The organism is uncultured Sphaerotilus sp., assembly GCF_963924895.1.
Taxonomy (GTDB): domain Bacteria; phylum Pseudomonadota; class Gammaproteobacteria; order Burkholderiales; family Burkholderiaceae_C; genus Sphaerotilus.
In genome coordinates this window covers 1-45,582 of record NZ_CAWURG010000028.1, presented here as the reverse complement: position 1 = coordinate 45,582, position 45,582 = coordinate 1, and the positions used below count along the sequence as shown (strand labels likewise).

General features: G+C 67.6%; 42 protein-coding genes, 2 tRNA genes and 2 pseudogenes. 20 read left to right on the top strand and 26 right to left on the bottom strand.

Annotated features, from left to right (window positions below; genetic code table 11):
• Both AABN02_RS11720 and ugpQ read right to left on the bottom strand, forming a co-directional pair.
• Positions 1-1,670: Calx-beta domain-containing protein (locus AABN02_RS11720; protein ID WP_338415117.1), on the bottom strand; the 1,670-nt coding region annotated here is incomplete at its 3' end.
• Between the two features lie 140 nt (positions 1,671-1,810).
• Positions 1,811-2,638, bottom strand: coding sequence for a glycerophosphodiester phosphodiesterase (gene ugpQ / locus AABN02_RS11715; RefSeq protein ID WP_338415116.1), 828 nt, complete (start codon positions 2,636-2,638; stop codon positions 1,811-1,813).
• A gap of 233 nt (positions 2,639-2,871) precedes the next feature.
• Between ugpQ and AABN02_RS11710 the strand changes: the two genes are divergently transcribed.
• The 9 genes from AABN02_RS11710 (at position 2,872) to AABN02_RS11670 (ending at position 17,279) form a co-directional block, all read left to right on the top strand.
• Positions 2,872-6,765 carry an FAD/FMN-binding oxidoreductase gene (locus AABN02_RS11710; RefSeq protein ID WP_338415115.1) on the top strand — a complete coding sequence of 1,298 codons (3,894 nt, stop codon included), beginning with the start codon at positions 2,872-2,874 and terminating at the stop codon, positions 6,763-6,765.
• A gap of 173 nt (positions 6,766-6,938) precedes the next feature.
• Entirely contained in the window at positions 6,939-7,346 is a 408-nt protein-coding gene (locus AABN02_RS11705) for a DUF971 domain-containing protein (RefSeq protein ID WP_338415114.1), read from the top strand.
• A 2-nt stretch (positions 7,347-7,348) separates the two neighbouring features.
• Positions 7,349-8,080, top strand: a complete 732-nt coding sequence (gene ubiE, locus AABN02_RS11700; RefSeq protein ID WP_338415113.1) for a bifunctional demethylmenaquinone methyltransferase/2-methoxy-6-polyprenyl-1,4-benzoquinol methylase UbiE — start codon at positions 7,349-7,351, stop codon at positions 8,078-8,080.
• A gap of 366 nt (positions 8,081-8,446) precedes the next feature.
• Positions 8,447-9,814 (top strand): TIGR03013 family XrtA/PEP-CTERM system glycosyltransferase, encoded by a 1,368-nt coding sequence (locus AABN02_RS11695; RefSeq protein ID WP_338415112.1) that lies wholly within the window; start codon positions 8,447-8,449, stop codon positions 9,812-9,814.
• 150 nt (positions 9,815-9,964) lie between these two features.
• A complete protein-coding gene (locus tag AABN02_RS11690) occupies positions 9,965-10,594 on the top strand; it encodes an XrtA/PEP-CTERM system exopolysaccharide export protein (RefSeq protein ID WP_338415111.1) in 630 nt (209 codons plus the stop codon).
• 84 nt (positions 10,595-10,678) lie between these two features.
• Positions 10,679-12,226, top strand: coding sequence for an XrtA system polysaccharide chain length determinant (locus AABN02_RS11685; RefSeq protein WP_338415110.1), 1,548 nt, complete (start codon positions 10,679-10,681; stop codon positions 12,224-12,226).
• Positions 12,227-12,243: 17 nt separating this feature from the next.
• The gene (locus AABN02_RS11680; protein WP_338415109.1) at positions 12,244-13,239 is read left to right on the top strand and encodes an XrtA-associated tyrosine autokinase; all 996 of its coding nucleotides are present in this window, start codon (positions 12,244-12,246) and stop codon (positions 13,237-13,239) included.
• A 4-nt stretch (positions 13,240-13,243) separates the two neighbouring features.
• Entirely contained in the window at positions 13,244-14,770 is a 1,527-nt protein-coding gene (locus tag AABN02_RS11675; RefSeq protein ID WP_338415108.1) for a TIGR03016 family PEP-CTERM system-associated outer membrane protein, read from the top strand.
• A 10-nt stretch (positions 14,771-14,780) separates the two neighbouring features.
• Positions 14,781-17,279, top strand: a complete 2,499-nt coding sequence (locus tag AABN02_RS11670) for an XrtA/PEP-CTERM system-associated ATPase (protein ID WP_338415107.1) — start codon at positions 14,781-14,783, stop codon at positions 17,277-17,279.
• Positions 17,280-17,294: 15 nt separating this feature from the next.
• Here AABN02_RS11670 and ftsY read toward each other — a convergent pair whose 3' ends face one another.
• On the bottom strand, positions 17,295-18,371 hold the full coding sequence (ftsY, locus tag AABN02_RS11665; protein ID WP_338415106.1) for a signal recognition particle-docking protein FtsY: 1,077 nt from the start codon (positions 18,369-18,371) through the stop codon (positions 17,295-17,297).
• 123 nt (positions 18,372-18,494) lie between these two features.
• Between ftsY and rsmD the strand changes: the two genes are divergently transcribed.
• The 3 genes from rsmD (at position 18,495) to AABN02_RS11650 (ending at position 19,983) form a co-directional block, all read left to right on the top strand.
• Complete coding sequence (gene rsmD, locus AABN02_RS11660; RefSeq protein WP_338415105.1) at positions 18,495-19,142, top strand: 16S rRNA (guanine(966)-N(2))-methyltransferase RsmD; 648 nt, start codon at positions 18,495-18,497, stop codon at positions 19,140-19,142.
• Between the two features lie 62 nt (positions 19,143-19,204).
• Positions 19,205-19,696, top strand: a complete 492-nt coding sequence (coaD, locus tag AABN02_RS11655; protein ID WP_338415118.1) for a pantetheine-phosphate adenylyltransferase — start codon at positions 19,205-19,207, stop codon at positions 19,694-19,696.
• Positions 19,697-19,710: 14 nt separating this feature from the next.
• Positions 19,711-19,983 (top strand): YfhL family 4Fe-4S dicluster ferredoxin, encoded by a 273-nt coding sequence (locus AABN02_RS11650; RefSeq protein ID WP_179632893.1) that lies wholly within the window; start codon positions 19,711-19,713, stop codon positions 19,981-19,983.
• A 6-nt stretch (positions 19,984-19,989) separates the two neighbouring features.
• Here the strand turns inward: AABN02_RS11650 and pth are convergent, their stop codons facing one another.
• From pth to AABN02_RS11615, 7 genes are all read right to left on the bottom strand, one after another.
• Positions 19,990-20,619 (bottom strand): aminoacyl-tRNA hydrolase, encoded by a 630-nt coding sequence (gene pth, locus AABN02_RS11645; protein ID WP_338415104.1) that lies wholly within the window; start codon positions 20,617-20,619, stop codon positions 19,990-19,992.
• 57 nt (positions 20,620-20,676) lie between these two features.
• Positions 20,677-21,297, bottom strand: a complete 621-nt coding sequence (locus tag AABN02_RS11640) for a 50S ribosomal protein L25/general stress protein Ctc (RefSeq protein ID WP_338415103.1) — start codon at positions 21,295-21,297, stop codon at positions 20,677-20,679.
• Between the two features lie 55 nt (positions 21,298-21,352).
• Positions 21,353-22,315, bottom strand: a complete 963-nt coding sequence (locus AABN02_RS11635) for a ribose-phosphate pyrophosphokinase (protein WP_338415102.1) — start codon at positions 22,313-22,315, stop codon at positions 21,353-21,355.
• 83 nt (positions 22,316-22,398) lie between these two features.
• A tRNA-Gln gene (locus tag AABN02_RS11630) sits at positions 22,399-22,475 on the bottom strand.
• A gap of 39 nt (positions 22,476-22,514) precedes the next feature.
• Complete coding sequence (ispE, locus tag AABN02_RS11625) at positions 22,515-23,399, bottom strand: 4-(cytidine 5'-diphospho)-2-C-methyl-D-erythritol kinase (protein ID WP_338415101.1); 885 nt, start codon at positions 23,397-23,399, stop codon at positions 22,515-22,517.
• A 40-nt stretch (positions 23,400-23,439) separates the two neighbouring features.
• Positions 23,440-23,985 (bottom strand): lipoprotein insertase outer membrane protein LolB, encoded by a 546-nt coding sequence (locus AABN02_RS11620; RefSeq protein ID WP_338415100.1) that lies wholly within the window; start codon positions 23,983-23,985, stop codon positions 23,440-23,442.
• Complete coding sequence (locus AABN02_RS11615; protein WP_338415099.1) at positions 23,982-25,874, bottom strand: tetratricopeptide repeat protein; 1,893 nt, start codon at positions 25,872-25,874, stop codon at positions 23,982-23,984. The genes AABN02_RS11620 and AABN02_RS11615 overlap by 4 nt, the downstream gene beginning before the upstream one ends.
• Positions 25,875-25,948: 74 nt before the next feature.
• Here AABN02_RS11615 and mutM point away from each other — a divergent pair, with 74 nt between their 5' ends.
• Genes mutM through mutY form a run of 3 tightly spaced genes read left to right on the top strand, consistent with a single transcriptional unit; the run spans position 25,949 to position 29,960 of the window.
• Positions 25,949-26,788 carry a bifunctional DNA-formamidopyrimidine glycosylase/DNA-(apurinic or apyrimidinic site) lyase gene (mutM, locus tag AABN02_RS11610; RefSeq protein ID WP_338415098.1) on the top strand — a complete coding sequence of 280 codons (840 nt, stop codon included), beginning with the start codon at positions 25,949-25,951 and terminating at the stop codon, positions 26,786-26,788.
• Positions 26,789-26,847: 59 nt separating this feature from the next.
• Positions 26,848-28,929, top strand: a complete 2,082-nt coding sequence (locus AABN02_RS11605; protein ID WP_338415097.1) for a dynamin family protein — start codon at positions 26,848-26,850, stop codon at positions 28,927-28,929.
• A complete protein-coding gene (gene mutY / locus AABN02_RS11600) occupies positions 28,926-29,960 on the top strand; it encodes an A/G-specific adenine glycosylase (RefSeq protein WP_338415096.1) in 1,035 nt (344 codons plus the stop codon). The genes AABN02_RS11605 and mutY overlap by 4 nt, the downstream gene beginning before the upstream one ends.
• On the opposite strand, the gene AABN02_RS11595 is transcribed toward mutY, so the two are convergent.
• Genes AABN02_RS11595 through AABN02_RS11580 form a run of 4 tightly spaced genes read right to left on the bottom strand, consistent with a single transcriptional unit; the run spans position 29,950 to position 34,170 of the window.
• Positions 29,950-30,639, bottom strand: a complete 690-nt coding sequence (locus AABN02_RS11595) for an LON peptidase substrate-binding domain-containing protein (RefSeq protein ID WP_338415095.1) — start codon at positions 30,637-30,639, stop codon at positions 29,950-29,952. The two genes, mutY and AABN02_RS11595, sit on opposite strands and share 11 nt — an antisense overlap.
• A complete protein-coding gene (gene rapZ / locus AABN02_RS11590; RefSeq protein WP_338415094.1) occupies positions 30,636-31,565 on the bottom strand; it encodes an RNase adapter RapZ in 930 nt (309 codons plus the stop codon). Before rapZ ends, AABN02_RS11595 begins: the two co-directional genes overlap by 4 nt.
• A gap of 2 nt (positions 31,566-31,567) precedes the next feature.
• Positions 31,568-33,280 (bottom strand): DNA repair protein RecN, encoded by a 1,713-nt coding sequence (gene recN / locus AABN02_RS11585; protein WP_338415093.1) that lies wholly within the window; start codon positions 33,278-33,280, stop codon positions 31,568-31,570.
• Complete coding sequence (locus AABN02_RS11580) at positions 33,280-34,170, bottom strand: NAD kinase (protein WP_338415092.1); 891 nt, start codon at positions 34,168-34,170, stop codon at positions 33,280-33,282. The genes recN and AABN02_RS11580 overlap by 1 nt, the downstream gene beginning before the upstream one ends.
• Positions 34,171-34,253: 83 nt before the next feature.
• Between AABN02_RS11580 and hrcA the strand changes: the two genes are divergently transcribed.
• Positions 34,254-35,279: a heat-inducible transcriptional repressor HrcA gene (gene hrcA, locus AABN02_RS11575; RefSeq protein ID WP_338415091.1), complete on the top strand. Its 1,026-nt coding sequence runs from the start codon at positions 34,254-34,256 to the stop codon at positions 35,277-35,279.
• A 53-nt stretch (positions 35,280-35,332) separates the two neighbouring features.
• Positions 35,333-35,409, top strand: a tRNA-Ile gene (locus tag AABN02_RS11570).
• A 13-nt stretch (positions 35,410-35,422) separates the two neighbouring features.
• Here the strand turns inward: AABN02_RS11570 and AABN02_RS11565 are convergent.
• From AABN02_RS11565 to AABN02_RS11525, 9 genes and pseudogenes are all read right to left on the bottom strand, one after another.
• Positions 35,423-35,833, bottom strand: coding sequence for a type II toxin-antitoxin system HicB family antitoxin (locus tag AABN02_RS11565; RefSeq protein ID WP_338415090.1), 411 nt, complete (start codon positions 35,831-35,833; stop codon positions 35,423-35,425).
• Between the two features lie 12 nt (positions 35,834-35,845).
• Positions 35,846-36,025, bottom strand: a pseudogene (locus tag AABN02_RS11560) (type II toxin-antitoxin system HicA family toxin).
• Positions 36,026-36,105: 80 nt separating this feature from the next.
• The gene (locus AABN02_RS11555) at positions 36,106-36,390 is read right to left on the bottom strand and encodes a helix-turn-helix transcriptional regulator (protein WP_338415089.1); all 285 of its coding nucleotides are present in this window, start codon (positions 36,388-36,390) and stop codon (positions 36,106-36,108) included.
• A complete protein-coding gene (locus tag AABN02_RS11550) occupies positions 36,387-36,572 on the bottom strand; it encodes a type II toxin-antitoxin system RelE/ParE family toxin (RefSeq protein WP_338415088.1) in 186 nt (61 codons plus the stop codon). Before AABN02_RS11550 ends, AABN02_RS11555 begins: the two co-directional genes overlap by 4 nt.
• Positions 36,573-36,660: 88 nt before the next feature.
• Positions 36,661-36,972: pseudogene (locus tag AABN02_RS11545) on the bottom strand (preprotein translocase); the annotation flags it as partial.
• A 150-nt stretch (positions 36,973-37,122) separates the two neighbouring features.
• Positions 37,123-37,368 carry a BrnA antitoxin family protein gene (locus AABN02_RS11540; protein WP_338415087.1) on the bottom strand — a complete coding sequence of 82 codons (246 nt, stop codon included), beginning with the start codon at positions 37,366-37,368 and terminating at the stop codon, positions 37,123-37,125.
• A gap of 61 nt (positions 37,369-37,429) precedes the next feature.
• Entirely contained in the window at positions 37,430-37,714 is a 285-nt protein-coding gene (locus AABN02_RS11535; RefSeq protein WP_338415086.1) for a BrnT family toxin, read from the bottom strand.
• A gap of 95 nt (positions 37,715-37,809) precedes the next feature.
• Complete coding sequence (locus AABN02_RS11530; RefSeq protein WP_338415085.1) at positions 37,810-38,223, bottom strand: type II toxin-antitoxin system HicB family antitoxin; 414 nt, start codon at positions 38,221-38,223, stop codon at positions 37,810-37,812.
• A gap of 12 nt (positions 38,224-38,235) precedes the next feature.
• Positions 38,236-38,415, bottom strand: a complete 180-nt coding sequence (locus AABN02_RS11525; protein ID WP_338415084.1) for a type II toxin-antitoxin system HicA family toxin — start codon at positions 38,413-38,415, stop codon at positions 38,236-38,238.
• Between the two features lie 62 nt (positions 38,416-38,477).
• On the opposite strand from AABN02_RS11525, the gene AABN02_RS11520 reads away from it, so the two are divergent.
• Together AABN02_RS11520 and AABN02_RS11515 are read left to right on the top strand one after the other, a co-directional pair.
• Positions 38,478-40,016: a site-specific DNA-methyltransferase gene (locus AABN02_RS11520; RefSeq protein ID WP_338415083.1), complete on the top strand. Its 1,539-nt coding sequence runs from the start codon at positions 38,478-38,480 to the stop codon at positions 40,014-40,016.
• 14 nt (positions 40,017-40,030) lie between these two features.
• Positions 40,031-42,754 carry a DEAD/DEAH box helicase family protein gene (locus tag AABN02_RS11515; RefSeq protein ID WP_338415082.1) on the top strand — a complete coding sequence of 908 codons (2,724 nt, stop codon included), beginning with the start codon at positions 40,031-40,033 and terminating at the stop codon, positions 42,752-42,754.
• Between the two features lie 204 nt (positions 42,755-42,958).
• Here AABN02_RS11515 and AABN02_RS11510 read toward each other — a convergent pair whose 3' ends face one another.
• The 3 genes from AABN02_RS11510 to AABN02_RS11500 form a co-directional block, all read right to left on the bottom strand.
• The gene (locus AABN02_RS11510) at positions 42,959-43,354 is read right to left on the bottom strand and encodes a type II toxin-antitoxin system HicB family antitoxin (protein ID WP_338415081.1); all 396 of its coding nucleotides are present in this window, start codon (positions 43,352-43,354) and stop codon (positions 42,959-42,961) included.
• A 20-nt stretch (positions 43,355-43,374) separates the two neighbouring features.
• Entirely contained in the window at positions 43,375-43,554 is a 180-nt protein-coding gene (locus tag AABN02_RS11505) for a type II toxin-antitoxin system HicA family toxin (protein ID WP_338415080.1), read from the bottom strand.
• Positions 43,555-43,808: 254 nt separating this feature from the next.
• On the bottom strand, positions 43,809-45,056 hold the full coding sequence (locus AABN02_RS11500; RefSeq protein WP_338415079.1) for a diguanylate cyclase: 1,248 nt from the start codon (positions 45,054-45,056) through the stop codon (positions 43,809-43,811).
• Between the two features lie 106 nt (positions 45,057-45,162).
• Here AABN02_RS11500 and AABN02_RS11495 point away from each other — a divergent pair, with 106 nt between their 5' ends.
• On the top strand, positions 45,163-45,486 hold the full coding sequence (locus AABN02_RS11495) for a transposase (protein WP_338415078.1): 324 nt from the start codon (positions 45,163-45,165) through the stop codon (positions 45,484-45,486).
• Positions 45,487-45,582: the final 96 nt, after the last annotated feature.

Here is a 45,582-nt window from a genome sequence, read left to right as displayed (position 1 = left end):
CCAGGCGTACCGGGGCCGAACGGACCGGCGTCGTCGACGAGCGAGGTCGTGACCGATGCTTGGGCTGGATTGCCAGCAATGGCCTCGAAGCCGCCGCCAGTGATCTCGCCGAGCGAGACGGTGATGGTCTCGGTGCCTTCGGCAAGGGCGTCGTCGATCGTGGCGATGTCGAAGGTCGCTGAGGTCTGGCCAGCAGGGATCGTGACGGAGGTGACAGCGGTGTAGTCAGAGCCGTCTGTCGCCGTGCCGGAGTAGGTCAGCTTGACGACGACGTCGGTTACGGCAGGTTGGGTCAGCGAGACGGTGTAGCCGGAAGCGACTTCACCTTCGACGACCGAGCCTGGGCCGGTGATCGAGACGAGGCAGGTGTCCTCGGGTCCCGGTTCACCGGGGCCGAAGGGACCGGAGTCATCGACGAGCGAAGTCGTGACCGTGGCCTGTGCCGGGTTGCCGGCAATGGCCTCGAAGCCGCCACCGGTGATCTCGCCGAGCGAGACGGTGATGGTCTCGGTGCCTTCGGCGAGGGCGTCGTCGATGGTGGTGATGTCGAACGTCGCGGAGGTCTGGCCGGCCGGGACCGTGACGGACGTGACGGCGGTGTAGTCGGAACCGTCGGTGGCCGTGCCGGTGTAGGTCAGCTTGACGACGACGTCGGTGACGGCAGGTTGGCTGAGCGAGACGGTGTAGCCGGAAGCGACTTCCCCTTCGACGACGGATCCGGGGCCGGAGATCGAGACGAGACAGGTGTCCTCGGGGCCGGGCGTGCCGGGGCCGAACGGGCCGGCGTCGTCGGTGATGGTCGTGGTGACGGTGGCGTGGACCGGATCGATGCCGATGGCCACTGGATCGCCGACGACCCCGGCTTCGCCAGCGGCGGCGCGGGCGATCGTGACCGTGTAGGGCTCTGCGCCCTCGGCCAGCGCATCGTCGATGGTGGCAATGTCGAACCGGGCCGAGGTCTGGCCGGCGGGGATCGTGACCGATGGGACCGGGGTGAAATCCTTGCCGGCGGTGGCTACCCCGGCGTAGGCCAGCGTCACGGTCACGTCGACCGTGGCCGCGTGCGACAGCGTGACGGTGTAGTTGGCTGCGGTCTGGCCCTCGACGACGCCGGTGGGGCCGTCCAGCCGCACGACGATGCCCGTGTCCACGGCAATCGGGCTGTCGGGCTGGCCGGTGCCGCTGCCGTTGAATTGGTCGCCGGTCTGGTGGAGCTGGTCGTAGGCGTACTGGTACTCCTGCGGCGAGACGACTTCGATGACCCGGTCCACGACGAGGCCGGCCTGCAGCGAACCATCACCGCCGTCGGGACCCGCGCCGGTGACGAAGTCGAGATCGCCATCGTCGAGCCGGGTGACCAGTTGGTCCAGATCCGGGTCGCCGGTGGTGACGAAGCGCTTTCCGTCGGCGGTCAGCTGCACGATGCCACGCTGGGTGGTGAGCAGCACGTCGCCCTTGTGGATGACGTCGCCCAGCTTGAGCGGCAGGCCGCTGCCATCGTCCATGCGCTTGACGGCACCGCCCCACAGCCCGGTCACCACGCCCGCCGGCATGCGGGCTGGCACGTAGTGGACATTCAGCGTCGCGTGTTCGTGGCGGTGCGCCGCGTCGTGGCGGCCGGAGGAGGTGCGGGCAGACGCCGACGCAGGGGCAGACTTGGAGGCGGGCATGGAAGGCCTTTCGACGAGACGCGGAACCGATGAGCGAGCGTCGCCCGTGCCTGCTTGGCACGGGGGGCGCGGATGTCGTCGATATCGGCGTCAGGCCGGGTGGCCTTGAGCCCTGGCTTCAGGGGGCCGGGTCCCCGCGGTCAGGTGGTTGGCACGAAGGTGTCGACTGCGTCCGTGATGAGGCCGTCCAGACCCAGGTCCAGCAGCAGTTCGGCCCGCCCAGCGTCGTTGACCGTGTAGGCGAGCACCCGCAGTCCGTCGTGGTGCAGCGTGCGCACGAGGTCCGCGTGAATCAGCGACTCCTCCAGGATCACGGCCACGCAGTCCAGCCGCTCGGCGATGTCGAAGCAGTCGGGGGCCAGCGTGTCCAGCAGCAGGGCGCGTGGCAGTTCCGGCACCGCTTCGCGGGCGGCGGCCAGCGTGCGGGGCTCGAAGGAGCTGAGCAGCGGCCAGACGCTCAGTCCGTCCCGCACCGCTTCGCCCCAGCGTTGCCGGACCGCCTGGGCGACGATCTGCCCGGTGCGCTCCTCGTCACCGGGGACCGGCTTGAGTTCCAGATTGAGCAGATGCCCGTTGCGCAGGCAGAAGGCGGCGATGGCGTCCAGGCTGCACGGTGGCTCGCCCGCGTGCAGGCGGCTGTGCCAGCCACCCGCGTCCAGCCGGGCGAGATCGGCCCAGTTCAGGTCTCCCGCGCTGCCGGCGGCGTCGGTGGTGCGCTCCAGCGTGTCGTCGTGCAGCAGGAAAGGGACGCCGTCCGCGCTCAGCTTGACGTCGCACTCGAAGGCCCGCCAGCCCAGCGCCGCGCCGGCACGGAAGGCGGCCAGCGTGTTCTCGGGGGCGAGTCGGCCGGCGCCGCGGTGGGCGATCCAGGTCGGATAGGGCCAGGGTGGGACCGCGGCGGAAGCCGGACCCGCAGGCGCGGGATCAAGGTCGTCGATGTCGTTCGGCAGGGTACGGTTCGGACTCATCGTGGCACTCCAGCGCGGGCGAAGTCTGCAGTCTGCAGCATCCAGCCGCATTGTGTCGTTGCGCCGTGTCAGCTGCGGCGGTTTGGTGCAAACAACACTTGTCAATGCGCCAAAGCACTTGTATGCCGGCTGAAATGGCTGCTGCGGTAGCATGGCGGGCTCTGCGCGCGCCTCGCGCGCTGCTGCTTTGCGGCCACATGAACGCACCGCTTCCCCTGAATCCGCTCCTCCAAATGCCTGGTCTTCCCCTGGACCCGGCGCACGCCGAAGCTCGCTTGCGCGAGATTCCGTACAACTACACCTCGTTCTCGGACCGCGAAATCGTGATCCGGCTGCTGGGCGCACGGGCCTGGGAACTGCTCGACCGCCTGCGTGGCGAGCGCCGCACCGGCCGCTCCGCCCGCATGCTCTACGAGGTGCTGGGCGACATCTGGGTCGTGCAGCGCAACCCCTACCTCGAAGACGACCTGATCGACAACCCGAAGCGGCGCCAGCTGCTGATCGATGCGCTGCACCACCGCCTCGGCGAGGTCGAGAAGCGCCGCGATCCGGGCAACGATGCCGGCCGCGACGGGCTGGTCGGCGAGTTGCTGAAATCGGCGCGCAGCGCAGTCGAGCGCTTCGGCGAGCGCTTCCGCATGGTCTACGACCTGCGCCAGCGCACGAAGAAGGTGCTGGGCCGCCACACCCGCAAGGACAACCTGAAGTTCGACGGCCTGAGCCGCGTCTCGCACGTCACGGACGCAACCGACTGGCGCGTCGAGTACCCCTTCGTCGTGCTGACCCCGGACACCGAGGCCGAGATGGCCGCGCTGGTGGCGGGCTGCGTCGAGCTGGGCCTGACGATCATCCCGCGTGGCGGTGGCACCGGCTACACCGGCGGCGCCGTGCCGCTGACGTGGAAGAGCGCGGTCATCAACACCGAGAAGCTGGAGCAGATGACCGAGGTCGAGATGGTCGACCTGCCGGGTGTGCCGCACAAGGTGGCGACGGTCTGGACCGGCGCGGGCGTGGTGACGCAGCGCGTGTCGGATGCGGCCGAGCGCGGTGGCTTCGTCTTCGCGGTCGATCCGACGTCGGCCGAGGCGAGCTGCATCGGCGGCAACATCGCGATGAACGCGGGTGGCAAGAAGGCCGTGCTCTGGGGTACTGCGCTGGACAATCTGGCCTCGTGGAAGATGGTGACACCCGAGGCCAAGTGGCTCGAAGTGATCCGCCTGAACCACAACCTGGGCAAGATCCACGACATCGAGACCGCCAGTTTCGAGCTGAACTACTACGACGCGACCGGCAAGACGCTGGAGCGCACCGAGCGCCTCGACATTCCCGGCCGCACCTTCCGCAAGGAAGGTCTGGGCAAGGACGTCACCGACAAGTTCCTCGCCGGCCTGCCCGGCATCCAGAAGGAAGGCTGCGACGGCCTGATCACCTCGGCGCGCTGGGTCGTCCACCGCATGCCCGACCACGTGCGCACGGTCTGCCTGGAGTTCTTCGGCAACCCGATCCAGTGCGTGCCCTCGATCGTCGAGATCAAGAATTTCATGTTCGAGGAGATGAAGAAGCCCGGCGGCGCGATTCTGGCCGGGCTGGAGCATCTGGATGACCGCTACCTCAAGGCGGTGGGTTACGCGACCAAGAGCAAGCGCGGCGGTCTGCCCAAGATGGTGCTGGTGGGCGACATCGTCGGCGATGACGCGGACGCCGTGGCGCGCGCCACCAGCGAGGTCATCCGTTTGGCCAACGCCCGTTCGGGCGAAGGCTTCGTGGCCATCAGCGCCGATGCGCGCAAGAAGTTCTGGCTCGACCGCAAGCGCACCGCCGCCATCTCCAAGCACACCAACGCGTTCAAGGTGAACGAGGACGTGGTGATCCCGCTGGAGCGCATGGGCGAGTACACGCTGGGCATCGAGCGCATCAACATCGAACTCTCCTTGCGCAACAAGCTTGCGCTGGTCGACCGCCTCGAAGCCCTGTTCACCACTGGCAACCTGCCGCTGGGCAAGACCGACGACGCCAACGACATCCCGAGCGCCGAGCTGCTGGGCGACCGGGTGGCGCAGGCGCTGGGCCTGCTGCGCGAGGTGCGCACGCTGTGGTCGGGCTGGAAAACCGGTCTGGATGTGGCGCAGCACGACGAGGCGAGCGCCGGCCGCAGCTTCTTCGACCAGTTGCAGGACCACAGCCTGCGCGCCTCGTGGAAGACGCAGATCCTCAAGCCGCTGCAGCAGGTCTTCACTGGCGCGGCCTTCATCCCGGTCATCGACGAGCTGCGGCGCATCCACCAGGAAGTGCTGCGCGGACGGGTCTGGGTCGCGCTGCACATGCATGCCGGGGACGGCAACGTCCACACCAACATCCCCGTCAACAGCGACAACTACGAGATGCTGCAGACCGCCCATGAGGCGGTGGCGCGGATCATGGTGCTGGCGCGCAGCCTGGACGGCGTGATCTCGGGCGAACACGGCATCGGCATCACCAAGCTCGAATTCCTGACCGACGACGAGCTGAAGAACTTCGCGACCTACAAGGCCAAGGTCGATCCGGAAGGGCGCTTCAACAAGGGCAAGCTGCTGCGCCAGAAGGACCGCCAGACGGACCTCGGCGCCGACACCCGCTCGGCCGACCTGAGCGAGGCCTACACGCCGAGCTTCGGCCTGATGACGCACGAGTCGCTGATCATGCAGCAGAGCGACATCGGCGACATCGCCGCGTCGATCAAGGACTGCCTGCGCTGCGGCAAGTGCAAGCCGGTCTGCGCCACGCACGTGCCGCGCGCGAACCTGCTCTACAGCCCGCGCAACAAGATCCTGGCGACCTCGCTGCTGATCGAGGCCTTCCTCTACGAAGAGCAGACCCGCCGCGGCATCAGCCTGAAGCACTGGGAAGAGTTCGAGGACGTGGCCGACCACTGCACGGTCTGCCACAAGTGCCTGTCGCCGTGTCCGGTGAAGATCGACTTCGGCGATGTGTCGATGAACATGCGCAACCTGCTGCGCAAGATGGGCCAGAAGAGCTTCCGCCCCGGCAACGCCGCGGCGATGCTGATGCTCAACGCCACCAACCCCGAGACGATCAAGCTCGCCCGCGGCGCGCTGGTGGGCGTGGGCATGAAGGCGCAGCGCTTCGCCCACGACCTGTTCAAGTCGGCGGCGAAGAAGCAGACGTCGGCGCCGCCGTCCTCGGTTGGCACCGCGCCGATCAAGGAGCAGGTGATCCACTTCATCAACAAGAAGCTGCCAGGCGGCCTGCCGAAGAAGACAGCGCGTGCGCTGCTGGACATCGAGGACAAGGACTACGTCCCGATCATCCGCAACCCGAAGGCAACGACTGCCGAGACGGAAGCCGTGTTCTATTTCCCGGGTTGCGGCTCGGAGCGGCTGTTCTCGCAGGTCGGGCTGGCCACGCAGGCGATGCTCTGGCACGCGGGCGTGCAGACGGTGCTGCCGCCGGGCTACCTGTGCTGCGGCTATCCCCAGCGCGGCTCGGGCCAGTTCGACAAGGCCGAGAAGATCATCACCGACAACCGGGTGCTGTTCCACCGGGTCGCCAACACGCTGAACTACCTCGACATCAAGACGGTGGTGGTCTCGTGCGGCACCTGCTATGACCAGCTCCAGGGCTACGAGTTCGACAAGATCTTCCCTGGCTGCCGCATCATCGACATCCACGAGTACCTGCTGGAAAAGGGCATCACGCTGCAGGGGCAGGGCGGTTTCCTCTACCACGATCCCTGCCACACGCCGATGAAGCTGCAGGACCCGATGAAGACGGTCAAGGCCTTGCTGGGCGACGGTGTCATCGAGAGCAAACGTTGCTGCGGCGAATCGGGCACGCTGGGCGTGAGCCGGCCGGACATCTCGACCCAGATCCGCTTCCGCAAGGAAGAAGAGATCCTCAAGGGCGAGGCGGAGCTGCGTGCTGCCGGACACCAGGGGGACATGAAGATCCTCACGTCGTGCCCGAGCTGCCTGCAGGGCCTGTCCCGCTATGGCGAAGACCTCAAGAGCGGCCTGCTCGAAGCGGACTACATCGTCGTCGAGATGGCCCGGCAGATCCTGGGGGAGAACTGGATGCCCGACTACGTGCAGCGCGCCAACGCGGGCGGCATCGAGCGGGTACTGGTCTGATCCAGTGGCGATGCGATGGAGTGGCGATCGGCGAATCTCTTCACGCAAACAAGAGATTTTCAGTTGTATATCGCCATAATTTCACGTAATTTAAGGGACAATTCGGCATCGTGCGGCGCAGCATTCGGCGCCTTGCGTGATCGATACGCTCGTTTCAGTCAAGGATTCACCCGATGTCGCGCCAAACCACTCCTCAGCCCACTGCACTGACCCTGCACCAGCAGTCCCGTGTGCTGGAAATCGGTTTCAGCGATGGCGCCGTCTTCCGCTTGCCTTACGAGTTGCTGCGGGTGTACTCGCCGTCGGCCGAGGTGCGCGGCCACGGTCCCGGGCAGGAAGTGTTGCAGACCGGCAAGCGCCTGGTCGAGATTGTCGACATTGAGCCGGTCGGGCACTACGCGGTCCAGCCTTCGTTCAACGACGGGCACAACACCGGGCTCTACACCTGGGAAATGCTGTATGACCTGGGTGTCAATCAGGACGCCTGCTGGCAGGACTATCTCGACCGGGTGAGCGCCGCGGGCGTCGAGCGGGACGCCCCGATGGTGCAGGCCTCTGGCAGTGCCTGTGCCAGCCACTGACCATGAGCGATACCCATTTCGGTTTCAAGACCGTAGACGAGGGCCAGAAGGCCCGCATGGTCCGCGGGGTGTTCGACTCGGTGGCGTCGCGCTACGACGTGATGAACGACCTCATGTCCATGGGGCTGCACCGGGTCTGGAAGGCCTACACGCTGGCCGTGTCGGGTGTGCGTGAAGGGCACCAGGTGCTGGACATCGCGGGCGGCACCGGGGACCTCAGCCGCGCCTTCGCGCGCAAGGTCGGTGCGACTGGTGGGGTCGTGCACACCGACATCAACGAAGCCATGCTGCACACCGGACGTGACCGGCTGGTCGACGAAGGCGTGGTGCTCCCGACGGTCATCTGTGATGCGGAGAAGCTGCCGTTTCCCTCCGAGCGCTTCGACATCGTCAGCGTGGCCTTCGGCCTGCGCAACATGACCCACAAGGACCGGGCGCTGGCGGAGATGTGCCGGGTGCTCAAGCCGGGCGGCAAGTTGCTGGTGCTGGAGTTCTCGAAGGTCGCGGCGCCGCTGGGCAAGGTGTACGACTGGTACTCCTTCAACGTGCTGCCGCGCCTGGGTCAACTAGTGACCGGCGATGCCGATAGCTACCGTTATCTGGCTGAATCCATCCGCATGCACCCGCCGCAGGCTGAACTCAAGGCGATGATGAAGTCCGCCGGCTTCGGGCATGTGGATGTGCATAACCTGTCTGCAGGTGTCGTGGCCCTGCATGTGGGCTTGAAATGCTGAATGTGATAATTGCACGATAGGTGCAAGCATGTTTATTTCACTTTCGATCCCGGTATTCCTATATTTATCAAATCAAGTGGATGCCGTCAGAATAGAGAGTGGCTGCTCGTGCAGTGTTTTATTAAAGAGTTGGTATCAGTCTTCACTTGAGCGTTATTACGTCACACAATCATGGTGAGATGGCCCCTGATCGGGGGATCGACGGCTGCCTTCGTCTTGCTCCCCTCGGTGTTGAGGCGAGAATTCAACAAGTCGACCCAAGCGGTTCGTGATGTGAGATGCGAGTGACGTGGTGTCTCGCCTGTTTGCCTAGGGGGCCAGAGGATGTTCAGAGTTTTTCAGCACCGTACGTCGGGAACGCACTTCGTGGAGTTGTTCGCTGACGGGGTGCTCTGTTTCATAGCGGCATTGCTGTCTGCGGCCACGCTGGCGCACCCGGTGCCTGGGGTCAACCCCCTGATGCAGGTCATCAGTCCGGTCATCCTTTTCTCGGCGTTCTCCTTCGCCTTGGTGATGGCCTTGCTGTACTCGTTTGTCGGACTCTATCGCCACCGCAATCTTGGGTTGGTGCCGATGTTCCTGCGCATCGGGTTTGCGTTCGTGATTGGGGGATATATTACTTATCTGGCGATCAAGTATATTCGTTACGACGGTTATGCGAGCAGCCTGGTTGGATATTCTCTGGTTTACCTGATGGGTGGTTTGGCCATTTACCGTGGTTCGGCCTGGGGTATTCGGCAAATGGTCGGAACGCGCCGCGTCCTGATTGTCGGTACCGGTCCGGATGCGCGTCAGGTCTGTACCGATCTGCGCGCTGGTGGTCATTGGGCCGGTTATGACGTGGTGGGTTTCTTTCCTACTGCGGAACAGACCGACCGCGGCGCCCTGCGCGGTGCAGCCCACATATTCGATACCCGCTTGCGCATGGTGGATCTGGTGCGCGAGCACAAGATCAGCGAAATCATCGTCGCGGTGCGCGAGCAGCGTGGCGGCGGTGTGCCGATGGACCAGCTGCTGGAGTGCCGCATCGGCGGTGTGCCGATCATGGATCTGGCCTACTTCTACGAGCGCACGAAGGCCGAGGTGCCTGTCGACAGCCTGAAGGCCAGCTGGCTGGTGTACGGCGACGGCTTCGTCCAGGGGCGTGCCCGGGAGTTCACCAAGCGCGTCTTCGACATCGTCAGCTCGTCCTTGCTGCTGCTGATCGGCGCGCCGGTCATGCTGCTCACCGCACTGGCCATCCGGATGGACAGCGTCGGCCCGATCCTCTATCGCCAGGAGCGTGTCGGCCTGGGTGGGCAGGGCTTCATGTGCATCAAGTTCCGCAGCATGCGCACCGATGCCGAGAAGGATGGCGTTGCGCGCTGGGCATCGAAGAACGACTCGCGCATCACCCGTGTGGGCGCGTTCATCCGCAAGACCCGGATCGATGAGCTGCCCCAGTTGTTCAGCGTGCTCAAGGGCGAGATGAGCATGGTGGGGCCGCGTCCGGAGCGCCCCTCGTTCGTGGCGCAATTGCGCGAACAGATTCCGTTCTATGACCTGCGGCACACGGTCAAGCCTGGTCTGACGGGTTGGGCGCAGGTGCGCTATGCCTACGGCGCTTCGCTGGAAGATGCCCGCAAGAAGCACCAGTTCGATCTTTACTACGTCAAGAACAATTCGCTGCTGCTGGATTTGCAGGTACTGATCGAAACCGTCAGTGTCGTGCTGTTCCGAGAAGGTGCGCACTGAGTTGATTCTTGATGGCGGGCGCTGTCTGCGTGCCAATGCCGTACAAAAATTAACTTTGTAAGAAACTGCCGTTGTCCCGCGGTACCATCCGGGACTGTTGCAGCGCGGTGCGCTTGCAGACCAATGAGAGGAATTCGCATGAGGATCGAAATGAGCCGTTTCTCGCGGGCAGCGGCCCTGGCCTTGGCGTGCGTCACCGGTGCAGGTGCGCTGTCGGGGTGTGGCTTGATGCGCAGCAGCACTTATCCGCCTGCGCCGCGGTCGGCTGAAACGGTGGACCATCGCTACAAGATCGGTCCTCTCGATACTCTGAATGTCGTGGTGTGGCGCAACCCGGAACTGTCGTCCACCGTGACGGTGCGCCCGGACGGACGCATCTCCACGCCGCTGGTCGAAGACGTGCTGGCCGCGGGCAAGAACCCGGCCGACCTGTCGCGCGAGATCGAGACGCTGCTGGGGCGGGTGATCCGTGATCCGGTGGTGACCGTGGTGGTGGGCACCTTCCAGGGGGTGTTCAACGACCAGATCCGCATCGTGGGCGAGGCCACCAAGCCGCAGAGCGTGGCGTTCCGCCAGAACATGACGATGCTGGACGTGATGATCCAGGCCGGTGGCCTGACCGACTTCGCGGACGGCAACGGTGCCGTGCTGGTGCGTGGTGCCGAGGCGGGCAAGCAGTACAGCGTCCGTCTGAAGGACCTGCTCAAGCGTGGCGACATCTCGGCGAACGTCGACGTCAAGCCGGGCGACATCATCATCGTGCCGCAAAGCTGGTTCTGATCGCCATCGCTCTCTGATACGCCGCTGACCGGTCACTCAGAGCCGGTCAGCCCTGAACCCAAGAATGACAGGTAGACGGCCGGTATGAATGAATTCACCCGACAGGCTGCGATATTGGCTGGCAGTGTCTGGCAACATCGCTGGATGGCTGTTGCAGTGGCCTGGATCGTCGCGCTCGCTGGCGCGCTGGTCGTGTGGGTCGTTCCCGAGCGGCACGAGGCACGCGCCCGGGTCTACGTGGACACACAGACCGTGCTGCGCCCCATGATGGTCGGACTGGCCTTCCAGCCCGACATCGACCAGCAGGTCCGCATGCTGGGACGCACGCTGATCTCCCGCCCCAACGTCGAGCGCCTGGTCAACAACCCGGCCATCGGACTCGAAAAGCTGGAGCCGGGGCAACTCGATGCCCAGATCGAGTCCCTGATGAAGTCCATCAAGGTCGAACTGACCGGTGGCAACAACCTCTACGCCATCAGCTACCGCGACCAGGATCCCATCCGCGCCCGCAAGCTGGTGGAAGTGCTGGTCGGCATGTTCATGGAGTCCGGTCTGGACACCAAGCGCAAGGATTCGGCCGAAGCCAGCCGCTTCATCGACGAGCAGATCAAGCAGTACGAGGGCAAGCTGACCGAGGCTGAAAATCGCCTCAAGGACTTCAAGCTCAAGAACATGAGCGTGGCCGCGACCACGAACCAGGACTACTTCGCCCGGATCCAGACGCTGACGGACGACGTCAACCGCCTGCGTGTCCAGCTGGGTGCCGCCGAACAGTCGCGCGACGCCACCCGCCGTGAACTCGGCAACGAAGAGCCCAATCTGCCGGTGGCTGCGGCCTCCGCGGTCTCGCTCACGCCGGATCTCGACAGCCGCGTCGAAACGCAGAAGCGCCAGCTGGACGAGATGCTCCGCCGCTACACGGAAGAGCACCCGGACGTCCTGACGACCCGGCGCATCATTGCCCAGCTGGAAGACCAGCGCCGTCGGGAGATGGATGCGCTCAAGAGCACCAACAGCGCGACCCGCCGCGCGGCGGCTGCGACCAATCCGGTGTTCCAGCGCCTGCGCCTGAATCTGGCCGACGCGGAAGCCAATGTCGCGTCGCTGCGTTCCCAGCTGGGCAACCAGCAGGCGCGCCTCGAAGAAATCCGTGCCCAGGCGAACAAGGTGCCGCAGGCCGAAGCCGAACTCGTGCAGCTCAACCGCGACTACGAGATCATGCGCCGCAACTACGACCAGCTGGTGCAGCGCCGCGAGGCCGCCTCGCTGGGCGTGAAGATCGACCAGACCTCGTCGATGGCCGATTTCCGTCTGATCGAGCCGCCGCGGGTGCTGCCCTCGCCGGTGTTCCCGAGCCGCATCCAGCTCGCCATCGGCGTGATGCTGCTGTCGGTGCTTGCCGGGATTGCGGCGGCCTACGCGCAGACCCTGCTGAATCCGGTCTTCTCGAGCGAACGCGAACTGCGTGAATTCACCAAGCGACCCGTGCTGGGCAGCCTCCTCAAGGTGGATGACCCGCGGGACCGTGACCTGGAGCGCCAGGACCGCATGAAGCTCGCGGGTGTGATGAGCCTGTTCGTCCTCGCGAATGTGGGATGGGTGGCCTGGATCTCCTTGCGTTCGGCCAGTTAAGGAATAGGTGCCCCCTGATGAACACCATCGAGCAAGCCGCCAAGCGGTTAGCAGAACTCAAACGTGCCGGTTTCGACGTTCCGGTTCCGGAGATCCCGGGTGCCGCTGCGGCGTCGCCTGCACCTGTGGAGGCCCCCGCGGCTGTGCCGGTCGAGGCGCCCGTGCCTGTGGCAGCTGCGGTCGAAACGAAGATCGCGGCCGTCAAGCCTGCGGTCGCCCGTGCGTCCTCGGCCGTCGTGGCGGCTGCGCGCAATGGCGTGGTCGAGGCGCTGACCTCGTCGGGACGCCGGTCGCGCGAGGTGACGCTCGATCTGGCGCGTCTGGAGCGCGAAGGCTATCTGGTGCCTGCCCAGGCCCGGTCGCAACTGGCCGAGCAGATGCGCATCATCAAGCGTCCGCTGCTGGCCAATGCCCGTGGTGAATCGGCGCAGGCGCTGAGCCGGCCGAACCTGATCCAGGTGGTCAGCGCGATGCCGGGCGAGGGCAAGACTTTCTTCGCCATCAATCTGGCGATGAGCATTGCCATGGAAGTCGATCTGTCCGTGCTCCTGGTGGATGCCGACGTGCTGCGTCCGTCCGTGCTGGCGCGCTGCGGCATCGAGCCGGCCCGTGGCCTGATGGACGTGCTGCAGTCGCCCAGCATCGAGCTGCACGACGTGATGCTGCGCACCAACGTCGCCAAGCTGAGCATCCTGCCCGCCGGCACGGCCAACGCCCAGTCGACCGAGCTGCTGGCCAGCGGCGCGATGGAAGCGCTGCTGGATGAGCTGGCATCGAAGTTCTCGGACCGCATCGTCGTCTTTGATGCGCCGCCGCTGATTCCCACGACCGAGTCCCGTGTCCTGGCCTCGCGGGTCGGGCAGGTGGTCATGGTGGTCGAGGCCGGCAAGACCACGCACGCCCAGGTGTCGCAGGCCTACGCCGCGGTGGAGCAGTGTCCTGTGGTGTTGTCGGTGCTGAATCGGGCGCGCGGCAAATCGGGCGAGGCCTATGGCTATTACTACGCCACGTGAGCTGATGCGCACCGGGGTGTCGGCAGCGGTCCTGCTGCTGGCCGGATGGACCGCCCACGGCGATGCGCAGGCCCAGGCGTGGCGCGTCGTCCCCGCTGTCAAGGCCACCGTCACGGCCTCCAGCAATGCCGGCATGCAGGCCGCGGACGCCGCGACCATGGAGACGGTGCTCACCGTGACGCCCCAGGTCCAGCTCCTCGGCACGGGACCCGACTACAAACTGACCGGTACGGTGGCCGCCGACATGGTCCAGTACCTCGGCCGCAGCCGGGCCGACCGCATCCTGCCGCGCGGGCAGGTCGTGCTCAACAGCCGCCTGGTCGATCGCCTGCTGTTCGTGGATGCGGAACTGGGCGCGGACACCACCTCGTCCACGCCGTTCGACATGCTCAGCGATGGCGCCACGTTCTACAACGTCGGCACCAGCACCCGCGAACGGATCAGCCCCTATCTGGACCGGGAACTGTCGCCTTCGTCGCGCATCACCGCGCGCAGCGATCTGGTCTGGACACAGGGCCGCGGCACCTCGACGGTGGCCGCTCTGACCAACAACGCCGATGCACTCGTGCAGACGCATTCCGCCCGCTATGACCTGAGGCCCGAGCCGGCGGGGCTGCGCGGCGAATTGAACTACCAGAACACTGCTTACAGCGACAGCGCTGCCGGTGGCCTGACGCTGCAGACGGCGCGCCTGTCCGCACTCTACGCACCGGACCCGACGCTGACGCTGGGCCTGACGGGCGGTCGTGACGCGGCCCGCTTCACCACCAACAACATCAGCGAAACGCTGCGCGGCGTGTCGATGCGCTGGGCGCCGACCGAGCGCACGCAGTTCGACGTCCTGCTCGAAAAGCGCTTCTTCGGCAACGGCTGGAACGTCAACTTCTCGCACCGCTCGCCCTTCATGGCCGTGTCGGCGGGGCTCGTCCGTCAGGCGACCACCTACGCGGCCCGTCTGGGCGCGCTGCAGGCCGGCGGTGATGTGGCGACCCTGGTCGACTCCATCCTGCAGACCCGCATCCAGGATCCTGGGCTGCGCCAGATCGCGGTCCAGGACCTGATCGCCAAGCGGGGCCTGCCGAACACGCTGACCGGTCCGGTCGATCTGTTCTCGCGCACCGTGCAGTTGCAGCAGGGTGCCAACGTCACGCTGGCCATGCTCGGCGTGCGGCACACGGTGACTGTCCGCCTGTTCCAGACCCGCACGGAAGACCTGCGTGGTCCGAACGAGGACAGCGTCATCGGGCTTGCCAGCGATGCCACGCAACGCGGCGCCACCTTCGGGGTGTCGCGCCGCCTGACGCCGGAAACCACGGCCGACCTGAGCTTCACCCGCACCAAGACCGACGGTCTGGGCCCGAACGTGGCGCTGCACTCGAGCAATTCGATTGTTCGTCTCGGGGCCACGCACAGCCTGTCGCCCCGAACCACGCTGAGCGGCGCCGTGCGCCACCAGACTGGTTCGTCCACGCTCATCGGTGTCAACGCGACGGAGTCTGCCCTCTCGGTCGGCATGTTGCACCGGTTCTGACGGTCACACGATGTACGAATCAGCTTTCGGTTTCAGCGGTCCCCCGTTCCAGCTCAATCCTGATCCGGCCTTCTACTTCAACAGCCGCGGCCACGGTCGGGCGCTGGCCTACCTGCAGTACGGGGTGGCGCAGGGCGAGGGCTTCATCGTCATCACGGGCGAGATCGGCGCAGGCAAGACCACGCTGGTGCGGATGCTGCTCGACGGACTGGACCGGCAGAAAGTGCTGCCGGCGCAGATCGTCAGCACGCAGCTGGAGTCGGGCGAGCTGCTGCAGTCGATCATCACCGCCTTCGGCATTCCCTCGCAGAACAACACGTCCAAGGCGCACCTGATCGCCACGCTCGAAGCCTTCCTGACGGCGCTGGCCGCGCAGGGGCGGCACGCGCTGCTGGTGGTGGATGAAGCGCAGAACCTCGGGCCGCGCGCAGTGGAAGAGCTGCGCATGCTGTCGAATTTCCAGCTTGGCAACCATTCGCTGCTGCAGAGTTTCCTGGTCGGCCAGCCGGAGCTGCGCCGCCTGCTCGAATCGCCGTCGATGGAGCAGTTGCGCCAGCGCGTGACCGCGTCGTGCCACCTCGGGCCGCTGAGCCTGGAGGAGACGCAGGCCTATATCGAGCACCGCCTGCGCCGCGTGGGCTGGACCCAGCACCCGGCGTTTGGTGCCGGTGCCTTCGAGAGCCTGTACCAGTGGTCGGGCGGGGTGCCGCGCCGACTCAACCGGCTGGCCAACCGCGTGCTGCTGGCCGCCTTTCTGGATGGCGCGGACAACATTTCGGCCGACCTGATCGAGCGCACGGCCGGCGAGCTGCGGGCGGAAATCGGGGAGGGTGGTCTGGAAGTGCCGGCGCCGGTGATGGCAACCGTCGAGGCCGCACCTCCTGCGCCGGTTCCCGCTCCTCCTGTGCTTGCGCCGGTTGTGGCGCCCGAGCCGGCACCCACACCCGCTCCTGCACCGGTAGTGGTCGCCCCACCGGTCGCTGCCCCCGTTGTTTCTGAACCGGTTGCAGCGCCGGAGCCGGTGCTGACCTTCATCGACTCCCCGTCCCAGACGGTGCCCGCGCTTGTCGCCGTCGAGGCCCCTGTCGCGGACGAAGCCGACGACACGCCTGTGGAGGCGGCCGAGGTCGCCCTGCCCACCGAGGTGGCCATCGAGCTGGACGCGCAGTCCCAGGCCGCCCTGATGGCGCCCCGCCTGCGCTCGGTGTCGGACGCCGCCGTGAAGGCCGCCCGCGTCCATGCCGCAGGCCGTCTGGCGCAGCGTGACAGCCGGGACAAGGTGTTCTGTCTGGCCGACAGCACCAGCGCCGCGCTGAAGTTCGCCGCACTCGCCCAGGCGATGGCCGAACAGGGACGCTCGCCGCGCATGATGCTGGTCAGTCTGGGCCCCCTGCCGCGGGTCTGGCCCTGGTCCGGCATGGGGCGTGTGCTGCCCGCGATGGAAGTCGGGCTCGATCTGGAATGGTCGGAGGCGGACCTGAACGCCTCGATCGCCAAGATCACGGAAGGCTTCGGGCACTTCGCCGAGGAATACAAGCCGCTGGCCGTGCTCAGCCTGGGCTCGAGCGACGCGATGGTGGCGTGCTGCCTCGCGGCGCAGCAGCGGGGTCTGCCGCTGATTTGCCTGGAAGCCGGCGACCGCATGGCCTCCGCCAGCGAAGGGCTGAACGCCACGCTGATCGAGCAGATGTCCAGTCTGCTGTGCGTGGCCAGTGCACCGTCGCCGCTGCAGTCGCTGGCGCGCCAGGGGATGCGGCCGGAGCGCATCGCCTGTGTGCCCGATCAGCTGAACACGGACGCCGTCGCGGCCGTCTGGCCGGAAGTGATGACCCCGGACCGCGCCTTCCTGCGCAACGGCCTGCCGATGTACCTGGGGCCGACGTGGTCGGTGAACGGCGTGACGGGTACGCCGTACGTGCTGGCCGCCTGCTCGCTGATGGGCTTGCCGGTGGACCGCGTCCAGGTGGTGGTCCGGGCGCTTTCGCAGATCCGTTGCGATGGCAAGGTCATCTGGCTGGTCGATGCACCGACCCAGGCGATGCTGGTCGAGCTGCTGGACGCCGACGCTGCGCTGGCCGAGCGCATCTTCGTCGTGCGCAGCGACGGTCAGCGCCGTGGCGATGCCCGTGCGCGCATGGATGCGGCCCAGGTGCTCTGCCGGGAGGTGTCCTCGCTGCCCGAACAGATCAGCCTGCTGCACGGAGCCCATGGTGCGGTGCTCGACGTGGGTCAGGCGCTGGCGGATGTGGCGAGCGTGCTCGACGTGCCCTTCGTGAGCGTGGACAGTGCACAGGGCCAGGTGCTGCGCCGCAATGGACACGGTGCCGTGCTGGACCAGCGTCCGCTGGACGGCGACGCACTGAACGCCGTGCTGGCCGATGCCCGCACGGCCGCGGTCGATCGTCCGGTGCTGGCCCAGCCCGCGGTCGCCTCGGGGGCGGCAGCCGGCATTGCCGAACACCTGCTGGCCTGGATCGATGCCCGCCAGCAGGCGGCCATGGTCGCCTGACGCAGATCCTGCAGGTCAGTTCAGCAGGGCCTGCGCGAACTCGCGGGCATTGAAGGTCTGCAGGTCTTCGAGCTTCTCGCCCACACCGATGAAGTAGACCGGCACGACCGGCTTGCCCTTGGCGACCCGCTCGCGGCCCCACAGCGCGATGGCGGCCAGCACGCCGCCCTTGGCCGTGCCGTCCAGCTTGGTGACGACCAGTCCGGTCAGCTGGATGGCCTCGTCGAAGGCCTTCACCTGGGTCAGCGCGTTCTGGCCGGTGTTGCCATCGACGACCAGGATCACCTCGTGCGGCGCGCCTTCCATCGAGCGGCCGAGCGAACGGCGGATCTTGCGCAGCTCCTCCATCAGGTGCAACTGCGTGGCCAGACGCCCGGCGGTGTCGGCGATCACGACGTCACAGCCACGCGCCTTGCCCGCGGTCACGGCGTCGAAACACACGGCCGCGGGATCGCCGCCTTCCTGGCTGACGATCTCGACACGGTTGCGGTCCGCCCAGACGGAGAGCTGTTCGCGTGCCGCGGCCCGGAAGGTGTCGGCCGCTGCCAGCAGCACCTTGCAGTCCATGCCGGCCAGGTGGCGGGTCAGCTTGCCGATGCTGGTGGTCTTGCCGGCGCCATTCACGCCGGCGACCATCATCACGGTCGGCTGGGTCGCGCCGATCTGCAGCGGTGCCTCCAGCGGCTGCAGCAACTCGGTCAGTACCTCCATCAGCAGCGCCTTGACGGCGGCGGGGTCGGTGCAACGGGTGTCCTTGACCCGGCGCTTGAGTTCATCGAGCAGGTGTTGCGTGGCGCCGACACCGGCGTCCGCCATGAGCAGGGCGGCTTCCAGCTCTTCATAGAGCGCGTCGTCGATGCGGGTGCCGGTGAAGACCTGGGCGATGCTGGAGCCGGTGCGGGCCAGGCCGGACTTGAGCTTGTTCAGCCAGGAGGAGCGGGCGGGTGTGGCGTCGGGGGCCGGAGCGGCGGTGATGGCGCTCGGCTTCGCGGCAGGGAGGGGGCTCGCCACGGGCGCTTCGGCGGCTGGTGTGGCCGGCGTCTCGGGCGGCGGCGGCGCGGAAAAGAGCTTGCGACGAAGAAAACTGAACATGCGTGTCGATGGTGACGAAAACGACCGGCTGGTCGGCCTTGGATTGTAGGCAGCGTGTCTGACGCAACCCGCCCGCCCGGGGCGGGATGTCTGCATCGCACCACTGAATGGCAGAATCCCCCCGTGTCTACCGCCCCCGCCCGACGCGCCCCTGTGCGCAAACCCTCCGCCGACCATGTGGCTGCCGCCGCACCGGGTGAATTGCGCCTCATCGGAGGCCGCTGGAAGCGCAGCAAGCTGCCGGTGGCCGACCACCCCGGCCTGCGCCCGACCCCGGACCGCGTGCGCGAGACGCTCTTCAACTGGCTAGGCCAGGACCTGGCCGGCTGGCGGGTGCTGGATGCCTTCGCCGGCACCGGCGCGCTGGGCTTCGAGGCCGCGTCGCGAGGTGCCGCCGAGGTGCTGCTCCTTGAGCACGACCAGAAGCTGGCCATCCACCTCCAGACCGCCTGCACGCGCCTTGGCGCCACGATGGTGCGCGTGGTGCGTGCCGAGGCGCTGGGCTGGATGGCGCGCCGCGAGGTGGCCGATCTGGATCTGGTGCTGCTGGATCCGCCCTTCGGCGCCCATGTGTTCGATGCGGCGGTGCGTGCGGCGCTGCCCCTGCTCACCCCCGAGGGCTGGCTCTATCTGGAGGCCGACCGCGCCTTCGACGAGGCGGCTTGCGCGGCCTGGGGCTGCCGCCTGCACCGCCAGGGCCGCGCCGGCATGGTGCATTTCCATTTGCTGCAGCGCAGTGCCCCGCCTGCACCCGACTACACTGGGGCATGAGCCTTGGCCAGTGAGTGCCCCGTGACACCCGAGACTTCGATCAGGAGCCCGTCTTGAACCCCGTGACCCAGGATCTCACCGCGATCTATCCCGGCACCTTCGACCCGATGACCCTCGGTCACCAGGACCTGATGCGCCGCGGCAGTCGCCTCTTCAGCCGCCTGATCCTGGCGGTGGCCGCCGGGCACCACAAGCGCACGATGTTCAGCGTCGAGGAGCGGCTGGAGATTGCCCAGGAACTGGCGCTACCGTACCCGAACGTCGAGGTGATCGCCTTCCGCGGCCTGCTGCGCAACTTCGTCATCGAACACGATGGCAAGGTGGTCGTGCGGGGACTGCGTGCCGTCAGCGACTTCGAATACGAGTTCCAGATGGCCGGCATGAACCGCCAGCTGATGCCGGAAGTCGAGACCCTGTTCCTGACGCCGAGCGACCAGTACCAGTTCATCAGCGGCACCTTCGTGCGCGAGATCGCCGTGCTGGGCGGGGACGTCTCGAAGTTCGTGGCGCCCATGGTGCTGCAGCGCCTGCAGCAGCGCGTCGCGCAAAGCTGAGGGGGAGAGAGACCATGGCCCTGCTCATCACCAGCGAGTGCATCAACTGCGACGTCTGCGAGCCCGAGTGTCCGAACCAGGCGATCTCGATGGGCGAGGAGTTCTACGTCATCGATCCCGAGCGCTGCACCGAGTGTGTCGGCCACTTCGGCGAGCCGCAGTGCGTGCAGGTCTGCCCGGTCGAGTGCATTCCGCTGAACCCGGACCACGTCGAATCCCCGGAGCAGCTGATGGCCAAGTACGAACGGCTGCAGAAGACCGCGCTGCCGCGGCTGGTGGTCGGCTGAGCCTGTTCAGTCTGCGGCCGGCTCGGCTGCGGGGGGCTTGGGCGGGCGGGGCGGCTTCGGGCGCTGTGGCCCGGCGTGCAGCACCATCATGGCCTTGGTCATGTCGCCGGCCAGCAGGGTGTCCAGCGCTTCCATCGAGCGGTCGATGCAGCCTTCGATGGCCTCGCGCTCGGCCGCTGGCGGCTTGCGCAGCACAAAGTCCGCCACCTCGGCGCGCACACCCGGATGCCCGATGCCCAGCCGCAGGCGCCAGAAGGCGGGCGATCCAAGCTGGGCCTGGATGTCCTTGAGGCCGTTGTGCCCGGCCGCGCTCCCACCCTGCTTGAGCTTCATCTGGCCGGGCAGCAGGTCGAGTTCGTCGTGCACGACCAGGATCTCTTCCGGGGCGATCTTGAAGAACCGCGCCAGCGGAGCCACCGACTTGCCCGACAGGTTCATGTAGGTCATCGGCGTGATGAGCCAGATCGGCCCGTCCGGGCGGTTCACGCGCGCCACCAGGCCGTGGTAGGCCCGGTCGGCCTGCAGATGGGCGCCCAGGCGGCGTGCGGCCGCGTCGATCCACCAGAAACCGGCGTTGTGCCGCGTGGATTCATATTCAGGGCCCGGATTGCCCAGGCCGACGAGCAGACGGATCATGTGCGACTCCCAGAACAAAAAAACCCCGCCGGGGCGGGGTTTGCGGGGCGGGGCAGATTACTTCTTGCCCTTCTTGCCCTTGACCGGTGCCGGAGCGACCGCGGCGACGATGACTTCCTCGACGATGGCCACGGGCGTGGCGATGACCGGGTTCTTGAAGCCGTGGGTCAGCACCACGACGCCATTCGGCAGCGTCAGGTCATTGACGTGCAGCGACTTGCCCAGCGTCATGCCAGCCAGATCGACCGTCAGGAATTCCGGCAGCTGCTCGGCCAGGCATTCGATGTGCAGTTCCGACACCACGTGGGTGATGGTGCACTTCTCGAGCTTGACGGCCGGCGAGTCGGCTTCGTTGACGAAGTGCAGCGGCACCTTCTTGCGCAGGCGGGTGGTGGCGTCCACGCGCTGGAAGTCAGCGTGCAGCACCAGCGGCTTGAACGGGTGCATCTGCAGCGCGCGCAGCACGACCTTGGTGGTCTCGCCGCCGAGTTCCATCTCCAGCACGGACGAATGGAACACTTCCTTCTTCAGGGCGTGGAACAGGGCGTTGTGATCGAGTTCGATCTGGGCCGGCGTGGCGGTGCCGCCGTAGACGATGGCGGGTACCTTGCCGGCGATGCGCAGGCGGCGGCTCGCTCCGGTCCCCTGCAGCTCGCGCGTGAATGCGACGAATTTCATGTGGTTTCTCCAAAAGAGGAAGGTGCCCGCGACCAGGCACCCGGGGTAATGCAGATCAGAAGTTGTTGTTCTGTTCTGCGAAGAGGGAGGTCACCGACTCGCCGTCGGAAATCCGGCGGATGGTCTCGGCGAACAGGAAGGCCACCGACAGCTGGCGGATCTTCTTGCAGTCCTTGGCGGGGCCGCTCAGCGGGATCGTGTTGGTGATCACCACTTCGTCGAGCTGCGACTTGCTGATGCGCTCCACGGCCGGGCCGGACAGGATGGGGTGCGTGCAATACGCGAACACGCTCTTGGCGCCGCGCTCCTTGAGCACCTCGGCCGCCTTCACCAGCGTGCCGGCGGTGTCGATCATGTCGTCCATGATCACGCAGTTGCGCTTGTCGATCTCGCCGATGACGTGCATCACTTCCGACACGTTCGCCTGCGGACGGCGCTTGTCGATGATCGCCAGGTCGCAGTTGAGCTGCTTGGCCAGCGCGCGGGCGCGCACCACGCCGCCGACGTCCGGCGACACGACGACCAGATCGTCGTAGCGCTTGCTCTTCAGGTCGGTCAGCAGCACCGGCGAGGCGTAGATGTTGTCGACCGGGATGTCGAAGAAGCCCTGGATCTGGTCAGCGTGCAGATCCATGGTCAGCAGGCGGTTGACGCCAGCGGCTTCGAGCATGTTGGCCACGACCTTGGCGCTGATCGGCACACGCGTCGAGCGCGGGCGGCGGTCCTGGCGGGCGTAGCCGTAGTAGGGGATCACGGCGGTGATGCGGCGGGCCGAGGCGCGCTTGAGTGCATCGACCATCAGCAGCAGCTCCATCAGGTGCTCGTTGGTCGGGGCGCAGGTTGGCTGCACCACGAACACGTCACGTGCACGCACGTTCTGCTGGATTTCGATCGTCACTTCGCCGTCGGAGAAGTGGCCCACGGCGGCCTTGCCCAGTTCGATGCCCAGATCGGTAGCGATCTCGTGGGCGAGGACAGGGTTGGCGTTGCCGGTGAAAAGGACTGTATTGGAGAGCATGCTCGGTGCCCGCTTGGGGACTTTTACGTGCCATCAAGAAACAAGCGCCTCACCGGAAGCCGGCGGGCGCTTGATGGATGGTTTGGCAGGGGAGGAAGGACTCGAACCCTCGCATGTCGGAATCAAAATCCGATGCCTTGACCAACTTGGCGACTCCCCTACACAGGACACTTCTTGCGAAGCACCCGAAATCTTGTCTTCAGTCTGCGCACCAACCCAACAGCGGGTGACATGCAAGACTGTTGCAGTACCTTGCTATCCAATCAGAACCCGGTTCAACCAAACTCCGGACCCACTCGATCGGTGGCAGCGCACTGCTTTCCTGCTGAATGGTGTCACAGGGCGCAAACACTGCGCTTCCTGATCCGCTCATTCTGCTGAGCCCGAAATTCTGCTTGAGAATTTCAAGTCCGTCAACAACTTGTGGGCTGTACGCCTCGGCGCTGGCCTGCAAATCGTTTTTTCCGAAGGACTTTGCCTGTGCAAGAAAGACCGCTATTGTGGTTCGCGGCGTATCTCGTGTCAAGAGGGGACTGGAAAATATCGCAGACGTCGGCACAGCCACCGGGGGTTTGAGGACCGCGTAGGCGGCCGGCGGCAGATCGATTGGCGTGAGTTGCTCGCCGATGCCTTCGACCCAGGCGTTGTGTCCGCCGATGAAGAAGGGCACGTCCGCGCCCAGTGTCAGACCGAGCTGGAGCAGCCGGGAGCGTGGCCAGTGCAGCCCCCACAGCCGGTTCAGCGCGATCAGCGTGGTGGCCGCATCGGAGCTGCCGCCGCCGAGTCCGGCACCCCACGGCACCTGCTTGTCGATGGCGATGTGCGCCCCCAGCGTGCTGCCGCTGGCCGCCTGCAGCGCCCGGGCCGCCCGGGTGCAGAGATCGTCTTCGGGCAGGGCCGGGCCGAGATCCTCCCGGCTGATTTGCCCGTCGGCGCGCCGCTCCACATGCAGCGTGTCGCACCAGTCGATCAGCGTGAAGACCGACTGCAGCAGGTGGTAGCCGTCCGGACGGCGGCCGACGACGTGCAGGAACAGGTTGAGCTTGGCCGGCGCGGGCAGGTCGTACAGGGCGGACAGGGGCATGCGCGAACAGTGGAAGAGAAGCGGCGAAGGGGCGGGGGGCTCAGGGCGTGTCGAGCTTGATGCGCACGGTCAGCGTGGGGGCGGGCAGTCGCCGCTGGGCCACGATCACGCCGTCGCTGATGCGGGCGGTCTGGACGTTCCAGCCGAGTTGCCGGAACCCGGCCCCGCCCTCGGTGTCCGACAGCGCCCGGCTCGGCATGGCTTGCCACGGCCGGCCAGCCATCCAGTCGAACAGGGCGGCCAGCGGCACGGCCTCGCCCAGCATCTCTTCGGCGAGGGCGTCCAGATTGTCGAAGCGGCGTTCGCCGTCCGCGCTCTGCCACAGCACCGAACCCGGTTGCCAGACCGCGCGGCCGACTTGCGTGCCGATCGGGCTGATCAGCGCGAGCTGCCCCCGGACATCGCTGCCCTGCAGGTCGAATCCGGCGCTGAACGAGCGCGCGTCATCGCCGTCGACCTTCACGGCCAGCCGGCCAGCGTAGCTGCGCGCCAGCGGATCCGGCGTGGCAGCGGGGGGTGTGACCGTGGCGCAGCCGGCCAGTGTTGACAGCGCCAGGGCCGCTGCGAGCCAGTGCCGTCGGTTCAAAGTGCCACCTTCAGGCGCTTGAGCGTCTCGGCCAGCACTTCATTGCTGGCATCCCGTGCGCGGGCTTCCTGCCAGACCTTGCGGGCATCGTCCTGGCGGCCCATCGTCCACAGCACCTCGCCCAGGTGGGCGCCGATCTCCACGTCCGGCCGTTGCCGGTAGGCGTCGCCCAGCAGGCGGGCGGCTTCCTCCGGGCGGCCCAGGCGGAACTCGACCCAGCCCAGGCTGTCGGTGATGAAAGGATCGCCGGGCGTGAACGACAGGGCCTTCTCGATCAGCGTGCGGGCTTCGGGCAGGCGCAGGTTGCGATCGGCCAGGCTGTAGCCGAGGGCGTTGTAGGCGTGCTGCTGGTCGGGCTTGATCTGGATGACCCGGCGCAGCAGTGTTTCCATCTCGTCAAAGCGCAGCAGCTTCTCGGCCAGCAGGGCCTGTTCGTAGAGCAGGTCGGTGTCGTCGGGGATCTGGGCGTTGGCTTGGGCCAGCAGGGTGTAGGCCGCTGTCCACTCCTTGGCGTCGCGCAGCAGCTGGGCCTCGGCCATGAAGCGGGTGCGTTTTTCTTCCGCCGTGCCCGCGGGCAGCTGCTGGAGCAGGGCACGCGCCTGCGGCAGCTGGCCCTGGCGCATCAGCAGGGACGCCCGGCGCTGCAGCACGCTGGGCACGTCGGCGGCGCTCGACCGGCTGGCCAGCTTCTCGAGCCAGACCAGCGCGCCGGGATAGTCCTTGAGCTGCTCGGCCGCCTGCGAAAGCATCAGGTAGGCCTGGGCCAGCTCCTGGTTCTCGCTGCGCTGCAGAACGGTCCGGGTCTCGCCGTCCGGTCTGTCCGGCATGTCCTCGTCTTCGGCGGTGCTGGCCATCGGCGGCGTCTGCACGGCCACCAGTTCCGTTTCCTTGAGCGACAGGAACTGCTTCAGCGACGTCTGGGCCGCCGCGGGCTGGCCGAGTTCAATCTGCAGCGCCCCCTGCATCAGCCAGCCGGTGGCCAGTTCGGGCTCGCTCGCGGTGAGCTTGCGGACTTCGACCAGGGCCTCCGCGTAGTGCTGCGAGGTCGTGAGTCGCCGGACATAGGCCGCGCGCACGCCGCCCGCGGATTTTGGTGTCGCCAGGTAGTCGGTGACGAGCACTTCGGCCGCGGGCGTGTCTTTCATCAGCTCCAGCGCGATGAGCGCGGTGGGCTGGTAGCTGCGGTCGAGTGCGTGGGCCTCGCGCGCCAGCGCCAGGCTGCGGTCGCGCTTGCCCGCGGTCAGCCAAGCACCGGATGTTGCTCCAAGAGCGGCGAGCCGGGTCGCCGGCTTGGCGCGCCAGGGCTTGAGCGCCTCCTCGATGGCCTGTGCGGCGTCCTCCGGCTTTTCGCCGCTGAGCACCAGCCGCGGCAGGCTGGCGATGGCACCGGACTGCTCGGCCACTGGCGTCAGCTCGATGAAGGTGTGCAGCGGCTCCCGGGCGTCCTGGTAGCGGCCGAGCGCCATCAGCATCTGGGTCTCGATCTCGGCGGCGTCGCGGGACTTCGGCACGTTCTGGCGCCAGGCCTTGAGGGCGTCGACCGCCTGCTCGCCAGCGCGGGCGCTGATGGCGATGTCGACTGCGCGCCGGAACAGCGCCTCCTCCCGGCTGCGCTTGGCCGCTTCGAGCATCACCTGGAAGGCCAGGCCGGCGTCTCCCTGGCGCAGCTCCAGCTCGCTGACCAGCAGCTGGTAGAACAGCACGCCGTCCATCGCCGAGCGGGTCACGGCCTCGGTGGCCGGCGGCGTGGCGGGCTTCGTCGTCTGGGCCATGCCCAGTGCGGGATTCAGTCCGAGCGCGACCAGCAACGCGAGCCATCGCCGGGCGGGGCGGCGGGCAGACCGGGTGCGGTCCGCGCGGATGGGGCATGCGGCGAAGTGCTGTGGCATCGAGATGGGCTCCGTGGTGCAGGCCATTCTAGGCGGGCGCAGGGCGGCTGTTCGGGCGCTCCGATAATGCCGCCATGCCCGAGTTGCCTGAAGTCGAAATCACCCGCCTGAGCCTGAGCCACCGGATCGAGGGCGCGCGCGTGCGGTCCGCCAGACTGGGCAAACCGCTGCGCTGGCCGCTGGGCGTGGCCCCCGAACGGCTCGCGGGCCGGACCGTCGGGCCGCTGACGCGCCGCGGCAAGTACCTGTGGATGCCCCTCGATCCGGCGCCGGGTGCGGCACCGGAGCCAGGTGGCGTGCTGCTGCACCTCGGCATGTCGGGATCGCTCCGCTTCGAGGCGAGCCTGCCGCCGCCGGGGCCGCACGACCACTTCGAGCTGGACACCGACCGCGGCCTGCTGCGGCTCACCGATCCGCGCCGCTTTGGCGCCGTGGTCTGGTCCGAGGGTCTGGACCGCGCGCCAGCGGCGACCCTGCTGGCCCGGCTGGGCGTCGAGCCGCTGGAGCGGGCGTTCTCCGCCTCGGTGCTGCACGAGGCGCTGCGCGGGCGGCGCGTGGCGATCAAGCAGGCGCTGCTGGCGGGCGATGTGGTGGTCGGCGTGGGCAACATCTACTGCTCCGAAGCCCTGTTCGAGGCGGGCATCGATCCGCAGACCCCCGCGCAGCAGCTTGGCCCCGAACGCTGCGCGCGCCTGGTGACCGCCGTGCAGGACGTCTTGCGCCGCGCGCTGGCTGCGGGCGGCTCGACGCTGCGCGATTTCCGCGACGCACACGGCATGGGCGGCGCCTTCCAGTCGCAGGCCTGTGTCTACGACCGGGCGGGCTTGCCCTGCCTGCGCTGCGGCACGCCAATCCGCCGCATCGTGCAAGGACAACGGGCAACCTATTTCTGTCCGGTCTGCCAGCGTTCCTGAGACAGGCGCTGCGCTACCATGCCCGCTGACCTTTTGCGGACGCAGGCAACGGCACAGCGATGAGCGAGCACCCCCACGATCTGAACAGCACCCCGCCGACCCTGGTCGAATCCGTTCTCGCCGAAGCGAGCAGCGGTTCGGTCCAGGAGCCGTTTGTCCGTAGCCTCGACGCACTCGGGGTCTGGCGTGTCACGCTGGAAGAGCGGGTGCGCGATCTGGTGCGCTTCCTGCGCGAACAGAGCCTGCTGGACGAGGGCGCGGGCGACCTGCTCGACTCGCTGCGCCAGCGGCTGGCGAGCGAAAAGCTCGTGGTGGCCTTTGTCGCCGAGTTCTCGCGCGGCAAGTCCGAGCTGATCAACGCCATCTTCTTCGCCGACGCCGGCCGGCGCATCATGCCGGCCTCGCCGGGGCGCACCACCATGTGCCCGGTCGAGCTGGGCTGGGATCCGGAAGACCCCCCGGGCCTGTCGCTGCTGCCGATCGAGACGCGGCTCGACGGCGCCTCGCTGGCCGAGCTGCGCGGACAGCCGCGGCTCTGGCACCGCCAGTCCATCGACGTGTCCGACCCGGCGTCGTTCGCGCATGCGCTGAATGCGGTCAAGGGCGTGCGGGCCGCCACGGTCGACGAGGCCCGCCAGCTCGGGTTCTGGGACGACGAACAGCCGGCCGACAACCCGCCGATGCTGGACGACGGCCAGGTCGAGATCCCGCTGTGGCGCCACGCCGTCATCAACGTGCCGCATCCGCTGCTCAAGCGCGGGCTGGTCGTGCTCGACACGCCGGGCCTGAACGCGATCGGCGCCGAGCCCGAGCTGACGGTGGGCCTGCTGCCGAGCGCGCACGTCGTCGTGTTCGTGCTGGGGGCGGACACCGGCGTGACCAAGTCCGACCTGGAGATCTGGCGCGACCACCTGGCCTCGCAGTCCCTGACCCGCTACGTCGTGCTGAACAAGATCGACGCGCTGGTCGATCCCCTGTCGTCCACCGAAGAGAACGAGGCCCAGATCACCCAGCAGTGCGTGCAGGTGTCGCGCACGCTGGAGATGCCGATGGGGCGGGTGTTTCCGCTGTCGGCGCGGCAGGCGCTGGAGGCGCGGGTCGAGGGCAATGCCCAATTGCTCGTCGACAGCCGCCTGCTGGCGCTGGAGCAGGCGCTGGCGCAGGAGCTGCTGCCGCAGCGCCGTGCGGTCTTCGAGCAGCTCACGCTGGAAGCGCTGGCGGTGGTGCAGCAGCAGACCTCGCGCAACCTCACCGACCTGCGCCGCCACCTGACCGAGCAGCTGCACGAGCTGCGCGGCCTGCGTGGTCGCAACAGCGGCAAGGTGGCGCTCATGCTGCAGCGCGTCGGCGCCGAGACGGTCGAGTTCGAGCGCTGCACGACGCAGATCCAGGCCTTGCGCACGGTGCATTCGCGCACGCTGCGCAGCGTGCTGAACGGCGTGTCCGGCGAGCCGCTGCGTGCGCTGGTGGACGGCATGGTCCGCTCGATCCGCGAGTCCTTCCTCAAGCTGGGCGCGCGGCGTTCGTTCGTGCAGCTCTTCGCCGACCTGCGGCTGGCGCTCGACACTGCGCAGAAGGATGCGCAGGACCTGCGCGACCTGCTCGCCGGCTCGTTCGCCCGCCTCAACGCCGAATATGGCTTCAGCCTGGCCACGCCCTCGGCGCCGGAGCTGTCGCGCTTCCGCGATGACCTGGCGCTGATCGAGCGCAACTACGTGCAGTACCTCGGCCTGAGCCAGGCGATGCGGCTGGCCCAGCCCCGCTTCCTGGAGCAGTTCCGCCGCATGCTGATGTCGCGGCTGCGCGTCGTGTTCGAGAGTGCCGCCAGCGAGATCGAGCTGTGGAGCCGCACGACCTCGGCGCAGGTCGATGCCCAGCTGCGCGAGCGCCGCAAGGCCTTCAAGCGCCGGCGCGAGTCGCTGGAGCGCATCCGCACGGCCGCCAGCGATCTGGAGGCGCGCCTGCTGGAGATCGAGGCGCAGGACCAGCGGCTGGCCTCGATCGAGGTGCGGCTGCACGCGCTGTTCGAACGCAGCCGCCGCGCCGCCACCCGCCACGAGATGGGGCTGTCCAGCGACTTCGGGCAATTCCAGTCGTCCCTGCAGGCCACCTTGCCTGCGCCGGCCGCCACGTCGGCATGAGCCAGCTCGCCGACGCGCTGGTCACCTGGCAGCGCACCCACGGCCGCCACGCGCTGCCGTGGCAGAACACCCGCGATCCCTACCGCGTCTGGCTGTCGGAGATCATGCTGCAGCAGACGCAGGTGGCGGCCGTGCTGCGCTACTACGCACGCTTCCTGGAACGTTTCCCCGATGTCGCCACGCTGGCCGCCGCGCCGCTGGACGACGTGCTGGCGCTGTGGAGCGGCCTGGGCTACTACAGCCGCGCCCGCAACCTGCACCGCTGCGCGCAGACCGTGGTGAACGTGCACGGCGGTGCCTTTCCACCGAGTGCGGCGGTGCTGGCCGAGCTGCCCGGCATCGGGCGCTCGACCGCGGCGGCGATCGCCGCGTTCTGCCACGAGGAGCGGGTCTCCATCCTCGACGGCAACGTCAAGCGCGTGCTGACCCGCGTGCTGGCCTTCGACGGCGATCTGGCCCAGCAGGCGCAGGAGCGTGTCCTGTGGCAGCGCGCCACCGACCTGCTGCCCACCGACCGCACCGACATGCCGGCCTACACGCAGGGCCTGATGGACCTCGGGGCCACCGTCTGCGCGCTGCGCCAGCCGGATTGCCTGCTCTGCCCGCTGTCGGGGCTGTGTGCGGCGCGTGCGTCCGGCCGGATGACGGACTACCCGGTGCGCACCCGCAAGCTCAAGCGCTCGCGCCGCGAGAACTGGTGTTTCTGGCTGCAGACCGCCGACGCGGTGTGGCTGCAGCAGCGCCCGGACAGCGGCATCTGGGCCGGGCTGTGGTCGCTGCCGATGTTCGACGATGCCGAGGCGCTGCGGGCGGTGGCGGGAGCCGCAGCGGCGCGCGTGGTCGCGCTACCCGGCTTCGTCCATGTGCTCACCCACCTCGACTGGACGCTGCACCCGCAGCGGCTCGACCTCGCCACGCCCGAGGCGGACGTGGTCGCGGCGGGGCTGGGCGACGGGCGCTGGTGGCCGCTGGACCAGCTCGACCGCATCGGGCTGCCGGCGCCGTTCAGCCGGCTGCTGCTCAGTCGCTGACGATGCCGTGGCGGCGCAGGAAGCCGTCCACCAGCTGCAGCCGCGCGTGCGGGTCCGGCAGCATCATCAGCTTGTGGCGGGTCGGCAGCGGGATCGGCAGGATCTCGCACCAGCGGTTGGCCACCCAGCCGGCATCGTCCATCGCATGCGGGGCCAGGAAGGGCGTCTGGTCGCGCCCCTGCAGGGTGTCGATGGCCCGCTGCAGGGCGGTGACACTGGCCTGAAAATCAGGCCGCGGCGGCTCGACCGGATCGGCGGCCTGCAGCACCGCGTCCGCGCGCCACAGGCCGTCGGGCGCCTGGTGCACCTGCGAGACCGTGAAACGCTGCAGACCGCGGCAGCGGATCTGCAGGATGCCCGCCTGCGGGCTGTCGCAGTCGATCAGCTCGGCCAGACAGCCTTCATGCTCGAAGCGGACCGCCTCCTCGGCCGCGCCCTGGATCTCCGCGCCCTGGCGCAGGGTCACGACGCCGAAGGGCGCGCCGCTGCGCAGGCAGTGCGTGATCAGGTCGAGGTAGCGCGCCTCGAAGATCTTCAGCGCCAGCAGGCCTTGCGGAAACAGCACCGTGCCGAGCGGAAACAGCGGCAGGTGCGGCAGCAGATCACCGAAGGCCCCGCGCACAGCGGCCGCCGAAGCAGGGCTGCGCACCGGGCGTTCGGGGGCGGGTGGCTGGGTCATTGGTGTGCCGCGGCCTCGCGGGCCTCGATCTCGCGGTGCCGGATCAGGGTGGGAATGCGCTCGCGGAAGCGCGCGGCGAGCTGCTCGGCCGAGTACACCGAGCGGTGCTGTCCGCCGGTGCAGCCGATCGCCACCGTCAGGTAGCTGCGCTGGTCCTGCTCGTAGGCGGGCAGCCAGCGGGCGAGGAAGCCTTCGATCTGCGCCAGCATCTCGGCCACCTCGGGCTGGGCGCGCAGGAAGTCGATCACGCCGGCGTCGCGGCCGTTCAGCGCGCGCAGCTCGCGCACGTAATGCGGGTTCGGCAGCACGCGCAGGTCGAACACCAGATCGGCGTCCCGCGGCACGCCGTGCTTGAACGCGAACGATTCGAACACCAGCGTCAGCGACGAGTGCGCCGCGCCGACCAGCTGCCGCACCCACGAGCGCAGCTGCGTCGGGCGCAGATCGCTGGTGTCGATCACGGTGCTGATCTCGCGCAGCAGGCTGAGCATCTCGCGCTCGCGCTCGATCGCCTCGCCCAGCGCCGAGCGGGAGTGGCCGTGGTCATCGTCCTCGGCCGACAGCGGGTGGCGGCGGCGCGTCTCGGAGAAGCGCCGCACCAGCGTCTCGGTGCGCGAATCCAGGAAGATCGGCAGCACCGGCGTGCCTTCGCGGCGCAGGGCGTCGATCACCGGCAGCAGCTTGGGCAGCGACGAGGCGGTGCGCACGTCCGCCGCGATCGCCAGCCGGCGCGTGGGGAACTTGCGCTCGAGCCGGATGAAGTCGTGCAGCAGCTCGGGGGGCAGGTTGTCCACGCAGAAGTAGCCGGCGTCCTCCAGTGCATTGAGCGCCACGGATTTGCCCGAGCCGGAAATGCCCGAGATCAGGACCACCGGCGGAATCTTCTCTGGCGCTGGAGTGGCAGGGCTGCTGTCGTGGTTGGGCATGGTCAGGCAACGGTGTTGGTCTTGGAGTTCGGGAAGCGGGAGTCCACGGCGGCGAGCATCTCACGGGCGTGGGCCAGTCCGGCGTCCGAGCGGGTTTGTCCGCCCAACATGCGGGCAATTTCGCCGATGCGCTGGCCGGCATCCAGCGTTCGGATGTCGCTGCGGGTGCGGCCGCCCTCGCTGGCCTTGCTGACGAGCAGGTGCGTGTCGGCACAGGCGGCCACCTGGGGCAGGTGGGTCACGGCCAGCACCTGCCGCTCGCTGCCCAGCCGGCGCATCAGCCGTCCCACCGTGTCCGCCACCGCGCCGCCCACGCCCGAATCCACCTCGTCAAAGATCAGCGTGGCCGCGCCCGTGCCGCGCGCCTGGCGCTGCTGGCTGGTGGTGACGGCAATCGCCAGCGCGATCCGCGACAGCTCGCCGCCCGAGGCGACCTTGCCCAGCGGCCGCGGCGTGCTGCCCGCATGGCCGGCGACGAGGAACTCGGCCGACTCCAGTCCGTGCGACTGCGGCTCCGGCAGCGGCTCCAGCGCGATCTCGAAACGCCCGCCCGCCATGCCCAGCGCCTGCATCGCGGTGGTGACGGCGGCGGCCAGCGTCGGCGCGGCCCGGTGGCGCGCGGCCGAGACCCGGCTGGCGGCGGCCAGGTAGAGCTGCCACGCGGCTTCGGCCTGCTGCTGCAGCGCATCGAGGTCGGCGGTGGCGTCGATTTCCTGCAACTGCGCGCGCCACTGCGCCAGCACCGCCGGCAATTCTTCCGGCATGCGCCGGTAGCGCCGCGCCAGCCCGACCCAGGACGACAGCCGGGCGTCGAGTTCGTCGAGCCGGTCGGGGTCGAGTTCGGTGCGGCGCAGCAGGGCGTTGAGGCTGTGCGCAGCGTCGGCGAGCTGGGCCTGGGCGCTCTGCAGCACCTCGATGACATCCTGCAGCTCGGGCGCGTAGCCGCTGACCTCGCTGAGCGTGTCCAGCGCGCGGCCGGTGAGCGTGTCGGCGCTGGCCTCGCCCTCGCTGGTGGCCTCGATCGCCGTGCGCAGCGCGTCGAGGATGGCCTGCGCGTGCGCGAGCCGCTGGTGCTCGGCGTTCAGCTCGGCCCACTCGTGGTCGCCGGGCGCGAGCTTGTCGACCTCGCCGATCTGCCAGGCCAGCCGTTCGCGCTCCAGCGCCCGCTCGGCGCCCTGCTGGCGGGCGGTGTCGAGCCGGGCCTGCTGGGCGCGCCACTGCTGCCAGGCCTCGGTCATGTGGCGCGGGTCGATCGCGGCGTAGTCGTCCAGCAGCGCGCGCACGGAAGCGGGCCGCGTCAGGCTCTGCCAGGCGTGCTGGCCGTGGATGTCGACCAGGTGCTCGCCGACCTCCTTGAGCTGGCCGACCGTCGCCGGGCTGCCGTTGATCCAGGCGCGGCTCTTGCCCTGCGCGTCCACGGTGCGGCGCAGCAGCAGGGTGGTGGGCGCGTCCTCCTGGGCCTCCAAGCCGGCCTCGTCCAGCCAGGCGGTGAGTGCGGCAGGAATTGGCTCGAACTCGGCGCTGATCTCCGCCCGCGTCTCGCCTTCGCGCACCACACCGGCGTCGCCGCGGCCGCCCAGCGCCAGCTGCAGCGCGTCGACGAGGATGGACTTGCCAGCGCCCGTCTCGCCGGTCAGCACGGCGAACCCGGGTTGAAATTCCACCTCCAGCCGGCTGACGATCACGAAGTGGCGCAGGGACAGCCGTCGCAGCATCAGTGGCCTCCGTCGCCGGGGACGACGCCTTCGTTCCAGTGCAGCTTGTGGCGCAGCGTGCCGTAGTAGTTCCAGCCGCGCGGGTGCAGGAAGCGCACGCGGTGTTCCGAGCGCTTCACGATGATCCGGTCGCCGTGCAGCAGGCTCGCCAGCGACTGCATGTCGAAGTTCACCGAGGGCTCGCGTGCCGAGACGATCTCGATGCTGATCTCGCCCGAGTCCGGCAGCACGATCGGTCGGTTCGACAGCATGTGCGGTGCGATCGGCACCATCAGCCAGCCGGCCACGCCCGGGTGCAGGATCGGCCCGCCCGCCGACAGCGCATACGCCGTCGAGCCGGTCGGCGAGGACACGATCAGCCCGTCGGCGCGGAAGTTGGCGACGAACTGGCCGTCCACCTCGACGCGCAGCTCCAGCATCGAGGTCGTGCCGCTGCGCAGCACCACATCGTTCATGGCGACCGCCGAGTAGATCGCCTCGCCACCGCGCACCACGCGGCCGTCGAGCATCGCGCGGTGCTCCTCCTCGTAGTCGCCGGCCAGCATCGCGCGCAGCGCCTGCGTCACGCGGGCCACGGGGATGTCGGTGATGAAGCCCAGCCGGCCCTGGTTGATGCCCACCATCGGCACGCCGTAGCGCGCCAGCGTGCGGGCGATGCCGAGCATGGTGCCGTCGCCGCCGACGACGATGGCCAGGTCGCAGTGCCGGCCCAGTTCGTCGGGCGTGAGCATGGGGTAGCCGGTCAGGCCGGTGTTGAGCGCCGTGTCGGCTTCGATCGACACCTCCAGCCCGCGCCGGGTGAGCAGGTGGGCGATCTCTTCCAGCAGCGGGCGCATGCCCTGGGCCTGGTACTTGCCGATGAGCGCGGCGTGTCGGAATCGGCTGGTCATGGAGAAATTACACCACAGGCGTTTGACGGCTCCCCGAGGGCCGAACCCACCCGGGTACCCTCGCGAACTCTACAATCGGTTTCATGATGGATGACCGCGCGAAGATGCTCCTGAAGACGCTCGTCGAGCGCTATATCGCCGATGGGCAGCCGGTGGGGTCGCGCACGTTGTCGAAGACCTCGGGGCTGGAGCTGTCGCCCGCCACGATCCGCAACGTGATGGCCGATCTGGAGGAACTCGGCCTCATCGCCAGCCCGCACACCTCGGCTGGCCGCATCCCCACCGCCCGCGGCTACCGCGTCTTCGTCGACACGATGCTCACCTCGCGCCCGCCGCAGCGTTTCGAGGACTCGTCGATGGCCCCGCTGATCGAGCCGCTGCAGCCTGACCAGCCCAAGCGCGTCATCGCCAGCGCGGCGCACCTGCTGTCCAACCTGTCGAGCTTCGTCGGCGTCATCACCGCGCCGCGCAAGACCAGCGTGTTCCGCCACATGGAGTTCCTGCGGCTTGGCGAGCGCCGGGTGCTGCTGATCCTGGTCTCGCCGGACGGTGACGTGCAGAACCGCGTGCTCTTCACGGTGCACGACTACACCCAGAGCCAGCTCGTCGAGGCCACCAACTACCTCAACACCCACTACGCCGGCCGCAGCATCGAGGACGTGCGCGAAGGGCTGAAGCACGAGGTCGACGCCCTGCGCGGCGAGATCGCCACGCTGATGCAGGCGGCGGTGCAGGCCGGCAGCGAGGCCGCCAGCGACGACTCGGCCCGCGTCGTCGTCTCGGGCGAGCGCAAGCTGCTGCAGGTCAGCGACTTCGGCAGCGACCTCGGCTCGCTGCGCAAGATGTTCGACCTGTTCGAGCAGAAGACGCAACTCATGCGCCTGCTTGACGGATCGAGCCGCGCCGAGGGCGTGCGCATCTACATCGGCGGCGAGAGCGGGCTGGTGCCGATCGAGGACCTGTCGGTGGTGTCGGCGCCCTATGAGGTCGACGGGCAGGTGGTCGGCACGCTGGGCGTCATCGGCCCGACGCGCATGGCCTACGACCGGATGATCCAGATCGTCGACATCACCTCCCGGCTGGTCGGCAATGCGCTGAGCCAGAAGTAGGGTGGGAGTTGGGTGGAAATGAAAAGACCCTACAATCGCGGTCCTTCCTCCGGGGGCCGTTAGCTCAGTTGGTTAGAGCAGAGGACTCATAATCCTTTGGTCGTAGGTTCAAGTCCTACACGGCCTACCAATTCCACCCATCGTCAGAAGTGCTCCGCCGGCTTGCGCCCCTCGATGGCCATGCGGGCGATGAAGCCAGAACGGGTTTCACCGGCACGGCGCGCCAGGTCGTCCAGTCGGTGCAGCACGCGGCGCGGAAGACTGATGTTCACCCGCTCCACGGTGTCATCCAGCATGGCGGGGTCCACCTTCACCAGCGCCCACCAGCCATCGAACTCGGGATGCGCCGCGCGCAGGGACTCGATGCCGGACGGCTTCGGGATGCTTTCGCCGGCATCGATCGTGACTTCCACCCATGCCGTGATCGCCTCTTCGGCTTGGATCATGGCCTCTTCCAGCGTGTCACCCGCAGAGAAGCAGCCCGGCAGGTCCGGCACCACGACACCCCACGCGGTCGTGTCGGTGCCGGGTTCGATGGCAATGGGATAGCGCATGGTGGTTCCCTCTCAGATGCCGGCCAGTTGCCGGATGGACTTCACAAGGCCGATGCCCAAATCCTTCTTCGGGTGCGGCACGACAACGGTTCCGGGTCGGCCTGGATGCTTGAAGATGTGGTGCGAACCGGTCACGCGGTCAAGCGCTCAGCCAGCACGCTGCAGGTCACGTACCAGGTTGGCGCTTTTCATTTTTGTACGCCATACATCGAAATGTGTGGCATCAAGCGCGTGGCGCAGGGGAGACCCACCTCAGTTGGCGGTGGGGATGGTCAGGTAGACATCTGCTCGATCCGCACCACAGCCCGGCATCCAAGCGCCTGGGCGTACCGTTGCACCGTGCGCAGGGACGGCGGGCGCTTGCCGCTTTCCATGCGGGCAATCGTGCTTTGCGTGGTCCCCATGCGTTCGGCTACCTGTTGTTGCGTCAAGCCAGCGCGGGCACGGGCGGCCACCAGTTCGCGGGCCGTCTCGAACTCGGGCGCCAGGGCGTCATAGGCGGCGCGGGTCGCCGGGTCTGCCAGCAGTTCGGCCTTGAGGTCGTTCAGGGTCTTCATGGGGCGTTCTCCAGTCGTTTGCGGGCGGCGTCCAGTGCCTTGCGGGGCGTGGTCTGGGTCTTCTTGACGAACACATGCAGCACCATCAGGCGCCGACCCTGCATTGCCACGTACACGGCGCGGGCGATGCCGTCACGGCCCTGCATCCGCATCTCCCACAGCTTGCCTTCCAGCGGGCGCACATGTCGTCAGGCAGCGCCAGCAACTCAGGTTCCGCTTCGGGATGTAGGGCAACAGTCTACATGGTCAAATTATGCTCTTTTTGCTATGTCACTGCACAGCGCGCAGGCGGGCGGGTTCTTCGCCGGCGCTCGGTTGTTCGATGCCAGCCTGTTCAAGAATCCACGCTTCGGCGCGGGTGTGCCACATGCGCAGCAGGTCAAGCGGGCGGCGGCGGTAGTGCTTCTCTGCCGTGGCGCCGGGCTTGTGCCCTTGGATCTGCGCCACGACACCGGCAGGCATCTCGACCCATTCGCTGCAGCGGGGCAGGGCGGCCAGCAGGCGCGACACGTAGGGCGTCAGCGGGATGACGCGGACGCCTTCCACCTTGTCCCGGATGCGCATGGAACCCCATCGAAAATCAGCGCCAGCGGACGGGCCAGCAGGGCGCGCAGGATGCCGGCTTGCGTGGTCTTGACCTTGGAGCGGGTGCGCGGCTCGCCCCCGGCCTGCACCATCACGGCCTATCTGTTGGTGCCGTGTTCGACTCACGGGCGGCCTACCAATCCAATCTCATCCCTTCACCAGACCACGCGCCACCGCATCGCGCAGCAAGGCGTTGATGCGGGTCTGCCAGCCTGGGCCGGTCGCCTTGAACGCCTCCAGCACCTCGGCATCGACACGCATGTTCAGCGTCGGGCGCTTGACCGCCACGGCCGGGCGGCCCGGACCACGCTTGATGGTGGCCTGTGACCAGAACGCCGACACGGCGGCTTCGTCGTTTGGGTCATAGGGGTCGCTTTCGGCGTCGTGGGACACCGGCGCATCGGTCGCAGCTTCGCGCCGGACGCGCTCCCAATCGGTTCCAGTGGGCTTTGACTCAGTGGGCTTCTTGCCAGCTCGCATACAGCTTCCTTTCCTGCTTGGACGCACGGCGCAGCGATATGGCCCGCACCACGTCTGGTTCTCGCCGCACGTAGACCAGCACCAGCACGACGCCCGCGACCTCCACCAGGGCCACGTCCATGAGCCGAAGCTCATCGGGGCGCGGAGACTCCAGTGTCAGCTTGTGCGGCGCCTCGAACACCAGCGGGGCATCGGCCAGGGACAGCCCATGCTTGGCGATGTTCGCGGCGTCTTTCTTTGGGTCAAACGTGAAGTGCATTATTATTGTAGGGGCAGTAATTAATCTGCATCAACGGGAAGCCACCACACTGCGCGCTGTAGGCAATCGTCCTTCGCGCACGAGGCGCGGCTTGTTCAGAAGTGCTCCGCCGGCTTGCGCCCCTCGATGGCCATGCGGGCGATGAAGCCAGAACGGGTTTCACCGGCACGGCGCGCCAGGTCGTCCAGGCGGTGCAGCACGCGGCGCGGAAGGCTGATGTTCACCCGCTCCACGGTGTCATCCAGCATGGCGGGATCCACCTTCACCAGCGCCCACAGCCAGCCGTCGAACTCGGGATGTGCCGCGCGCAGTGACGCGATGCCGGACGGCTCCGGGATGCTTTCGCCCGCATCAATCGTGACTTCTACCCATGCCGTGATGGCCTCTTCGGCTTGGATCATGGCCTCTTCCAGCGTGTCGCCCGCAGAGAAACAGCCCGGCAGGTCCGGCACCACGACACCCCACGCGGTCGTGTCGGTGCCGGGTTCGATGGCAATGGGATAGCGCATGGGGGTTCCCTTTCAGATGCCGGCCAGTTGCCGGATGGACTTCACAAGGCCGATGCCAAAATCCTTCTTCGGGTGCGGCACGACAACGGTTCCGGGTCGGCTTGGGTGCTTGAAGATGTGGTGCGAACCGGTCATGCGGTCAAGCGCCCAGCCAGCACGCTGCAGGTCACGTATCAGGTCGGCGCTTTTCATTTGTGTATGATACACATCGAAATATGTGGCATCAAGCGCGTGGCGCAGGGGAGACCGACAACATGCCGTTTCTGGATTGGGTAAACAAGGCGCAGGCGGTGCGCGTGGCGGGGTCTGTGCCGTATCACCTGCTGAATTTCGAGTCGGCGCATGGGGATGCGGCGGCGGAAAACCTGCTGATCCAGGGCGACAACCTGCTGGCGCTGAAGGCGCTGCTGCCGTTCTACCGGGGGCGGGTGAAGTGCATCTTCATCGACCCGCCGTACAACACGCAAAGCGCGTTCGAGCACTACGACGACAAGCTGGAGCACAGCCAGTGGCTGAGCATGATGCACCCGCGGTTGGTGCTGCTGCGCGAGCTGTTGGCCGAGGATGGCAGCATCTGGGTGACGATCGACGACAACGAGGCGCATTACCTCAAGGTGTTGATGGACGAGGTGTTCGGGCGAGCATCGTTTGTCGGAACGATCATCTGGCAGAAACGCACATCGCGGGAGAACCGGGCAACGCTCAGTTCCTCTCACGACACCGTATTGCTCTACGCGAAAGGCGGCATTCCGGTATGGCGCAACGTGCGCAATCTGCTGCCTGCTGTGGAAGACGGCTTCAGCAACCCGGACAGCGATCCTCGTGGTGCTTGGAAGTCGATTCCGTTTACCGCGCAGGGCTACCGGGAAAACCAGATGTATCCGATCACGTCGCCCAGCGGTGTCGTGCATGAGCCGCCGAAGGGGCGGTGCTGGGGTGCGACAGAACCCGAGTACCTTCGACTGCGAGACGTTGAACAGCGCATCTACTTTCCCAAGGGCGGAGATGGTCGGCCACGGGTGAAGCAGTTTCCCGAGCAGCAAAAGGGACTCGTGCCGATGACCTTGTGGCTCGCCAAGGATGTCGGGGACAACGAGGATGCCAAAAAGGAAAGCCTCGCCTTGTTCACCGACCGAGAGGCGTTTGGTACGCCAAAACCTGAGCAGTTGCTGGAGCAAGTTCTCCTGATTGCGACCAATCCGGGGGATGTTGTGCTCGACAGCTTTCTCGGCTCCGCAACGACCGCCGCAGTCGCCCACAAGATGGGCCGCCGCTACATCGGCATCGAGCTGGGTGCCCACGCGCAGACGCATTGCCTGCCCCGCCTGCAAAAGGTCATCGATGGCGAGCAGGGCGGGATTTCCGAGGCGGCGGGCTGGCAGGGCGGCGGCGGGTTTCGCTTCTACACGCTGGGCGAGCCGGTGTTCGACGCCGACGGCGGCATCAACCCCGCCGTGACCTTCGGCGCGCTGGCCGGTTACCTCTGGCACTTCGAGACGGGCGAACCGGCGACAGGCGCATTCGCCTCGCCCCTGCTCGGCATCCACGGCGACACCGCCATCTTCCTGCTTTACAACGGCATCCTCGGCGATCGCAAACCGCAGGGCGGCAACGTGCTCACCTCCGCCGTGCTCGCCTACCTGGACCAGCTCCTGAACGACGCCGTGCACGTCGGCCAGCCCCGGCCGACCCGCAAGGTGGTCTACGGCGAAACCACCCGCCTGAGCGACTGGCGGCTCGACGAAGCCCGCATCAGCTTCCGCCAGATCCCCTACGACATCAAGGCGCGTTGAGCACGTACACGACCATGGCCACCTTCCGCCTCAAGGACTACCAGACCCGCGCCCTCGACGCGCTCGACGCCTTCTTCCGCCGCACCCACACCGTCGGGCGCGAAGCCGCCTGGGCCGAAGCGATGGCGCAACAGGGCCTGAGCCCCATCGCCTACGACCCCCGCACCATGGGCGACACCCCGGCCGTCTGCGTGCGCCTGCCCACCGGCGGCGGCAAGACCACGCTCGCCGCGCACGCCGTGGCCCGCGTCGGCCGCGCCTGCACCGGCACCGACGCCCCCGTCGCCCTGTGGCTGGTGCCCTCCAGCGCCATCCTCGCGCAGACGCTGGCTGCTCTGCGCGTCCCCGGCAACCCCTGCCACGAAGGACTGGCCGAGCACTTCGGCGATCGGGTGCGCGTGTGTGCGCTGGACGAGCTGGCCACCGTCGGACCGCACGAGGTCGGCACGTCGGCGGTGATCGTCGTCGCCACCATCCAGTCCTTCAACGTCAAGGACACCAGCCAGCGCAACGTCTACTCGTTCGACGAGTCGCTCGCACGGCATTTCCAGCACCTCACCCCCCACCAGACTGCCCACCTCGACACCGTCAGCGCCGCAGACCTCACCCGCCAGCCCTACCTGACACCAGCCGATGTGGGCCGCGTCAAGTCCTCGCTGGCGAATTGGCTGGCGCTCCACCGCCCCATCGTCATCGTGGACGAGGCGCACAACAACCGCACCCACCAAGCCTTCGAGACCCTGCGCCGGCTGGCCCCGGCCTGCCTCGTCGAGATGACCGCCACCCCGCCCAAGGGCAGCAACGTCGTCTTCCACGTCGGCGCCCAGGAGCTGCAGCGCGAGGACATGATCAAGCTGCCGATCGTGCTGATGGAGCACCCGCGCAGTTGGCAGGATGCCGTGCGTGACGCCATCCTCACCCGCGCCCGGCTGGAACTGCTGTCCAACGCGGAAGCCGACTACGTCCGGCCTGTGCTGCTGTTCCAGGCGCAGCCCAAGGGCGGCGAGGCCACCGTCGAGGCGCTGCTGGCGCACCTGACCTCGCCCGATGGCGAGAAGCTGCCGCGTGAACAGATCGCGGTGGCGACCGGCGACCAGAAGGAACTCGACGGCGTGGTGCTCGCCTCGCCGCTGTGCCCGGTGCGTTTCGTGGTGACGGTCGAGGCACTGAAGGAGGGCTGGGATTGCCCCTTCGCCTACGTGCTGTGCAGCCTGCAGAACGCCCACAGCGCCAAGGACGTGGAGCAGCTCCTCGGCCGTGTGCTGCGGATGCCCTACGCCCGCCCGCGACAGCATCCCGAGCTGAACCGCGCCTATGCGCACGTCGTCTCCGACAAGACCGCCCGTGTCGCGGACGAACTCACCGACCGGCTGGTCAACAACATGGGTTTCGAGGCGTATGAAGCCGTGCAGGCGATCGTGCCGCCGCAGATGCCGTTGCCCGGTACAACCGACACCGTGGACGACGGCCCGCTGTTCGCCACCACCACACCCCGCGTGCCCGATGCCATCGTCAGCCTGCCCGCGATGCCCAGCCAGCCGTTGCCGCCGGAGTTGGTGGGCTGCATCGAGCTGCGGCCCACCACGGCCGGTGCCTCCGCCATCGTGCGCGGTGAAATCACCGAAGCCGTCGAAGCGTTCTTGCTGAACGGTTGCACCGCCAAGCAGCAAACGGCCGTCGCCGAGTCGATCCAGCGCGAACGGCTGCGCCAATCTGCCACGCTGGCACCGTCAGCGCGGGGCGTGCCGTTCGCGCCGCTGCCGCAGCTCGGGCTGGAGTGGGAAGGCGAGTGGCAACGACTCGACCGCCGCCTGTGCGCCGAGCTGGGCGAGTTCGACCTGTTCGCCGAGCCGGTGGCGCTGGCGGCGTTTGCGGTGGTCGAGCGTGGGAATCTCTTCGAGATCGGGGTGGAGGACGGCCGGGTTCGTCTGGACGTGAGGGAGGCCGAGCAGCTCTACCTCAACGACATCCCCAGCCAGTCCACCGAGCAGGATCTGGTGCGCTGGCTGGACCGCGAATGCCGCCAGGTCGAGATCGCGCAGCCGGTGATGCTGCGCTGGCTGCTGGCCGTCGTGCAGCACCTGCAGCGCGACCGGGGCTTCACGCTCACCGCGCTGGTGCGCAGCCGCTATCCGCTGGCCGAGGCGCTGCGTCGCGACATCGAGCGGCGCCGGGAAAACGCCGTCCTGTGCGGCTTCCAGCAGGCGCTGCCCGGTCTGGCGGCGCTGCCGGTGGCGCAGGACAGCTTTCGCCACACCTTCTCGTTCCACCCGGATCGCTACGCCGGCCGGCCGCCGTTCTACGCCGGTCGCTACCGATTCGGCAAGCATTACTACGGCAATGACCGCATCCACGACCTGCGTGAGCGCACCGAGATCGGCAAGCAACTGGGCGAGGAGTTCTTGTGCGCCCGTGCGATCGACATGGAGCCGCGTGTGCGCCACTGGGTACGCAATGTCGAGCGCGACGAGCGGTTCTCGTTCTGGCTGCCCACGGCCACGGGTTATTTCTACCCGGACTTCGTGGCCGAGTTGACCGATGGCCGCGTCCTGGTGGTCGAGTACAAGGGCAGCCAGCTTGTGACCAACGACGACACGCGCCGCAAGGCGCAGATCGGCCACCAGTGGGAGGCGACCAGTGGTGGACGCAGCCTGTTCCTGATGGCGACTGCGCCGGGAGATGATGCCCACAGCCGCGAGGTGGCGCGGCAGATCGCGGACAAGATCGACGGTCGATGAACCTGGACGGTGGGGCTGGTCAGGTGGTCATCTGCTCGATCCGCACCACAGCCCGGCATCCCAGCGCCTGTGCGTACCGCTGCACCGTGCGCAGGGACGGCGGGCGCCAGGGCGTCATAGGCGGCGCGGATCGCCGGATCTGCCAGCAGTTCGGCCTTGAGGTCGTTCAGGGTCTTCATGGTCTGGCTGGCCTTCACGCGGCGGTTACCCCGGTTGCCGCATCGCCTGCTGCGCTGCTCGCGCGAGGAATCCTGAGCGGGTCATGTGGTGCGCACCAGCCCAAGCGTCAATCTGCTTCACCAGATTGGCCGGCAGGCTCACGTTCAAGCGCACGGCACGCCCTTCGATGCGGCTCAGGTCGATATCCACCAGCAGCCACGCACCGCCTTGGTACTGCGGGTCTTGAGCCAAAAGGGTCATCGGCGTCGGTGTCGGCACGGCGTCCGGTTCACCGTAGAAGTGGGCTTGCACAGCCTCTTGCACAGCAGCCGGCAGGCCGTCCCACTCGTCAGCCGCAGCGAAGCAGCCGGGGAAGTCGGGGAAGGTGACACCGTGGGCGTGGTCGGCGTCGCCCATGTGGACATAGACGGGATACAGCATGGAGGCTCCTTGAGACGGATTCACAGCCCGGCCTGCGCCAGGATGCTTCGCACGGTGGGCAACGGAAGGTCTTTCTTCGGGTGCGGAACCGTCACCTTTCCGAGCTTGCTGGGGTGCTTGAACTGGTGGTGCGAACCCACGACATGCACCAAGAACCAGCCGTCAGCCTTCAGTCGCTTGATGATGTCTGCGCTCTTCATGTTCAATAATCATACACAACAATACACACCAATCAACGGGATGCCACCACACGCAACGTGCCCGGTTCATCGCTGGCGCTGGGTTGTTCGATGCCGGCTTGCGTGGTCTTGACCTTGGAGCGAGTGCGCGGCTCGCCCCCGGCCTGCACCATCACGGCATATCTGTTGGTGCCGTGTTCGGCTCACGGGCGGCCTACCAGTCCAATCTCATCCCTTCACCAGACCACGCGCCACCGACCTCGGTTGGCGGTGACTCAGTGTTCCGGCGCCAGCCCGCACACCCGGTTGCGCCCCGCCGCCTTGGCGGCATAGAGCGCCTGGTCCGCGCGCTGCATCAGCGCGCTCAGGTCGCCACCGCAGTCGTCCATGGTCGCGATGCCGGCGCTGACGGTGCAGAGCACCTCGCCCGCGGCCGTGGTGGCCGGGGACGCCGCCAGCTTGCGGCAGAAGCGCTCGGCCACGGTGTAGGCGTCCTGGAGATCGGTCGACGGCAGCAGCACCGCAAATTCCTCGCCGCCGATGCGGGCGACCACGTCCACCTCGCGGAACGAGGCGCGCAGCGTGCTGGCGATGTGGCACAGGACCGCATCGCCGGCCGGGTGGCCGAGGGAGTCGTTGATGCGCTTGAAGTGGTCGGCGTCGAACAGCACCACCGACAGTGGCCGGGGTCGCTGTTTGGCGCGCAGGGTCTCGCGCTCTGCGGCTTCGAAGAAGGCGCGGCGGTTGTGGATCCCGGTGAGGTAGTCGCAGACCGCTGCCTGCCGGGCCTGCGCGGCCGTGTCGCGGTGGTCGCTCAGGTCGCGCAGGATCAGGCAGTAGGCGGCATCGGCCGTGCGCTCGCCGCCGGCCGGACGCAAGGGCGTGATCAGCACGCTGCCCCAGTAGCGGGTGCCGTCGGCGCGTGCGCGCCAGCCTTCATCCAGACTGCAGCCGCTCTGGTCGGCTTCGCGCAGATGGTCCGTCACGCGCTCGGGCGTGATGGCGTCGGGCGGGTAGAACAGCGCCAGGGTCTGACCGTGCACGGCCTCGGGGCCGAAGCCGCTGATGCGCTGGATGCTGTCGTTCCACTCGACGATGCCCCCGCCGAGGTCCAGCGTCACCATGGCGTAGTCCGTCACGCCGGAGAGGATGGCGCCGAGCCAGGCCTCCTGCTGCCGCAGCCGGTGTTCGCGGCGGACCTGCGCGGTCACGTCCTGCAGCAGGGCCATGCAGTGGTCGGCGTCGATCCTGATCAGGCTGAAGGACAGCAGACTCGCGTCGGATGGTGTGCCCAGGCCGACCTGCACCGGCAGCTGGAGCCCGTCGCAGACCACGCCGCTGGCGGGCGTGCCGGTGTCCAGCAGATCCTGCAGGTCGGGCGCGACCTTGCGCAGGGCCGTGAACAGGTTGTCCAGGGTGCCGTTGCGGGACAGGGGCATCAGCAGTTGCGCCGCCGTCGGGTTGATCATCACGATCTCGCCATCGCTGCGGACCTGCACCAGACCGACCGGCGCCAGGTACACGAACTGCAGCAGCGCCTGGTGTTCCCGCTCCGGCAGCAGCAGGGCGTCCTGGGCGTTCTGGGCGTCGTGGGTTGTCCTGCTCTAATGATTTCGCACACACCGATAGGTGGAAATCACCTGGACAATGAACGTGACGAACACGAAACGAAGAGTCTTTGATGCGAGCTTCAAGCTGCAGGTCGTGCAGATGATCCGGTCGCAGAGCCTGGGCATTGGCGAGGTCTGCCGGGACATGAAGCTGGGCGAAACGGCGGTGCGGCGCTGGCTGGCGCAGGCAGACGCTGAACAACTGGGGCAACCGGGCATCGGCAAGCCATTGACGGCGGAGCACCAGCGCATCCGCCAGCTCGAAGCCGAGAACAAGCAACTGCGGGGGGACGTAGAGGTTTTAAAAAAAGCATCGGCCTTCTTTGCCCGGGAACTGCGATGAGCTTCAAGCTCGTCGGGCAACTGCAAGAGAAGGCCGTGGCGGTGGAGCAGGTTTGCCGGGTGCTGGGCATCAGCCGCTCGGGCTACTACGCGGCCC

What these genes read in the sequence shown, in the direction of transcription:
- AABN02_RS11535 (WP_338415086.1), bottom strand. Translation starts at nt 37,714, where the DNA reads ATGCACTTCACGTTTGACCCAAAGAAAGACGCCGCGAACATCGCCAAG.
- AABN02_RS11595 (WP_338415095.1), bottom strand. Translation starts at nt 30,639, where the DNA reads ATGACCCAGCCACCCGCCCCCGAACGCCCGGTGCGCAGCCCTGCTTCG.
- AABN02_RS11555 (WP_338415089.1), bottom strand. Translation starts at nt 36,390, where the DNA reads ATGAAGACCCTGAACGACCTCAAGGCCGAACTGCTGGCAGACCCGGCG.
- AABN02_RS11615 (WP_338415099.1), bottom strand. Translation starts at nt 25,874, where the DNA reads ATGCCACAGCACTTCGCCGCATGCCCCATCCGCGCGGACCGCACCCGG.
- AABN02_RS11520 (WP_338415083.1), top strand. Translation starts at nt 38,478, where the DNA reads ATGCCGTTTCTGGATTGGGTAAACAAGGCGCAGGCGGTGCGCGTGGCG.
- AABN02_RS11505 (WP_338415080.1), bottom strand. Translation starts at nt 43,554, where the DNA reads ATGAAGAGCGCAGACATCATCAAGCGACTGAAGGCTGACGGCTGGTTC.
- recN (WP_338415093.1), bottom strand. Translation starts at nt 33,280, where the DNA reads ATGCTGCGACGGCTGTCCCTGCGCCACTTCGTGATCGTCAGCCGGCTG.
- rapZ (WP_338415094.1), bottom strand. Translation starts at nt 31,565, where the DNA reads ATGCCCAACCACGACAGCAGCCCTGCCACTCCAGCGCCAGAGAAGATT.
- AABN02_RS11635 (WP_338415102.1), bottom strand. Translation starts at nt 22,315, where the DNA reads ATGCTCTCCAATACAGTCCTTTTCACCGGCAACGCCAACCCTGTCCTC.
- AABN02_RS11710 (WP_338415115.1), top strand. Translation starts at nt 2,872, where the DNA reads ATGCCTGGTCTTCCCCTGGACCCGGCGCACGCCGAAGCTCGCTTGCGC.
- mutY (WP_338415096.1), top strand. Translation starts at nt 28,926, where the DNA reads ATGAGCCAGCTCGCCGACGCGCTGGTCACCTGGCAGCGCACCCACGGC.
- AABN02_RS11650 (WP_179632893.1), top strand. Translation starts at nt 19,711, where the DNA reads ATGGCCCTGCTCATCACCAGCGAGTGCATCAACTGCGACGTCTGCGAG.
- ispE (WP_338415101.1), bottom strand. Translation starts at nt 23,399, where the DNA reads ATGCCCCTGTCCGCCCTGTACGACCTGCCCGCGCCGGCCAAGCTCAAC.
- ftsY (WP_338415106.1), bottom strand. Translation starts at nt 18,371, where the DNA reads ATGTTCAGTTTTCTTCGTCGCAAGCTCTTTTCCGCGCCGCCGCCGCCC.
- AABN02_RS11705 (WP_338415114.1), top strand. Translation starts at nt 6,939, where the DNA reads ATGTCGCGCCAAACCACTCCTCAGCCCACTGCACTGACCCTGCACCAG.
- AABN02_RS11515 (WP_338415082.1), top strand. Translation starts at nt 40,031, where the DNA reads ATGGCCACCTTCCGCCTCAAGGACTACCAGACCCGCGCCCTCGACGCG.
- ubiE (WP_338415113.1), top strand. Translation starts at nt 7,349, where the DNA reads ATGAGCGATACCCATTTCGGTTTCAAGACCGTAGACGAGGGCCAGAAG.
- AABN02_RS11565 (WP_338415090.1), bottom strand. Translation starts at nt 35,833, where the DNA reads ATGCGCTATCCCATTGCCATCGAACCCGGCACCGACACGACCGCGTGG.
- AABN02_RS11605 (WP_338415097.1), top strand. Translation starts at nt 26,848, where the DNA reads ATGAGCGAGCACCCCCACGATCTGAACAGCACCCCGCCGACCCTGGTC.
- AABN02_RS11670 (WP_338415107.1), top strand. Translation starts at nt 14,781, where the DNA reads ATGTACGAATCAGCTTTCGGTTTCAGCGGTCCCCCGTTCCAGCTCAAT.
- AABN02_RS11640 (WP_338415103.1), bottom strand. Translation starts at nt 21,297, where the DNA reads ATGAAATTCGTCGCATTCACGCGCGAGCTGCAGGGGACCGGAGCGAGC.
- AABN02_RS11690 (WP_338415111.1), top strand. Translation starts at nt 9,965, where the DNA reads ATGAGCCGTTTCTCGCGGGCAGCGGCCCTGGCCTTGGCGTGCGTCACC.
- AABN02_RS11680 (WP_338415109.1), top strand. Translation starts at nt 12,244, where the DNA reads ATGAACACCATCGAGCAAGCCGCCAAGCGGTTAGCAGAACTCAAACGT.
- AABN02_RS11530 (WP_338415085.1), bottom strand. Translation starts at nt 38,223, where the DNA reads ATGCGCTATCCCATTGCCATCGAACCCGGCACCGACACGACCGCGTGG.
- ugpQ (WP_338415116.1), bottom strand. Translation starts at nt 2,638, where the DNA reads ATGAGTCCGAACCGTACCCTGCCGAACGACATCGACGACCTTGATCCC.
- hrcA (WP_338415091.1), top strand. Translation starts at nt 34,254, where the DNA reads ATGATGGATGACCGCGCGAAGATGCTCCTGAAGACGCTCGTCGAGCGC.
- AABN02_RS11675 (WP_338415108.1), top strand. Translation starts at nt 13,244, where the DNA reads ATGCGCACCGGGGTGTCGGCAGCGGTCCTGCTGCTGGCCGGATGGACC.
- AABN02_RS11525 (WP_338415084.1), bottom strand. Translation starts at nt 38,415, where the DNA reads ATGAAAAGCGCCGACCTGATACGTGACCTGCAGCGTGCTGGCTGGGCG.
- AABN02_RS11580 (WP_338415092.1), bottom strand. Translation starts at nt 34,170, where the DNA reads ATGACCAGCCGATTCCGACACGCCGCGCTCATCGGCAAGTACCAGGCC.
- AABN02_RS11510 (WP_338415081.1), bottom strand. Translation starts at nt 43,354, where the DNA reads ATGCTGTATCCCGTCTATGTCCACATGGGCGACGCCGACCACGCCCAC.
- mutM (WP_338415098.1), top strand. Translation starts at nt 25,949, where the DNA reads ATGCCCGAGTTGCCTGAAGTCGAAATCACCCGCCTGAGCCTGAGCCAC.
- pth (WP_338415104.1), bottom strand. Translation starts at nt 20,619, where the DNA reads ATGATCCGTCTGCTCGTCGGCCTGGGCAATCCGGGCCCTGAATATGAA.
- AABN02_RS11685 (WP_338415110.1), top strand. Translation starts at nt 10,679, where the DNA reads ATGAATGAATTCACCCGACAGGCTGCGATATTGGCTGGCAGTGTCTGG.